General features: G+C 34.2%; 54 protein-coding genes and 1 tRNA gene (1 of these 55 only partly in view). 28 read left to right on the forward strand and 27 right to left on the reverse strand.

Translation table 11 applies throughout. The features are described 5' to 3' along the window. The 6 genes from IR213_RS00235 to IR213_RS00260 all read right to left on the reverse strand — a co-directional run. Positions 1–25, reverse strand: the 5' end (the start) of a protein-coding gene (locus IR213_RS00235) for a TonB-dependent receptor (RefSeq protein ID WP_194310306.1). It extends 2,975 nt beyond the left edge of the window; only the first 25 of its 3,000 coding nucleotides appear in the window; the start codon lies at positions 23–25; its stop codon lies off the left edge, out of view. A gap of 297 nt (positions 26–322) precedes the next feature. Continuing rightward, on the reverse strand, positions 323–3,796 hold the full coding sequence (locus IR213_RS00240; protein ID WP_194310307.1) for an efflux RND transporter permease subunit: 3,474 nt from the start codon (positions 3,794–3,796) through the stop codon (positions 323–325). A gap of 10 nt (positions 3,797–3,806) precedes the next feature. After that, on the reverse strand, positions 3,807–5,021 hold the full coding sequence (locus tag IR213_RS00245) for an efflux RND transporter periplasmic adaptor subunit (protein WP_228479040.1): 1,215 nt from the start codon (positions 5,019–5,021) through the stop codon (positions 3,807–3,809). Between the two features lie 23 nt (positions 5,022–5,044). Then, a complete protein-coding gene (locus IR213_RS00250) occupies positions 5,045–6,385 on the reverse strand; it encodes a TolC family protein (protein WP_194310308.1) in 1,341 nt (446 codons plus the stop codon). Then, positions 6,385–6,981 carry a TetR/AcrR family transcriptional regulator gene (locus tag IR213_RS00255; RefSeq protein WP_194310309.1) on the reverse strand — a complete coding sequence of 199 codons (597 nt, stop codon included), beginning with the start codon at positions 6,979–6,981 and terminating at the stop codon, positions 6,385–6,387. The genes IR213_RS00250 and IR213_RS00255 overlap by 1 nt, the downstream gene beginning before the upstream one ends. Positions 6,982–7,075: 94 nt before the next feature. After that, positions 7,076–7,615 (reverse strand): YceI family protein, encoded by a 540-nt coding sequence (locus tag IR213_RS00260; RefSeq protein WP_194310310.1) that lies wholly within the window; start codon positions 7,613–7,615, stop codon positions 7,076–7,078. A gap of 150 nt (positions 7,616–7,765) precedes the next feature. On the opposite strand from IR213_RS00260, the gene IR213_RS00265 reads away from it, so the two are divergent. Together IR213_RS00265 and IR213_RS00270 are read left to right on the forward strand one after the other, a co-directional pair. After that, positions 7,766–8,740 carry a polyprenyl synthetase family protein gene (locus IR213_RS00265; protein ID WP_194310311.1) on the forward strand — a complete coding sequence of 325 codons (975 nt, stop codon included), beginning with the start codon at positions 7,766–7,768 and terminating at the stop codon, positions 8,738–8,740. Positions 8,741–8,811: 71 nt separating this feature from the next. After that, the gene (locus IR213_RS00270; RefSeq protein ID WP_194310312.1) at positions 8,812–9,165 is read left to right on the forward strand and encodes a hypothetical protein; all 354 of its coding nucleotides are present in this window, start codon (positions 8,812–8,814) and stop codon (positions 9,163–9,165) included. Here IR213_RS00270 and IR213_RS00275 read toward each other — a convergent pair whose 3' ends face one another. After that, the gene (locus IR213_RS00275) at positions 9,166–10,497 is read right to left on the reverse strand and encodes an alkaline phosphatase D family protein (RefSeq protein WP_194310313.1); all 1,332 of its coding nucleotides are present in this window, start codon (positions 10,495–10,497) and stop codon (positions 9,166–9,168) included. It lies immediately after the preceding gene. 9 nt (positions 10,498–10,506) lie between these two features. Beyond that, on the reverse strand, positions 10,507–11,055 hold the full coding sequence (locus IR213_RS00280) for a hypothetical protein (protein ID WP_228479041.1): 549 nt from the start codon (positions 11,053–11,055) through the stop codon (positions 10,507–10,509). A gap of 116 nt (positions 11,056–11,171) precedes the next feature. Here IR213_RS00280 and IR213_RS00285 point away from each other — a divergent pair, with 116 nt between their 5' ends. Both IR213_RS00285 and odhB read left to right on the forward strand, forming a co-directional pair. Then, positions 11,172–13,946, forward strand: a complete 2,775-nt coding sequence (locus IR213_RS00285; RefSeq protein ID WP_194310315.1) for a 2-oxoglutarate dehydrogenase E1 component — start codon at positions 11,172–11,174, stop codon at positions 13,944–13,946. 75 nt (positions 13,947–14,021) lie between these two features. Next, positions 14,022–15,242, forward strand: a complete 1,221-nt coding sequence (gene odhB, locus IR213_RS00290) for a 2-oxoglutarate dehydrogenase complex dihydrolipoyllysine-residue succinyltransferase (RefSeq protein WP_194310316.1) — start codon at positions 14,022–14,024, stop codon at positions 15,240–15,242. 64 nt (positions 15,243–15,306) lie between these two features. Here odhB and IR213_RS00295 read toward each other — a convergent pair whose 3' ends face one another. Then, a complete protein-coding gene (locus IR213_RS00295) occupies positions 15,307–15,747 on the reverse strand; it encodes a retropepsin-like aspartic protease (RefSeq protein WP_194310317.1) in 441 nt (146 codons plus the stop codon). A gap of 96 nt (positions 15,748–15,843) precedes the next feature. Between IR213_RS00295 and IR213_RS00300 the strand changes: the two genes are divergently transcribed. The 4 genes from IR213_RS00300 (at position 15,844) to IR213_RS00315 (ending at position 18,976) form a co-directional block, all read left to right on the forward strand. Further along, positions 15,844–16,611, forward strand: coding sequence for a TatD family hydrolase (locus IR213_RS00300; protein WP_194310318.1), 768 nt, complete (start codon positions 15,844–15,846; stop codon positions 16,609–16,611). Positions 16,612–16,674: 63 nt separating this feature from the next. Beyond that, positions 16,675–17,811: a 1-acyl-sn-glycerol-3-phosphate acyltransferase gene (locus IR213_RS00305; protein ID WP_194310319.1), complete on the forward strand. Its 1,137-nt coding sequence runs from the start codon at positions 16,675–16,677 to the stop codon at positions 17,809–17,811. Further along, a complete protein-coding gene (locus IR213_RS00310) occupies positions 17,801–18,829 on the forward strand; it encodes an asparaginase (RefSeq protein ID WP_194310320.1) in 1,029 nt (342 codons plus the stop codon). Before IR213_RS00305 ends, IR213_RS00310 begins: the two co-directional genes overlap by 11 nt. A gap of 62 nt (positions 18,830–18,891) precedes the next feature. Beyond that, a tRNA-Ser gene (locus IR213_RS00315) sits at positions 18,892–18,976 on the forward strand. A 74-nt stretch (positions 18,977–19,050) separates the two neighbouring features. Here IR213_RS00315 and IR213_RS16165 read toward each other — a convergent pair. Beyond that, positions 19,051–19,731 carry a transposase gene (locus IR213_RS16165; protein WP_228479042.1) on the reverse strand — a complete coding sequence of 227 codons (681 nt, stop codon included), beginning with the start codon at positions 19,729–19,731 and terminating at the stop codon, positions 19,051–19,053. Continuing rightward, positions 19,698–20,132, reverse strand: coding sequence for a hypothetical protein (locus IR213_RS16170; RefSeq protein ID WP_228479043.1), 435 nt, complete (start codon positions 20,130–20,132; stop codon positions 19,698–19,700). The genes IR213_RS16165 and IR213_RS16170 overlap by 34 nt, the downstream gene beginning before the upstream one ends. 318 nt (positions 20,133–20,450) lie before the next feature. Here IR213_RS16170 and IR213_RS00325 point away from each other — a divergent pair, with 318 nt between their 5' ends. After that, positions 20,451–21,146, forward strand: a complete 696-nt coding sequence (locus tag IR213_RS00325; protein ID WP_194310321.1) for a porin family protein — start codon at positions 20,451–20,453, stop codon at positions 21,144–21,146. Here IR213_RS00325 and IR213_RS00330 read toward each other — a convergent pair. The 3 genes from IR213_RS00330 to asnS all read right to left on the reverse strand — a co-directional run bounded on the left by IR213_RS00330 (position 21,141) and on the right by asnS (position 24,964). Further along, complete coding sequence (locus tag IR213_RS00330) at positions 21,141–21,746, reverse strand: hypothetical protein (RefSeq protein WP_194310322.1); 606 nt, start codon at positions 21,744–21,746, stop codon at positions 21,141–21,143. The genes IR213_RS00325 and IR213_RS00330 overlap by 6 nt on opposite strands. A gap of 238 nt (positions 21,747–21,984) precedes the next feature. Beyond that, on the reverse strand, positions 21,985–23,460 hold the full coding sequence (gene rpoN, locus IR213_RS00335; RefSeq protein ID WP_194310323.1) for an RNA polymerase factor sigma-54: 1,476 nt from the start codon (positions 23,458–23,460) through the stop codon (positions 21,985–21,987). A 70-nt stretch (positions 23,461–23,530) separates the two neighbouring features. Continuing rightward, on the reverse strand, positions 23,531–24,964 hold the full coding sequence (gene asnS, locus IR213_RS00340; protein ID WP_194310324.1) for an asparagine--tRNA ligase: 1,434 nt from the start codon (positions 24,962–24,964) through the stop codon (positions 23,531–23,533). A 333-nt stretch (positions 24,965–25,297) separates the two neighbouring features. Here asnS and dcm point away from each other — a divergent pair, with 333 nt between their 5' ends. Continuing rightward, positions 25,298–26,272 carry a DNA (cytosine-5-)-methyltransferase gene (dcm, locus tag IR213_RS00345; protein WP_228479044.1) on the forward strand — a complete coding sequence of 325 codons (975 nt, stop codon included), beginning with the start codon at positions 25,298–25,300 and terminating at the stop codon, positions 26,270–26,272. Then, positions 26,262–27,023, forward strand: coding sequence for a hypothetical protein (locus IR213_RS00350; RefSeq protein ID WP_194310326.1), 762 nt, complete (start codon positions 26,262–26,264; stop codon positions 27,021–27,023). The genes dcm and IR213_RS00350 overlap by 11 nt, the downstream gene beginning before the upstream one ends. A gap of 165 nt (positions 27,024–27,188) precedes the next feature. On the opposite strand, the gene IR213_RS00355 is transcribed toward IR213_RS00350, so the two are convergent. Beyond that, the gene (locus IR213_RS00355; RefSeq protein WP_194310327.1) at positions 27,189–29,561 is read right to left on the reverse strand and encodes an efflux RND transporter permease subunit; all 2,373 of its coding nucleotides are present in this window, start codon (positions 29,559–29,561) and stop codon (positions 27,189–27,191) included. A gap of 224 nt (positions 29,562–29,785) precedes the next feature. Here IR213_RS00355 and IR213_RS00360 point away from each other — a divergent pair, with 224 nt between their 5' ends. Next, on the forward strand, positions 29,786–30,958 hold the full coding sequence (locus IR213_RS00360) for a cation:proton antiporter domain-containing protein (RefSeq protein WP_194310328.1): 1,173 nt from the start codon (positions 29,786–29,788) through the stop codon (positions 30,956–30,958). 12 nt (positions 30,959–30,970) lie between these two features. Here the strand turns inward: IR213_RS00360 and frr are convergent, their stop codons facing one another. From frr to IR213_RS00390, 6 genes are all read right to left on the reverse strand, one after another. Next, a complete protein-coding gene (gene frr, locus IR213_RS00365) occupies positions 30,971–31,534 on the reverse strand; it encodes a ribosome recycling factor (protein WP_194310329.1) in 564 nt (187 codons plus the stop codon). 67 nt (positions 31,535–31,601) lie between these two features. After that, positions 31,602–32,309 carry a UMP kinase gene (pyrH, locus tag IR213_RS00370; protein WP_194310330.1) on the reverse strand — a complete coding sequence of 236 codons (708 nt, stop codon included), beginning with the start codon at positions 32,307–32,309 and terminating at the stop codon, positions 31,602–31,604. A 797-nt stretch (positions 32,310–33,106) separates the two neighbouring features. Next, positions 33,107–33,799 carry a tRNA pseudouridine(55) synthase TruB gene (gene truB, locus IR213_RS00375; protein ID WP_194310331.1) on the reverse strand — a complete coding sequence of 231 codons (693 nt, stop codon included), beginning with the start codon at positions 33,797–33,799 and terminating at the stop codon, positions 33,107–33,109. After that, positions 33,799–34,596: an undecaprenyl-diphosphate phosphatase gene (locus IR213_RS00380; protein ID WP_194310332.1), complete on the reverse strand. Its 798-nt coding sequence runs from the start codon at positions 34,594–34,596 to the stop codon at positions 33,799–33,801. Before IR213_RS00380 ends, truB begins: the two co-directional genes overlap by 1 nt. After that, positions 34,597–34,857 carry a DUF3098 domain-containing protein gene (locus IR213_RS00385; RefSeq protein WP_194310333.1) on the reverse strand — a complete coding sequence of 87 codons (261 nt, stop codon included), beginning with the start codon at positions 34,855–34,857 and terminating at the stop codon, positions 34,597–34,599. It lies immediately after the preceding gene. 11 nt (positions 34,858–34,868) lie between these two features. Further along, positions 34,869–35,744, reverse strand: a complete 876-nt coding sequence (locus IR213_RS00390) for a cell division protein FtsX (RefSeq protein ID WP_194310334.1) — start codon at positions 35,742–35,744, stop codon at positions 34,869–34,871. Between the two features lie 207 nt (positions 35,745–35,951). Between IR213_RS00390 and IR213_RS00395 the strand changes: the two genes are divergently transcribed. Continuing rightward, a complete protein-coding gene (locus tag IR213_RS00395; protein ID WP_194310335.1) occupies positions 35,952–39,116 on the forward strand; it encodes a leucine--tRNA ligase in 3,165 nt (1,054 codons plus the stop codon). An 80-nt stretch (positions 39,117–39,196) separates the two neighbouring features. Next, a complete protein-coding gene (locus IR213_RS00400; protein WP_194310336.1) occupies positions 39,197–39,877 on the forward strand; it encodes a zinc metallopeptidase in 681 nt (226 codons plus the stop codon). A 182-nt stretch (positions 39,878–40,059) separates the two neighbouring features. On the opposite strand, the gene IR213_RS00405 is transcribed toward IR213_RS00400, so the two are convergent. Together IR213_RS00405 and IR213_RS00410 are read right to left on the reverse strand one after the other, a co-directional pair. Beyond that, positions 40,060–40,809: a uroporphyrinogen-III synthase gene (locus tag IR213_RS00405; protein WP_194310337.1), complete on the reverse strand. Its 750-nt coding sequence runs from the start codon at positions 40,807–40,809 to the stop codon at positions 40,060–40,062. A 12-nt stretch (positions 40,810–40,821) separates the two neighbouring features. Continuing rightward, positions 40,822–41,493 carry a DUF4271 domain-containing protein gene (locus IR213_RS00410; protein ID WP_194310338.1) on the reverse strand — a complete coding sequence of 224 codons (672 nt, stop codon included), beginning with the start codon at positions 41,491–41,493 and terminating at the stop codon, positions 40,822–40,824. Positions 41,494–41,598: 105 nt separating this feature from the next. On the opposite strand from IR213_RS00410, the gene IR213_RS00415 reads away from it, so the two are divergent. Genes IR213_RS00415 through IR213_RS00425 form a run of 3 tightly spaced genes read left to right on the forward strand, consistent with a single transcriptional unit; the run spans position 41,599 to position 44,183 of the window. After that, positions 41,599–42,324, forward strand: a complete 726-nt coding sequence (locus IR213_RS00415; RefSeq protein ID WP_194310339.1) for a polyprenol monophosphomannose synthase — start codon at positions 41,599–41,601, stop codon at positions 42,322–42,324. Positions 42,325–42,335: 11 nt separating this feature from the next. Further along, complete coding sequence (locus IR213_RS00420) at positions 42,336–43,676, forward strand: dihydroorotase (RefSeq protein WP_194310340.1); 1,341 nt, start codon at positions 42,336–42,338, stop codon at positions 43,674–43,676. A gap of 9 nt (positions 43,677–43,685) precedes the next feature. Continuing rightward, on the forward strand, positions 43,686–44,183 hold the full coding sequence (locus tag IR213_RS00425; RefSeq protein ID WP_194310341.1) for a DUF4296 domain-containing protein: 498 nt from the start codon (positions 43,686–43,688) through the stop codon (positions 44,181–44,183). On the opposite strand, the gene IR213_RS00430 is transcribed toward IR213_RS00425, so the two are convergent. Next, on the reverse strand, positions 44,178–45,167 hold the full coding sequence (locus IR213_RS00430) for an NAD-dependent epimerase/dehydratase family protein (protein ID WP_194310342.1): 990 nt from the start codon (positions 45,165–45,167) through the stop codon (positions 44,178–44,180). The genes IR213_RS00425 and IR213_RS00430 overlap by 6 nt on opposite strands. Before the next feature lie 113 nt (positions 45,168–45,280). On the opposite strand from IR213_RS00430, the gene tyrS reads away from it, so the two are divergent. Then, positions 45,281–46,573, forward strand: coding sequence for a tyrosine--tRNA ligase (tyrS, locus tag IR213_RS00435; RefSeq protein WP_194310343.1), 1,293 nt, complete (start codon positions 45,281–45,283; stop codon positions 46,571–46,573). On the opposite strand, the gene IR213_RS00440 is transcribed toward tyrS, so the two are convergent. Then, positions 46,566–47,546: a LuxE/PaaK family acyltransferase gene (locus IR213_RS00440; RefSeq protein WP_194310344.1), complete on the reverse strand. Its 981-nt coding sequence runs from the start codon at positions 47,544–47,546 to the stop codon at positions 46,566–46,568. The two genes, tyrS and IR213_RS00440, sit on opposite strands and share 8 nt — an antisense overlap. A gap of 125 nt (positions 47,547–47,671) precedes the next feature. Next, complete coding sequence (locus IR213_RS00445) at positions 47,672–48,010, reverse strand: T9SS type A sorting domain-containing protein (protein ID WP_194310442.1); 339 nt, start codon at positions 48,008–48,010, stop codon at positions 47,672–47,674. A gap of 358 nt (positions 48,011–48,368) precedes the next feature. Between IR213_RS00445 and IR213_RS00450 the strand changes: the two genes are divergently transcribed. From IR213_RS00450 to IR213_RS00470, 7 genes are all read left to right on the forward strand, one after another. Further along, positions 48,369–49,052 (forward strand): response regulator transcription factor, encoded by a 684-nt coding sequence (locus IR213_RS00450; protein ID WP_194310443.1) that lies wholly within the window; start codon positions 48,369–48,371, stop codon positions 49,050–49,052. Between the two features lie 35 nt (positions 49,053–49,087). Continuing rightward, positions 49,088–50,167 carry a sensor histidine kinase gene (locus IR213_RS00455; RefSeq protein ID WP_194310345.1) on the forward strand — a complete coding sequence of 360 codons (1,080 nt, stop codon included), beginning with the start codon at positions 49,088–49,090 and terminating at the stop codon, positions 50,165–50,167. Then, positions 50,164–50,433, forward strand: coding sequence for a hypothetical protein (locus IR213_RS16175; RefSeq protein WP_228479045.1), 270 nt, complete (start codon positions 50,164–50,166; stop codon positions 50,431–50,433). The genes IR213_RS00455 and IR213_RS16175 overlap by 4 nt, the downstream gene beginning before the upstream one ends. A 32-nt stretch (positions 50,434–50,465) precedes the next feature. Beyond that, positions 50,466–50,669 (forward strand): hypothetical protein, encoded by a 204-nt coding sequence (locus IR213_RS16180; RefSeq protein WP_228479046.1) that lies wholly within the window; start codon positions 50,466–50,468, stop codon positions 50,667–50,669. Positions 50,670–50,699: 30 nt separating this feature from the next. Continuing rightward, complete coding sequence (locus tag IR213_RS16185; RefSeq protein ID WP_228479047.1) at positions 50,700–51,068, forward strand: Fic family protein; 369 nt, start codon at positions 50,700–50,702, stop codon at positions 51,066–51,068. A gap of 278 nt (positions 51,069–51,346) precedes the next feature. Further along, positions 51,347–51,634, forward strand: a complete 288-nt coding sequence (locus IR213_RS00465) for an ArsR/SmtB family transcription factor (RefSeq protein WP_194310346.1) — start codon at positions 51,347–51,349, stop codon at positions 51,632–51,634. 63 nt (positions 51,635–51,697) lie between these two features. Continuing rightward, positions 51,698–52,447, forward strand: coding sequence for an SDR family oxidoreductase (locus tag IR213_RS00470; RefSeq protein WP_194310347.1), 750 nt, complete (start codon positions 51,698–51,700; stop codon positions 52,445–52,447). 300 nt (positions 52,448–52,747) lie between these two features. On the opposite strand, the gene IR213_RS00475 is transcribed toward IR213_RS00470, so the two are convergent. Next, on the reverse strand, positions 52,748–53,575 hold the full coding sequence (locus IR213_RS00475; RefSeq protein WP_194310348.1) for an alpha/beta hydrolase family protein: 828 nt from the start codon (positions 53,573–53,575) through the stop codon (positions 52,748–52,750). A 282-nt stretch (positions 53,576–53,857) separates the two neighbouring features. Here IR213_RS00475 and IR213_RS00480 point away from each other — a divergent pair, with 282 nt between their 5' ends. The 3 genes from IR213_RS00480 to IR213_RS00490 all read left to right on the forward strand — a co-directional run bounded on the left by IR213_RS00480 (position 53,858) and on the right by IR213_RS00490 (position 57,599). Continuing rightward, positions 53,858–55,087, forward strand: a complete 1,230-nt coding sequence (locus tag IR213_RS00480) for a TMEM143 family protein (RefSeq protein ID WP_194310349.1) — start codon at positions 53,858–53,860, stop codon at positions 55,085–55,087. Positions 55,088–55,527: 440 nt separating this feature from the next. Then, positions 55,528–57,279, forward strand: coding sequence for an aspartate--tRNA ligase (gene aspS / locus IR213_RS00485; RefSeq protein ID WP_194310350.1), 1,752 nt, complete (start codon positions 55,528–55,530; stop codon positions 57,277–57,279). Positions 57,280–57,404: 125 nt separating this feature from the next. Continuing rightward, on the forward strand, positions 57,405–57,599 hold the full coding sequence (locus tag IR213_RS00490) for a cold-shock protein (protein WP_007137066.1): 195 nt from the start codon (positions 57,405–57,407) through the stop codon (positions 57,597–57,599). Positions 57,600–57,671 lie beyond the last annotated feature (72 nt).

A 57,671-nucleotide genomic window follows, 5' to 3' on the forward strand; every position in this document is an offset into this window, starting at 1 on the left:
AGAAAAAAAAGAAAGATAATTTCATTGAAATATTATTGATTAAAAACTCTAAAATATTGCAACAAAAGTACTTTTTATAGCCACTGTTAATGTTAAATATGGATTAACAAATTCTTACAAAACAAACCATAAGTTAACTTATTGTAATCTAAACTATAATTTTTTGTACTTAATTCTTTTAAGTTAATTCGTAATGAAATTTGACGTTTAGCAATAATTTTTCAAAATAAAAAAAGATGATAAATTAAGGTTATTCTCTTTTGGATACATTTCATAAAAAAACCTCGAAAAATAAATTAGACGAGGTTTTTTATAAATATTTTTAGCCTTCGATAGCACGAGCTTCCCTTCTGTCACGCAACCAGTATTTCATTCTTTTTACTAGATAGAACATTACCGGAACCATCACTAATGTCAAAACCGTGGCATACGTCAATCCGAAGATAATCGTCCAGGCTAATGGTCCCCAGAAAATTACATTGTCTCCACCCATAAAAAAGTGCGGATTAAAATCAGTAATCAAGGTAAAAAAGTCAAAGTTCAATCCAATTGCTAACGGAATCAATCCTAAAACTGCTGTTAAAGCGGTCAATAATACCGGACGCAAACGCGATTTTCCTGATTCGATAATCACTTCTTTTATTTCGTTTAAGGTTAAATCGTCATGTGATTCAACTCCTTTGTCGTATACTTTTTTATCCATCAGCAAGACGAAGAAATCCATTAATACGATACCATTTTTTACCACAATACCCGCTAGAGATATGATTCCCATCATCGTCATCAGAATTACGAAATCCATATTTGCAATCACATAACCATAGAAAACACCACTAAAACTCAAAATTACAGTGAATAAAATCACCATCGTTTTCGAAATTGAATTAAATTGCAACACAATAATGAGAGTTATTCCTGCCAAGGCTAAGAAAAGGGCGTACATCAAGAAACTTTGATTTTTACCTTGTTCTTCTTGTACTCCTGAAAAGGAATAGCTGACTTCTTTTGGTAACTCATAATTTTTTAATTCTGTTTTGATTTGTTTGGTAATTTCATCACCATTATAACCCGTCAAAACATTTGAATAAATGGTCATTATTCGCTTGTTATTCTTTCTTTTGATCTGATTATAAGTTGTTGTTTTTTCGGTTTTAGAAATCGCTGAAATAGGAATTTGTTGAATTTGTCCGTTATTCTGGTTTCTAAACGTCAATGATTGATTGAAAAGAATATTTTCATTCTTACGTTGATCGTCTTGCATACGCATTACGATATTGTAATCGTCATCGCCTTCTTTGTACGTCGAAATTTCTTGACCGTAAACTGAACGACGCAAAGCAAAACCTAATTGTCCTGTAGAAACTCCCATACTTCCAGCATTTACTCTGTCAACTTTTACCTCAAGTTCCGGACTGTTTCTATTGATGTCGATACTCAATTTTTCGATTCCTGGAATGTTTTTCGAATTAACAAAAGCAATCATTTTATCGGCTTCTTTTAGCATCGAATCATAATCTTCTCCTTTTAGTTCAATACTGATAGGATAACCTGCCGGCGGACCATTGGCATCTTTTTCGACCGTAATCGTGGCACCTGCAATGGCTTTTACTTTGGAACGAATTTCTTCTAAAATATCCGAAGTGTTAATACCTTCTCGGAATTTGAATTCCGAGAAACTTACTGTTACTTTTCCTTTAAAAGGCGTTTCTGAGGCAGAACCCGCATCTACATTTGGATTTCCTGCACCAACACCCACTTGCGAAACAATTGATTCGGCAAGGAAGTTTTTGTCAGTTTTTGGATCTACATATTTTTGCAAGATTCCAATGATTTGATTTTCTACAAACAAGGTCGCTTTATTGGTTTTTTCAATCGAAGTTCCTTGTGGATATTCGATGTATGTAATTACTTGATTTGGAATATTATCAGGAAAAAACAATACTTTTCTTGGAAAAATACCTAACAATATAAAGGAGAAAAACAACAATCCAATAATTGATACGAGCGCAATCCAAGAATTCTTTTTGGTTAGAATTTTGGCTAGAAATATTTTGTATTTTTCTTCCATCTTCGGGAAAAAACTGTGTTGAAAATCCTGAGTCCATTGGTACAATTTAAGGAAATACAACCACATTAAACCTGTTGAAATTAATAATAAATGTCCAACTCCTCTCAAAAATTTACTGTCATAAGTATATTTAGAGCCAATAAAAGCCAAGAATATTCCGAAAGCCAAAAATAGTATAGTATAGAATTTTAAATTCTTTTTCGAAATATTTTTGTCTTCAATATCCATCGAACCACCTGTCATTGCGGCATTGACAACCATTGCCACAAATAATGAAGCGGTAAGTGTCACGGTCAAAGTCATAGGGAAATATTTCATAAATTTACCCATAGTCCCTGGCCATAAGGCAAAAGGTAGAAACGCCATCAAGGTGGTAGCTGTTGAGGAAATTACTGGCCAAGCGATTTCGCCAATACCTATTTTTGAAGCTTCTATTCTTGGCAATCCTTTTTTCATATTGGCAAAAACGTTGTCGACGACCACAATACCATCATCGACCAGCATTCCTAATCCCATTACTAATCCAAAAAGTACCATCGTGTTCAATGTCAATCCTAAAGCCGAAAGTACTGCAAAAGCAATCATCATAGACAGCGGAATTGCTGCTCCAACAAACAAGGAATTTCGTAATCCCATTGTGAACATCAACACAATCATTACCAGAATAATCCCAAAAATAATATGATTCGATAATTCATCTACCTGATGTTCTACACGAGACGATTGGTCGTTTGTCATTTCGATTTTCAGGTTTTTTGGCAGATAGGAAATTTTTGCCTTTTCTATTCTTTCTTTCACCTGATCAATGGCCGAAATCATATTTTGTCCCGAACGTTTTTTTACACTAAGCATCACAACTTCGGAACCTTTTTCGCGAGCGTAAGTCGTTTTTTCTTTCTCTTTGAAACTTACTTTGGCAATGTCTTTTAGATAGACCGTTCCGCCGTATGATTTTACAATGATGTTTTCCAGTTCTTTTGGGTCTTTAATTTCACCCACAATTCTAATGTTGTTTCTAGAACCTTGAGAAACTAAATTTCCTCCAGAAAGGGTCATATTTTCATATTTTACCGCATTCTGAATTTCGTCGAAAGTTACTTGTGCAGCTGTCATTTTGAAAATATCTACCGCAATTTCTACTTCTTTGTCGTCTACACCCAGAATATCCACTTTTTTCACTTCGGATATTTCTTCTATATCATCCTGAAGCAATTTTCCGTATTTTTTAAGTTGTTGCGTTGTGTAATTTCCTTGTAGATTGATGTTTAGAATAGGCACTTCTTCAGAAATGTTCAGTTCAAAAACATTTGGTTCTACCTTGCTTCCGTTGTCTAAATTAGGCCAATCGGTATCCGCTTTGGCATTATCGACTTTATCTTTAATTTTTACTTTGGCGGCATCAATTGAAACATCATCGTCAAATTCAGCGATAATTATTCCGTAATCTTGAAACGAGCTCGAAGTTACTTTAGTAACCCCGCTTATGTTTTTGATTTCTTTTTCTAATGGTTTTATGACCAATTTCTCTACATCTTCGGATGAATTTCCAGGAAAAACGGATGAAATGTATACTTTATTCTCGATGATTTCCGGAAAATCCTCACGAGGCATTGTAATATAAGCGTAAACTCCTGTAATTACAATTAAAGCAGTTATGATATAAACCGTAACACGATTGTCAACCGCCCAATTAGAAATTGCGAATTTTTTATGATTAATATTGTGCATTTTTTTTTGTTTAGAAATTAAGTTTCATTCCTTCAGAAATCGTGTTCATGCCTTCAGTCACAATTACATCATTACTTGATAATCCGCTTAAGATTTCTGTTACATTATCTGATGATTGTCCTAGTTTTACGATTACTTTTTTAGCAGTTCCCGTTTTTCCGCTTACATTTATTGCAGTGTAAACATATTTATTTCCTTTGCCATCTTCCTGAATTACATTCGTAGGAATCACCACTGCATTTTTACTTAAATAATCAGTGATTTTAAGATTTGCCACTTGGTTAGGACGCAATAAATTTTCTGGATTTGGAACACTCACTTCAATACCAAAACTTCGGTTACTAGGATTGACAAAATTTCCAATTTGACGAACCTTTCCTTTGTATGTCTTTCCTAAAGAAGTCAATAAAACATCCACTTCAGTACCCACTTTTAGTTTGCCAATGTAGGTTTCAGGAACCGATGTCGAAACATACATATTCGATAAATTCACGATTCGCATTAATCCTTGTTGGCTTGGGGCAACAACCTGTCCTTTTTCAACAAAAACTTCATCAATAACTCCTGAAAATGGGGCTTTTATAACTGTTTTTGATAATTGAGCTTTAATTTGGGCAACACCTCTTTGAGCAGAAACCATTTGAGTTTGCGCTTGTAAATATTGCATTTCTGAACCAATTTTTTGATTCCAAAGATTTTTTTGACGTTCATAAGTGGTTTTTGCCAAAGCATATTGGTTTTCTAGACTCGCCACTTGTTGGCTTAATCCAGCATCATCAATTTTTCCTAGAATTTGCCCTTTTGAAACTTTTTGTCCGGCTTTTACATTCAACACAACTAAAGTTCCTTGAAATTCAGGTTGAACCAAAATATTTTCTTTTGTATCTACACTTCCTTGAATTTCAATATAATGACTAAAAACGGTATCTTTTAAAGTAAGAACCGAAACCAGCGCTTCGTCTTTTTTAATGTCTAATGTTGCCAATGCTTCATCAATTTTGGTTAAATCCTCTTGGATTAAGGTTTTTTTGGACTGAAGTGCTGTAACATTTTTTGATTTAATTAAAGAATCAATGGTAGTGTTGTCTTCTTTCTTTCCGCAAGAAAAAAGGAGTAGTGAAAATGCTGAGATGATGAATATTTTTTTACTCATGACTGTTATATTGTTTTTTTGGAATTGCGTTGCCAGTTCGCTAACGCTCGTGTCGTGAATCTTTGATTTCATTTGTATGGCTATTTATATTGGAATTATTGTTTGTTGATTATTTTTTCTAAAGCTGCTTTTTTGTTGATTATATCTACCATAGATTGTAGGTATTTTTGTTGCGTGGTATACAATTGTCTTTGTGCATCATTGTAATCAAAACTAGAGGATAAACCCTCGGTAAATTTTATTTGTTGTTTTTTTTCGATTCTTTCGGCGAGATTCAAACTTGTTTTTGCCGTAGCATATTCTTCAATACTGAATTCATATTCGCTTTTTGCAACTGAATACTGTAATTTTAATTTTTGTTCTGTCTCTGTTAACTGGGTCTTGGCTTGTTCTATGGCTATTTTAGCCTGTTGTTCCCTGGAACTTCTGGCCAAACTACTAAATATAGGGACGTGTAAACTCACGCCAAGATTGGAGTAATTGAACCAACGTTGGTTTTTAGTCAAAAATTCGAATTTATTGCCAAAACCATTGTATCCAAAATTCACGTTAGCCGATAAAGTAGGCAGAGCTTTGCTTTTTTCTAATTTATATTCGAGTTGCCTTTGTTCCTCAAAATTCGAAGCTATCTGATAATTTATATTGTTTTTTGCTTCGAATTCATTTTGAAAAAGGGATAAATCTAAATTAGATATGGCTAGGTTATCTAGTTTGTCAGTGAGTTTTAAATTATCATTTATGTCCATTCCCAAGGTAATTTTCAACATTTTATATACAGCCTCAACCAGTCTTTTATTATAATTAAGGGTGCTGTTTACGGTTGTAAGTGTAATTTGAAGCTGTTCAACATTTTCCTCTTCAATCAGGCCGTTTTTAAAAGTTTCCTTGGTGTCTGACAATGTTTTTTCTAATGTTGCTTTATTTTTCTCGAGAATGGAGATACTCTCTTCGGCCAGCAAAACATTTCCATATGCATTGATGACATTTTCGGTAACATCTGCATTTGTTTTGTGTTTGGCATTTTCATAATATTTTAGGTATGTTTTTGAGGCTTGTAATGCTACAATATATGACCCATCAAAAATTAGCTGGTTCAAAGTGGCATGCGTAACCACATTATTCTTATTCCCAAAGGAGACTTCGGCAAAATCACCTTTTTTCCCCCCGAAAAATTCAGCAGGAATAAGTGATTTTTGCAAAACAAAGTTGTTGGTATAGTCAACACCCGCGCTAATTTGTGGCAAACCTGCAGCGGTAGTTTCCCATTTTTTTTCTTTAGATGCTTCAATGTCACGTCCTGCATTTATAACCGAATAGTTATTGGTCAATGCGTGACTTATGGCTTGTTCTAGACTAAAACTGTAGTTTTTCTTTTGTTCTTGAGATTTTGCCGTGATTGCAAAAACTAATAAAGGTATTAAAAATAGTTTCTTCATTATAGATTAAAATTTTGTATTTGTTTTTCGAGTTCAATTATTCCTTCTGGCGTTGCCATTGCTCTGGTATGGTATTCTAATGCTTGTAATTCAAGTTCTTTAACTTCTTTTTCAGAAATGGTGTTTCCATTAATGCTAAAAATAAGAGTATAATAAAAAACAACATAGGTATCAACCAGCATTTCTTTTCGATACAAACCCTCTTGAATCCCTTTTTCGATATTTTGTTTAAAAACCTTATTACACTCGTTTATTTCTCGGGACATGACCATATTATAGATTTCTGGATAATGTTTTTTTAATTGATAGATAGGAGAGGTTTCACCTACATTAAACATTTCTTTGAACATCTTTCTGATTTCAAAATTTTCTTTGATGGCATTGTAATTTTTCTCCACAATTGTATTGATACTTTGATGGATTGCTTTGTGAACCATTTCGGTAGTTTCTTCAATTAGGAGTTCCTTATTGCAGAAATATTTGTAAATGGTTTTTTTAGAAATACACATTTCCCCGGCAATATCATCCATAGTAACACTCTTGAAACCCAGTTTCAAGAACAAATCAGTGGCTTTGGCAATAATTTTTTCTTTCATTTTTAAAATTCAAAAAATTAAATTTTGTTTGCAAACGCACAATGGAAACTTTTAATACTAAAATAGCTTCCAAAGGTTTTACTTAAATTTATAATTAGTTTAAACTAGAGTTAGTTGTAAACTCAAGATTAACAGTCAAATTCATATCTTGTCCTAGGACGATACCGCTGTTTAGGTTATAAGCATTGTAGGATAGCCCAAAATCTTTTCGATTTATATTGCCAAGAATTTCGAATATTGCTTTTGAATTACCATCGTGAGTTTCTAATCCGGTAAGCATTACATCTAGTTCAACTACTTTAGTAATATTGTTGATGGTAAGATTACCTTTTAAGAAATTAATGTCTGAATTTACTTTTTGAAAAGAAGTCGATTTAAAACTGACGGTTGGATTTTGCTTTGTATCGATAAAATCATTCAATTTTAAATTAGAATCAAACTGTTCTAATTTTCCTTCTTTAGCATTTATATCAAATAAGAATTCAACGCAGGCATCTTGTAATTCATCATCCACTACAGATATTGAACCATTAAATGTATTTGTTTTACTCACTAAATAGGCGATAATTGAATGTCTTGTTTTTATTAATACATCAGATTGTTCAGAATCGATAGTCCATTTTGTTGCGGTCATTTTGGGTTTGATATTTAAAATTAAAATGCAAATTTACAAAGGAAACTTTAAATACCAAAATAGTTTCCAAAGTATTTTTAAAAAAATTGTATAAGGTTTAAAGTTTCGGGTTTTTTAGTTTCCTTTGTGATACAAAATAAAGAATCATTTATGCTTCCCATTCATCAGTATCAAGAGCAATTTCTACTCTATTTAGAAAACCAAAAAATAGTAAAAGAGCCCAAAAATCTTTATCAACCCATAGATTATATTTTACAACTTGGCGGAAAAAGATTGCGTCCAGTGTTGACATTAATGACTGCCGAAGTTTTTGATGGTAATTATAAAGAAGCCTTGCCAGCTGCATTGGCTATTGAGGTTTTCCATAATTTTTCGCTCATTCACGATGACATTATGGACGATGCGCCTTTGCGAAGAGGGAATGTTACTGTTCACGAAAAGTGGAATATCAACACGGGAATTCTTTCTGGTGACGCAATGCTCATTTTGGCTTACCAATATTTTGAACAATACGAACCAGCTATTTTTAAGGATCTTGCTAAATTGTTCAGTCAGACTGCTCTCGAAGTATGCGAAGGTCAGCAATATGACGTTGATTTTGAAACTCGCAATGACGTTACGATTCTCGAATATCTAAAAATGATTGGATACAAAACTGCCGTTCTCGTTGCAGCCGCAATGAAAATGGGAGCAATTATTGCAAAAACTTCCGAAGAAAACGCTAATTTGATTTACGATTTTGGACTCAATTTAGGCTTGGCGTTCCAGTTGCAGGATGATTATTTGGATGCTTTTGGCGATCCAAAAACCTTCGGAAAGCAAGTGGGCGGTGATATTATCGAAAACAAAAAAACATATCTTTACTTAAAAGCAATTGAGTTTTCTTCGAAAGAACAAAGAGAAGAGTTAATGCATTTGTTTTCTATTCAGTTAGATGAAAATTCAGAAAAAATTGAAACGGTAAAGGAAACTTTCAACTCGACTGGCGCATCATTAGCCACGCAAAAATCCATTAAAGACTTCACATTGAAAGCTTTTGAAACCTTGGAAAAAATCAATATTTCCGAAGATAAAAAAGTAATGTTGAAAGCTTTTGGCGATAATTTAATGAGTAGAAATGTTTAGTTTTCAGTTTGCAGTCTCAGTTTTCAGTTGTCACCTCGGGCGCAGTCGAGAGACTTTTATAAAAAAATAAAATGAATTTCATCACTCCCATAAATATAGATTTACTTCTTCAAGAAGCCGAAAAAGAAACTTTGTACTTGAAATTAATTGAGCAAATTAATAAGGATTTTAATTTAGCCAATGAAGGAATTGATTTTCCGATGAGCATTTTGCCCGAGGAATTAAAAATTCAATTACACGAAAAAATATACCGATTGATTCAGTATAAATTTGCCGAATACCTCAATTTGCTTTACATTATTGACGTTTCTGAAGACCAAATCAAAAAACTTGATGGTTCAGATTTAGTAGCTTTAGCTGAAAATGTTGCTTTCTTAATTTTGAAACGAGAATGGCAAAAAGTGTGGTTCAGGAATAAATATTAACTACTCTAACTCCTTTTTTAAAATCACTTTATTCCACAATTCATTCCCATTGATGTCAAATAAAGTGAGTTTCATTTGCCTATTTTCTTTGTTTCCTGAAAATGAAATTATTCCAAAATTATTTTGAATAAATGCACTGCCCAAAACTTTGTATTTGTTGTCTTCCTTAAACACTTTGTCAGAAACAACTCCTGCAGTAAATGGTGAAACAGTCCAATCATAAATAGGATAACTCCCTTGCCGAGACAACATAGACATTTCGGCAAAATGGCGGTCTCCGGTTAAGAATAACACCCCTTTTATTTTATTGTCTGTAATCTCTTTGAGTAGTTTTTCTTTTTCTTCGGGATAATGGCCGTAGTTTTCCGTGTCTGGTACCGCATTTAAGACTTGTCCGCCTATCACGATTATTTTAAAAGTGGCTATTGAAGAACTCATAGCATCGATAAGCCATTCGAATTGTGTAGTGCCTAACATCGTTTTATTTCCTGTAATTCGGTCTTGTGGAGATCTGAAAAACCGATCGTCAATCAGAAAAAATTGTGCATCACCCCAATTAAAGGTTGAGAAAACACCTTCATTTTGCTCCGGACTGATTCCGTAACTTTTATTGGCCCAAAAATCTTTAAATGCTTTTTGGGTCAAGTTTTTATTATAAAAACTTCGGTCACTATCATTGGGACCATAATCGTGGTCATCCCAGATCGCAAAATTTTGAGTTTTTGCTAACAAAGGTTGTATTTCCTTAATAGATCTGGAGTGTGTATTGCGATGATAAATCCCTGTTTTGCTATCCCAATCTGCCTCTCTCAAATAAGTGTTGTCGCCACCCCAAATCATAATGTCCGGATTTTTTTTAGCGATGCTTTCAAAAATATTATATCCGCTTCCATAGGGTTTTCCAGGCCTGTCAAACTCAGTTTCGTTGATATACATACAACTGCCAAAAGCAACGTTAAAATCAGGTGCATCTTCTCGCCATTGCCACAATTTTTTGGAAGAAAATGAAGTTTCATATGGCAAAACCACCTTTTTATTATTGAAGTAAATGGTATATTTATATTTTTTTCCAGGTTCCAGTTGGTCTAAAATGATATGATAAGTGAAACCAACTTCTTTAGACGAATTATAAGTATCAGAAGAGAATACTTTAGTGGGATTATCTAATGCAAAATATTCGATTTTAACGGAAACATTTTCTTTGGTTTGCAACCAAATTGCGGCTTCTTTCATCTCGCAGTAACCTACCATTGGGCCAGATTGCAAAAGGGTGTTTTGAGAAAATCCATAGCTGATGAACAGAAGAAAAAACACTTGTATGCTCTTTTTCATAATTAAATGTTAAAAATAAACTCTTATAAACGGCATAAATGGGTCGCTGTAATAGCCGTTGTTATAATCAAATAATACATCATAGCGAACCCCAACGGTTACATTTCCTGTTCTATAACCTGCACCAAGATAAAGTGCGGTATTCCAAATAGTATTGGTGTTGTTTCCCCCAAGATATTGATAATCTGTATTTACATTTATTTCTTCTAACTCAACCGAAAGTTGAACTTGTGGAATAGGATTTACAAGACCTATTAAACTTGCTCCATAAAGCGTAGAAGTATAGTCGTTTTTTGCAGAAATATACCCAAATTGTACTGCAGTTCCAACTGAAACAATTTGGTTAATATTATAAATGGCGCTTGGAGCAATAGTAATATCGGTATAACCAGAACCAATACTCAATCCTATTCCGCCTCCAAATTGAACATTTCTCCAGAAATCATTTGGCAGTTTTGGAGTATTTGTTTGTCCTTGAGCAAATAAACCAAAAGAAAATAATAATGTTATAACTCCCAAAATTGATTTGGCAACAACTTTCAAGACGTCCTTTTTCATAGGCATTTAGGTTTTTAACAATTTAAGGCATAAAAGTATTTAAAAAGAATTATAAACTTATTGTATTATTGTACTTTTGCAAGACTATTTTAATAAAAAGCAGATTTTATACAATTATGGATAGGTTTTCATTCTTAAATGCGGCACATACCGAATTTTTCGCACAATTATACGATCAATATTTAGAAAATCCAGATAGCGTAGAGCCAAGTTGGAGAGGTTTTTTTCAAGGTTTCGACTTTGGATTGTCAACTTATAATGGAGAAAATCCAGTAAGTCAAACAGAAGGTGGAACTTCAGTAAGTTTTGAAGATACTTCTGCTTCCGAGAAACTTCAGAGAGAGTTCAATGTTATCAAATTAATTGAAGCCTATAGAAATCGTGGACATTTGTTTACCAAAACAAATCCGGTCCACAAAAGAAGAACGTATACTCCAACATTGGATATTGAAAATTTTGGACTTTCAAAAGCGGATTTATCAACTGTTTTCGATGCTGCAAAAATCATCAAAATTGCTCCTTGTAGTTTAGCGGACATCTTGGGACATTTGGATAAAATTTACTGTCAATCCATTGGAGTTGAGTATATGTATATCCGAAATCCAAATGACATTCAATGGATTCAAAATAAAATTGGGCATAACGACAATCACCCTGATTTTTCTCATGATGAAAAAAGAGCGATTCTCAACAAATTAAATCAAGCAGTTTCATTTGAGAATTTCTTACACACCAAATATGTTGGTCAAAAGCGTTTTTCACTAGAAGGAGGAGAATCAATTATTCCTGCCCTTGACGCATTGATTGAAAAAGCGGCAGAAAAAGGAATAGAACAATTTGTGATGGGAATGGCGCATCGTGGTCGTTTGAATGTTTTGGCAAATATATTCGGGAAATCCACCCAGGATATTTTTGGAGAATTCGAAGGCAAAGATTACGATCAGGATCAATTTGACGGAGATGTAAAATACCATTTGGGACTTACCGCACAAAAAACAACAAGGTCAGGAAAAACCATCAACATAAATCTAGCTCCAAATCCTTCACATCTTGAAACTGTTGGAGCTGTTATAGAAGGAATTACCAGAGCCAAACAAGATAAATATTTCCCAGACGATTTTTCTAAAGTATTGCCTATTGCCGTTCACGGTGATGCAGCGATTTCGGGTCAAGGAATTTTATATGAATTGGTTCAAATGGCTCAACTTGACGGTTATAAAACGGGTGGAACAATACATATTGTAATCAACAATCAGGTTGGTTTTACCACAAATTATCTCGATGGACGTTCTTCGACTTATTGTACAGATGTTGCCAAAGTAACGCTTTCGCCAGTATTGCACGTTAATGCTGATGATGCCGAAGCTGTGGTACACGTAATGTCATTTGCATTGGATTTCAGAATGCATTTTGGACGTGATGTTTTTATCGATTTGCTGGGTTATAGAAAATATGGTCATAACGAAGGCGACGAACCACGTTTTACGCAACCTTTATTGTATAAAATTATTGCAAAACATAAAAATCCAAGAGATATTTATGCCGAGAGATTATTGGCTGAAGGAGTTATTGACGCTGATTATGTAAAAGAATTGGAGGTAGAATACAAATCGAATCTGGAAATAAATCTTGAAGAATCCCGTAAAAAAGAATTGACAATAATTACTCCATTTATGCAAAATGAATGGGAAGGTTTTACCAAAGCCGGAGTTGCTCAAATGTTCAAAAAAGTAGATACTTCTTATTCAAAAGAAGGACTTACGGCTGTTGCCAATGCCATTTGTAATTTGCCAAAGGACAAGAAATTTATCAGCAAAATCCAAAAATTAATAAACGACAGAAAAACAATGTTTTTCGAAACCAACAAGTTAGATTGGGCAATGGCTGAGCACTTAGCTTATGGATCATTGTTGCAAGAAGGGTATGATGTTCGTATCTCCGGACAAGATGTAGAACGCGGTACTTTTTCCCATCGTCACGCTGTTGTGAAAGTTGAAGATTCAGAAGAAGAAGTAGTCTTAATTAATAATTTGGAAGGCAAAAAAGGAAAATTCAGTATTTACAATTCTCTTTTATCAGAATATGGAGTTTTAGGATTTGACTATGGTTATGCATTGGCAAACCCAAATGCCTTGACGATTTGGGAAGCGCAATTTGGCGATTTCAGCAACGGAGCCCAAATTATGATTGACCAATATATTTCTTGTGGAGAAGATAAATGGAACAATCAAAACGGAATCGTTTTATTGTTACCTCACGGTTACGAAGGACAAGGAGCAGAACATTCTTCAGGAAGAATGGAACGTTATTTACAACTTTGTGCCAGACAAAATATGGTTGTTGCCGATTGTACAACGCCAGCAAATTTCTTTCACTTGTTAAGAAAACAGATGAAAACGAAATACCGTAAACCACTTATTGTTTTTACACCAAAGAGTTTGCTACGTGATCCAAGAGTAGTTTCCGGAATAGAAGAGTTTACTTCAGGCACTTTTCAGGAAACAATTGACGATGATACCGTAAATAAAAAAGACGTAAAAACTTTGGTTTTCTGCACAGGAAAATTCTATTATGACATCACTGCCGAAAGAGAAATCAACGGTCGAAAAGATGTTGCAGTAGTGAGAATTGAGCAATTATTTCCGTTGCCAACAGAACAATTAAAAGAAATAATTGCGAGATATCCTAATGCAGATGATTATGTTTGGGCACAAGAAGAACCGAAAAATATGGGCGCTTATGGTTTTATGTTGATGAATATTACGACCGTAAAATTTAGATTAGCATCATTAAGAGCATCTGCCGCAGCTGCTTCGGGAAGTTATACCAGATCAAAACGCCGTCATGCGGAAGCTTTGAAATTTGTTTTTGACAAGAATATATCAAGATAAAAAAAAATGTTTCAGGTTTAATATTATCCAACTTGAAACTTTAACAATTTAAATTCATAATTAAAATAATATAAGATGATTTTAGAAATGAAAGTCCCATCACCTGGGGAATCCATCAAAGAAGTTGAAATCGCAACTTGGTTAGTAAAAGATGGCGATTATGTAGAAAAAGATCAAGCCATTGCTGAGGTTGATTCAGACAAAGCTACACTAGAATTGCCTGCAGAAGCCAGTGGAATTATTACTCTAAAAGCCGAAGAAGGAGATGCCGTTGCCGTAGGTTCCATAGTTTGTTTAATTGATACTGAAGGTAAAAAAACATCAGGTTCAGCACCAGTTGTCGAAGCAAAAAAAGAGGAAGTGAAAACTGTTGAGGTAAAAAAAGAAGAAGTGAAAGTTGTTGCTCCAGTTTCTTATGCTTCAGGAACTCCATCGCCAGCAGCAAGAAAAATATTGGATGAAAAAAACATCCAACCTTCTGACATCATCGGAACAGGGAAAGACGGAAGAATTACCAAAGATGACGCAGTAAATGCAGTTCCAGCAATGGGAACACCAACAGGTGGAAGCCGTGGTTCTGAGCGCACAAAATTATCTATGTTGCGTCGTAAAGTTGCAGAAAGATTGGTTGCTGCCAAAAATGAAACAGCCATGTTGACCACTTTCAACGAAGTAAATATGACGCCAATAAACACCTTGCGTAATGAATACAAAGATGCTTTCAAAGCAAAACACGGAGGAATAGGTTTAGGATATATGTCATTTTTTACAAAAGCCGTAACCAGAGCTTTACAATTATATCCGGATGTGAACTCAATGATGGATGGCGATTATAAAATTGCTTTTGATTTCTGCGATATTTCAATTGCAGTTTCCGGTCCAAAAGGACTTATGGTTCCTGTGGTTCGCAATGCTGAAAACTTGACTTTCCGTGGAATAGAAGCCGATATTAAACGATTGGCCATTAAAGCTCGTGACGGACAAATTACCGTTGATGATATGACTGGTGGAACGTTTACCATCACAAACGGAGGCGTTTTTGGAAGTATGTTATCAACGCCAATAATCAATCCACCACAATCTGGAATCCTTGGAATGCACAACATTATTGAGCGTCCAATTGCCGTAAATGGCAAAGTGGAAATTCATCCAATGATGTACGTAGCACTTTCTTATGACCATAGGATTATTGATGGTCGTGAGTCAGTAGGATTCTTGGTGGCAGTGAAAGAAGCCTTGGAAAATCCTTTGGAGTTGCTTTGTGATAATAATCCAAAAAAAGCATTTGAGTTGTAAAATAAAAACAACTTTATAGGTATAAATAAATTTAGTCACATTTGCGTAAGTAGATGTGATTTTTTTATTGCATCAAATACAAGCAATGATTGAAATAATCAATAATTCCCTTGCCTTTCATTAGAATATCAGCGCCAATAATACCGTGAACGGGTTTCGCTTTGTGTTCAATCAATGCTCCATTTACGTGAGATAAATCAAAAATCACGAGGTCAAAATCAGCGTGTTTCCAAGTGCCCAATTGAAGTTTGTTCCCAACAGCTATTTGTGTAAACATTCCCGATGCGCCAGCACCCGAAGCTTGTGTTTTAGACTTTTTGGCTTCCAACAGAAATAACTCAATACTTTCAAAACCCACACAACTGGAACTTGCTCCAGTATCGAGAATAAAATTTCCCTTAACTCCATTAATGCTGGCCTTAATGAGCAAATGTTGCGTTTTTGAAACCTTGAAGTTTATTTTTTTGTAACTTTCTTTTTTAAGAATGCCAGGAAGGGTTTTCATTTGAAAAATTATTTAATTCCAAAAGTAATCTAAAAACACAAGAATTAATAAATCAAGTCAATCAAAAAACTAACTTTGCCACTCTAAAAAAAATCGATGAAAATTACCGATACCCATACCCATTTATATTCCAACGAATTTGATGAAGATCGCGATGAAATGATTCAACGCGCCATCGACGCAGGTGTTTCAAGATTTTTTATTCCTGCCATCGATTCTACTTTTACACAGTCGATGTACGATTTGGAAAAGTCATATCCTTCAAATATTTTTTTGATGATGGGTTTGCACCCAACGCACGTAAAAGACAATTATCTCGAAGAATTACTTCATGTTGAGGAAGAATTGGCTAGAAGAAAATTCTTTGCCATTGGCGAAATTGGTATTGATTTGTATTGGGATAAAACACATTTACCGCAGCAACAGGATGCATTTAGAAAGCAAATTCAATTTGCAAAACAATATAAATTACCCATTGTAATTCATTGTCGTCAAGCTTTTGATGAAGTTTTTGAAATATTGGAAGAAGAAAAATCTGTTGATTTGTTTGGGATTTTTCATTGCTTTTCCGGAACTTATGAGCAAGCTTTACAAGCTATTTCTTATAATATGAAACTGGGAATTGGTGGAGTGGTAACTTTCAAAAATGGAAAAATTGACCAATTCCTGAATCAAATCAATATGAAACATATCGTTCTCGAAACTGATTCCCCCTATTTAGCTCCGGTTCCTTTTCGTGGAAAACGCAATGAAAGCAGTTATTTGATAAATGTTGTTAATAAACTAGCTGTTATTTTTAATTTGCCTCAAGAAGAAATTGCACGAATTACCACCGAAAATTCCAAAGAAATATTCGGGATTTAACATAGAAATTGGATATTTTCCATAAAAATTTTGTTAATTTGTTCTCATAAAATAATATTCTATATGTCAAAATTTGACGCAATTCGTCCCTTTTATGATACCGAAGTAAATGACGCTATTCAAAATGTGGTCCATCACCCAATGATGAAAGCATTGATGAACTTTACTTCTCCGGATCTTCCTGACAATGTATGGAAAGAACAGCTTCTAAGGACGCATTCTACAAGGGATTTTCAATGTAATTTCATATACAAATCACTTCAAAAAGTGTTAGAAAAAACCTCAGACGGATTGACAACTTCGGGTTTTGAAAAGTTAGAAAAAAACTCTTCTTATCTGTTTATTTCGAATCATCGAGATATTCTTTTAGACACTTCCTTGCTAAACGCTTGTTTATTCGAGCATAAATTAGTGATGACTGCATCAGCAATTGGAGATAATTTGGTTAAAAAATCATTTTTGAGAACATTGGCAAGATTAAACCGTAATTTTTTGGTCCAAAGAGGATTATTGCCAAGAGAAATGCTTCAAAGTTCAAAATTATTATCAGAATACATTAGCAAGTTATTGCAACATGAAAACCGTTCAGTTTGGATAGCACAGCGAGAAGGAAGAACCAAAGACGGAAATGACGCCACTAATCCGGGCGTTTTAAAAATGCTTTCCATGGCTTCTGACGAAGAAAATTTGATGGATTATTTCAAAAAAATTAAAATAGTTCCCGTTTCAATTTCTTACGAATATGATCCAACTGATGCTTTAAAAATGCCACAACTTTTGGCTGAAGCCAAACAAGAAATTTATATCAAGGAAAAGAATGAAGATTTTATTAACTTGATGAGTGGAGTTATGGGCCAAAAAAAGCGCATTCATATTCACGTTGGTGATGTTCTTGATCACGAATTAGATCTTATTAAGTCGCAATTTGATAATTCCAATAAACAAATTCAAGCATTGACTCAGGTTATTGACGAATCTATTTTGCGCAACTATAAACTGTGGCCAACTAATTATATTGCTTATGATATTTTGAATAAAACCAATTCTCATCAACATTTGTACACAGAAAACGAAAAATCGCTTTTTGAGCGCAGACTAGAAATGCGAATAGATCATAATGACCCATTAGCTTTGCAAAGTTTCTTGGCTATGTATGCCAATCCTGTTGTCAATAAATTGAAATTTGAAAATGCAATCTAAAGCCAAAATTCTTTTGATTTACACCGGTGGAACCATTGGTATGATGAAGGATTTTGAAAATGGAGCACTTAAGGCTTTCAATTTTAAAAAACTGCTGCAGCGAATCCCAGAATTAAAACAATTGGAATGTGATATTGAGACGGTTTCTTTTGAAACACCGATTGATTCTTCCAATATGACTCCCGAAAAGTGGGCAGAAATTGCCGTGATTATTGAAGATAATTATGTTCAATTTGATGGATTTGTAGTTTTACATGGCTCAGATACAATGTCGTATTCAGCTTCAGCATTGAGTTTTATGCTCGAAAACTTGTCGAAACCCGTAATTTTTACCGGTTCACAATTGCCCATTGGAGATTTAAGAACTGATGCAAAGGAAAATCTGATAACCGCAATCCAAATTGCTTCTTTAAGACAAAACAATAAACCGATAATTAGCGAAGTATGTCTTTATTTTGAATACAAATTGTATCGAGGTAACAGAACCACAAAGATAAATGCTGAAAATTTCAATGCATTTATTTCGCCCAATTATCCCACTTTGATTGAATCAGGAGTGCTTTTAAAAACATATCCTGAATTATTTCTTCCAAAAGTAAGAATTAAAAAATTGAGGATTCATAAGAATATGGACACCCATGTGGCAATAATTAAAATATTTCCGGGTATTAGTGAAGCTGTTTTGGCAGCCATTTTAGGTATTCCGCAACTTAAAGGAATTGTGTTAGAAACTTATGGAGCCGGAAATGCGCCAACCGAAGAATGGTTTTTATCACTTTTAAAAAACGGAATAACAAGAGGTTTGCAAATTGTAAACGTAACCCAATGTTCTATAGGAAGTGTAACTATGGGAAAATACGAAACGAGTACTGCATTGAAAGAAATTGGAATAATTTCAGGAAAAGACATTACTACTGAAGCCGCTATTACTAAATTGATGTACTTATTGGCACAAAATGTTCCTGTGGCTATTTTTAAAACAATTTTCGAAACCTCATTGCGAGGAGAATTGTCATAAAAAGCGAGTATTAATTTTCTTAAGTCATATTTTTTCGTGTTCTTTGCAACCTTGAATTAAATAGAGAGGTGGCCGAGTGGCTGAAGGCGCACGCTTGGAAAGCGTGTTTATGGCAACATAACGTGGGTTCGAATCCCATCCTCTCTGCAAATAATTTTTATAATTTAATAAAGGTGGCCTTTCGGTAGTTGTGGTCGGAAGAAATTCCGGCCAATTATGTTTTATACTTTTAAGGGATCTCCACCCGAAAACACAATCATAATGCCAGTAATAAGCTCTCTTAGTTCCAAAACAAATCTTCTTTTGGCGGTTTTATAACCAAGATTATTGGCTTTTTTATAGATCAGGACAAGCATTGCCACAATCAAGGTCACATAAACCGTAACTTCTATACCGTTTTTGCTTAACGATACAAGACGGCTGACATTTAGCTCTTGTTTAATGAATCTAAAAAACACCTCGATATCCCATCTTTTCCTATAATAGTCAGCAACTTCTTTAGCTGTAAGTTCAAAATCATTTGTGAGAAAATGAAATACTTTTTCGGGATGTTTTTTGTTCTTCACAACCACTAGTCTAAAATGTTCTTCAACTTTTTCTTGCCTATAATGTACATTTCCTTTCTTGTTTTTCACTGGTATTCCTGTGTAAAGCTTTACTATACTGTCTTTTATTAAATGATTATCCCCAAGATTTAAATCCTGATTTGTCTCGATAAGTGATTTTATTTCTTCATGTTTACGGTTCTCTTTAGCTCTGATAACAAATTTAACTTTCTTATCTGAAAAATCCTTCATCGTGCGGGTAGACTGTAAACCTCGGTCAATAATATAAATATTGCGATGTTCAGTATCTTTTACTACTTGCTTTAAAATAGCTTCGGGAAGTGCAATTTCTTCCAAAGAGTAGCTTTGACTATCAAATACCTCAATCCCCGCAGGAAGTATACCATCAAAAGACATACTATATTTATGAGTTTTTTGCCGTTCTTCTGGTCAATGCCTGCTTTTATTTTTCCAGCAGCTTCAGAAACAATAGTACTATCCACTCGGATTAGGTTATATTTGTCTCTTTCAGGCTGACTATAACTTTCAGAGAAACGGCTATACATACATTCAAAAATTTCTTTAAAATAACCAGAATCAATCTTAGACAACCTTTCAGAAACAGAACTTCTTCTAACGGTTTCTGATTCATCTAAATTAAAAATGGTCATAAATCCCGAATAATTAAAGGTATCTTCCAATGTTCGTTGACTAAGTTTTTTATTGTCAAGAATAGCATACAGCAGAAGGTAAAACATCTTATTGCCATGAAGAACTTTTGAATAATGATCCACTTCCGTGCTAGTTGAAAGATGAGACAAAAGGGCTTCGGGAATAAGCCCTAACAACTCACTAACGGAAACTTAGCGGTCTTTAAATACTGTCATAAATCACTGATTTACAGTAATAAATGTACGAATAAATATTTATAAAGAAAGTTAATTCTTGTTAAATATATAAAATAAAAATAATATATTTTAGGTTTAAAACAAAAAAAGTCGGAAGAAAAAATCTTCCGACCACAACTAGCCTTTCGGTTGCCTTTTTTTTGTAAATTTATCCCACAAAAATTCTATATGCGTTTAGCTCTCCAAACAATATTTTTATTCACTGTGGTCAACGTTTTTTCGCAAACCACCAATCCGGTTTTGCCTGTCGTGAAAGTTGATTCGCTTTATAGAGAGGATCAGTTTTATTTTGGATTTACCCTCAATACTTTACAAAACAAACCAGCGGGTTTGACTCAAGATAAATTTTCATCGGGATTTTCGACTGGATTCCTTAGAGATTTTCCAATAAATAAAAAGAGAACTATTGCGATAGCTCCGGGACTTGGTTTTTCATATAACAATTACAATCAAAACCTTGCCATAACAGAACTCAATCAAACACCAGTTTACAAGATTATTGACCCCAATATCACCTACAATAAAAACAGATTCACGCAATTTCTGGTCGAAGTGCCTATAGAGTTCAGGTGGCGGACATCAAAATATGACAGTCATAAATTTTGGCGAATTTACGGAGGTTTTAAAATGGGTTATTTGATTTACAATAAATCAGTTTATGAAGATGCACAAGGAAAAATAGTGGTCACCAATAATAAAGATTTTAATAAATTTCAATACGGTGCTTATATTTCATCGGGCTATAATTCTATAAATGTTTATGCTTATTATGGCTTAAATTCTTTGTTTAAATCGGCAAAAACCAGCACTGAATCGATAGATATGAATGCATTGAACATTGGGGTTATGTTCTATATCTTATAGCCATAGATGTAGCAAAAGCAACTGCGGGATAATTCCCAAAAGAAAACCAATCACCAATTCTTTCGGCGTGTGTGCTTTCATTTCCAAACGGGAGGAAGCCACAACGCCATTCATAAGCACCAGAGATGCAATCAAATTGATGTTTCGGGTTTGATTGTGGATGCTTAATCCAATAATAAAAATTGTTAAGGCACTTATGGCAACCATATGAAGACTGGCTTTTGTCCTAAAAAACAACAAAACCAATGCCAACACAGTACTTAACAAACCTCCCAAAAAGAAAAAATGAAATTCCGGATAGTGATCCAATGTGATGCTTTTTCGAACGAGTAAAATTGTCAAAAAACACTGAATGACCAATGGGATTTTGCGTTGCGATATTTCCGAAATCATTACGGAATCTACTTGTCCGGCAGTGCGCAACACAAAAAAAAAGAGAACAGGAAGCAGTATCGTGATAATCACTATTTGAAAAACAACGAAGTATTTTTCTGGATTTGTAAAATAAGAATCATTCAAAAAAAAGTAAAACAAGGTGGCATACACCGGAATAAATATCGGATGGAATAAGTAGGAAAAAAAAGGAAGGATTTTTTTCACGGGAGATATCTTATCTCAAATATTTATATAAATCAAACGAAAATAGTAAAATTCCGCCAATAACTAAGAACAACCAATATTTCTTAAATGAACCAAACTTTTCCGTGTTATTTGAAATCTTCATCATTAGTCCAATTGTAATCGCACAAGTGTCTGCTAAAAAGCCAATTATTTCATTAATTCCCATAACATTACGCTATTTATTATTTCTAAATCAAAAATCGTTAATCAAAAATACCTACATTTTCTTCCTCATTCTCGCCACAGGAATATCTAATTGTTCACGGTATTTCGCAATGGTTCGTCTTGCAATTGGATAGCCTTTTTCCAAAAGGATTTCGGCCAATTGATCATCTGGAAGTGGTTTTTGTTTGTCCTCGTCCTCAATTACATTTTGTAGAATTTTCTTGATTTCAAGTGTCGAAACATCTTCGCCTTGATCGTTTTTCATTGCTTCGGAGAAGAATTCCTTGATTAGTTTTGTTCCGTAAGGAGTTTCCACATATTTGCTATTTGCCACACGGGAAATGGTCGAAATATCTAGCCCAACTAAATCGGCAATGTCTTTTAGAATCATTGGTTTTAGCTTGGTTTCATCGCCTTCAAGAAAATATTCTCGCTGGTAATGCATAATCGCATTCATCGTCACATAAAGTGTTTCCTGGCGTTGTTTGATGGCATCGATAAACCATTTAGCCGAATCTAATTTTTGTTTAATAAACTGAACTGCATCTTTCTGCGCATTCGATTTATCTCTGGAACTTTTATACGTTTGCATCATTTCCTGATAATCCTTGGAAACGTGTAAAGATGGTGCATTTCTTCCGTTTAGGGTCAAAACCAATTCATCGTCAACAATCCGGATGGCAAAATCTGGAACAACATGTTCCGTAATTTTGTTGCTTCCGGTAAAAGAACCGCCTGGTTTTGGGTTCAGTTTTTCTATTTCGTGAATGGCGGTTTTGAGTTGCTCATTCGAAACATTGTATTTCTGTTGGAGTTTGTCGTAATGTTTTTTGGTAAAAGCATCAAACTGGTTTTCGATAATATCCATTGCCAAAGCCACGTATTCCGTAGGTGTTTTGTGCTTCAATTGCAACAATAAACATTCCTGTAAATCACGCGCGCCAACTCCTGAAGGTTCTAATTCGTGGATGATGTTCAACATTCTCTCGACCGTTTTTTCGTCGGTGTAAATGCCTTGGGTAAACGCCATATCGTCAACCATATCGGGAACACTTCGTCGGATATAACCCATATCATCAATGCTTCCCACGAGGAATTCTGCAATTTCCCGATCTTGGTCATTCAATATAAAAGTGTTCAACTGATTGATTAAATCTTGGTGAAAACTTATTGGCGCAACTAGTGGTGATTCGCGTTCTTCATCATCATCACTGTAATTATTGGCTTGGGTTTTATAATCCGGAGTTTCGTCGCTGCTTAAATATTCGTCAATGTTGATGTCGCTTGTATCTTCATTATCATGGTCATCATAATCGTCGAATTCGTCATTGGCATCATCATTGTCGAATTCGTCTTTATCGTAAATTTCTTCTTCTTCACTTCCAGCTTCCAATGCTGGATTTTCATTCATTTCTTCCAACAAACGTTGTTCAAATGCTTGCGTAGGCAATTGAATTAACTTCATCAACTGGATTTGTTGTGGAGATAATTTCTGGGAAAGTTTAAGATTTAGAAATTGTTTTAACATATAATAGTTATTGGTTGATAGTTGATGGTTGTTGGATTAGGACTGACAACCATCAATCGTCAACTTTTCTTTAGAATTCGGCGTTCATCGGCGTTCTCGGGAAAGGAATTACGTCACGAATATTTGTCATTCCAGTTACAAAAAGCACTAATCTTTCGAATCCAAGTCCAAAACCAGAGTGAACTGCGCTTCCAAATCTTCGAGTGTCTAAATACCACCACAATTCTTCTTCGCTAATTCCTAAGGCTTTCATTTTTTCGACCAAAACATCAAAACGTTCTTCTCTTTGTGAACCACCCACAATTTCTCCAATTCCTGGGAAAAGGATGTCCATTGCACGAACGGTTTTTCCGTCTTCGTTCAAACGCATATAAAATGCTTTGATGTTCGCTGGATAATCAAACAAGATTACGGGACATTTAAAATGTTTCTCCACCAAATAACGTTCGTGTTCCGATTGTAAATCAGCACCCCATTCGTTGATGATGTATTGAAATTTTTTCTTTTTATTTGGAGTACAATCTCTTAAAATATCAATCGCCTCGGTATAAGAAACACGTTTAAAGTTGTTTTCTAAAACAAAATTTAGTTTTTCTAGTAAAGCCATTTCACTTCTGTCAGCTTGTGGTTTTGATTTTTCTTCTTCCAAAAGTCTTCCTTCCAAGAATTTTAAATCATCGCCACATTTATCCATCGTGTATTTGATTACAAATTGAATAAAATCTTCGGCCAAGTCCATATTGTCATTCAAATCATTGAAAGCCACTTCGGGTTCAATCATCCAAAATTCAGCCAAATGGCGAGAAGTATTCGAATTTTCGGCTCTAAATGTTGGTCCAAATGTATAAATTTGACCCAGAGCCATTGCAAAAGTTTCGCCTTCTAATTGTCCGGAAACCGTTAAATTCGTTTCTTTTCCGAAGAAATCTTCTTTGTAATTTACTTTTCCGTCTTCGGTTCTTGGTGGATTGTCGAAAGGCAAAGCGGTAACTTTGAACATTTCGCCAGCACCTTCTGCATCAGAACCGGTTATGATAGGCGTATTGACATACACAAAACCTTTTTCCTGAAAATAGCTATGAACGGCGAACGACAAAACCGAACGAATACGCATAATCGCTCCAAAAGCATTGGTACGAACTCTTAAATGTGCATTTTCACGCAAGAATTCCAAAGAATGTTTCTTGGGTTGCATTGGAAATATCTCCGCATCCGAATCACCAAGAATTTCTAGTTTTTCAACTTTGATTTCATATTTCTGTCCAGCACCTTTGCTTTCTACCAAATCTCCAGTAACCGAAATCGCCGCTCCGGTTGTGATTCTTTTTAAGGTTTCTTCTGGAGTGTTTTCAAAATCGACAACACATTGTATATTGTTGATGGTCGAACCATCGTTCAATGCGATAAATTGATTGTTTCTAAAAGTTCTTACCCAACCTTTTGCATTTACTCCTTGAAGTATTGTTGTACTGTTTAGCAAGTCTTTAACTCTTGTATGTTTCATCGTAATTTTAGATTTTAGATTCTTCAATCGAACTGCAAATATAATTGATTTGTTTGGAAAAGTCATTGTGAGAAATGGTCTAATCAGGAGCTATTTCCCGCTATTCGCTATATCTTTTACTTTTTAAAAGAAAAAGTAAAAGGATACCGCTGCTATCGGGGCTAAACCTATGAAGTTATTTAGGATTTTTTTGATTATTTGTCATTGCTACAAATTTCAGTTTTGCTAAAGATAAAATTTATAACCAACAAATATCTTTTATAAAATTCTACTCACAGAATAGCTAAATACAATCCAAAATATTAAATTTGAAAATTAAATAAAATGAGAAATATGGAAAAATTAAAGTTTATTGACCTTTTTTGTGGAATTGGTGGCTTTAGAACTGCTATGGATGAAGCGTGTCTTGAAAATGACATTGTTCCAGAATGTGTTTTCTCTTCCGATATTGATAATTTTTGTCAGGATAGTTATGAAGCAAACTTTGGAGAAAGACCATTTGGAGACATTACTAAAATTGACGAAAAGGATATTCCTGATCACGACATTTTATTTGCAGGTTTTCCTTGCCAATCATTCAGTATTATTGGAAAAATGAAAGGATTTGATGATGTTCGAGGAACACTGTTTTTTGATATTGCAAGAATTCTAAAACACAAAAAGCCAAAGGCTTTTGTATTAGAAAACGTAAAACAACTTTTTGGACACGATGGAGGAAATACTCTAAAAACTATAGTAAACGTTCTTGAAAAAGAATTAGGTTATAGTGTTAGATTTGCAGTATTAAATGCACTTGATTACGGACTTCCACAAAAAAGAGAACGAATAATAATTGTTGGACATAAAGAACCAATATTATTTAATTTTCCATCGCCAGTTAGACCATTTAAACCATTGTCAGAGATTCTTGAAAAGAAAGTAGATGCCAAGCATTTTGCATCTGAATACATTTTAGAAAAAAGAAAAAACAAACATAAATCAGCATATAATCTCTCTATTTGGCATGAAAATAAATCTGGAAATATTTGTTCTTATCCCTATTCTTGCGCTTTGCGTTCAGGGGCATCATACAATTATCTACTTGTAAATGGCGAAAGAAGATTAACCCCAAGAGAAATGTTTCGCTTACAAGGGTTTCCAGATGATTATAAGATTGTTGTTTCTGACGGACAAGCAAAAAGACAAGCAGGAAATGCTGTCCCAGTAAATTTAGTAAAAGCAGTTATTTTAAAACTCCTTCCTTATGTAGCAGCTTCTATGGATATGACTACAGTATTAAGAGATTATGAAGTAGGTTATGGAGAATAATAATCAATCACCTAAATTAAGGACGGTAAACAAATCTGTTTCTGCATTTCCTCTAAATCAATTCCCAAAAGATTTTCCGTTTTTATTAGGAAAAGAAATTATCTATTTGCTAGCGTCAAAAGGAAAACCTGAATTGGAAGGTTCTGATTGGGAAAATATTTTTGCAAATTGTATAGGAGCAGATTGGAAACCATCAAACGTCGGACTTGATGACGTTGTAATGGGAAATACTGCTTGGGGAGCAAAAACCGTAAAAGCAAAAAACCCATCAAAACAAAAGAAAATCAGATTAATATCTGGACGGAACTCCCCGAATTATTCTTATGGTGAAAGAAGTGACCAAAAAGCAGATGCAAAATTAATCGGCAAACTTGTACTTGAAATTTGGAATGAAAGAGTTTCTTCAATACGAGAAAAATACAAACACTTAAGAACGGTTGTATTATTAAAATCTGATGATTTATCAGAAGTAGCAGTATTTGAGTTCGATACAATCCGTTATGATTATGAACTATATGATTGGGAATGGAATAAAAGAGGTAATTTGATTGGTACGAACATAAAAACAGGAGAACTCTGTTTTACATGGCAACCTCACGGTTCACAATTTACAATTAATGAGGAAGTTCCTGAAAATTGTTTAATAATCAAAATTAAACAACCTGAAAAGTTAGACAAAAATGAAGTCTTAAAAGCCTTGGGATTTGATAAATCTTGGATTACAGTTTCGCAAAAATTAAAGGAAAAATAAAATCTCCAATTGCAACATCAAATAACAAGTATCAAGACAATATTTTGGATGAATTTCTAAAAAGAAAAGTTGTCTTGCCCTAATGTCTAGCCCCGATAGAAGCGACATCCCACGCTTTTTTGCGTGGATATAGCGAATAGCGGGAAGTAGCTCCAAATTAAAAAACTATTCCACGATTTCGGCTTCCATAATATCCTCTTTTATGGCTTTCTTCTTTTCGAAAGTTAGAACTAAAGAAGGTAAAACCAATAGGTTAGCAAACATTGCAAATAACAAAGTACAGGAAATTAAACCTCCGAGGGCAATCGTGCCACTAAAACTGGAAAGCGTAAAAATGGCAAATCCAAAAACCAAAACGATGGAAGTGTAAAATGTACTTATTCCTGTTTCTCGTAATGCGCTGAAAACCGATTTTTTGATTTTTCCATTATTTTCAATCAGATCGAGACGGTATTTTGCCATAAATTGAATAGCGTTATCTACCGAAATTCCGAAAGCAATACTGAATACCAAAATTGTTGACGGCTTGAGCGGAATACCAAAATAGCCCATCAATCCTGAAGTAATGCACAGTGGAAGTATGTTTGTTATCACAGAAACCAAAATCATTTTTACAGAACGGAACATATAAGCCATCAATCCTGCAATCAAGAAAATGGCAAAAATGAGCGATTCAATTAAGTTGTCTATTAAGTAAGAAGTTCCCTTTTGGAAAACCAATGCTTTTCCGGTTAAAGTAACTTCATAACGGTCTTTTGGAAAAACCTGATTAATTTTCTTTTGCAATTTTCCTTCAACTTTGGCCATTTCTTCGGTGCCAATATCTTTCATAAAAGTAGTGATTCGGGCATATTGTCCTGTCGAATCCACATAGCTTTTCATTAGGTTTTCTTTGGTGTTTTTTGTTGCATTTTTAGCATACGAAAGAATGAAAGTTTGCTCTTGCGAAGTGGGTAATTCATAATATTCAGGATTTCCATTGTAATAGGCTTGTTTAGAATATTTCACTAAATTAACAATAGAAACAGGTTTCGACAATTCCGGCATTTGGGAAATCGTTTGTTGCAATTCGTCCATTTTTTTCATCGTGGACAATTTCATCACCCCTTTTTTATGCTTGGTGTTTATCATTATTTCTAGAGGCATAACTCCGTTGAATTCTTTTTCGAAGAAAACTATATCCTTGAAAAATGAAGCGGTTTTTGGCATTTCGCCAATCAAACTTCCGGAAACTTTCATTTGAGAAACTCCGATAATACTGAAAACCATTAGCAGGCCATAAATGGCATAAATAATTCTTCGGTTGTGTCTGACGGCATATTCGACCCAATTTAAAACCGCCGAAAGATAAGTTTTGCTTAAATGATACAAGTGTTTTTCCTTTGGAACATCCATAAAACTATATACAATTGGCACAATCATTAATGTCAAAAGATATACGGTAATCACGTTTATTGAAGTCACTAAACCAAATTCAAAAAGCAAATCGTTGCCCGTAATCATAAAGGTTGCAAAACCGGCTGCTGTAGTTAAATTCGTCATCAAAGTGGAAACTCCAATTTTTGAAATTACGCGTTGCAGGGCTTTTGCCTGATTATTGTGTAGCTTTATTTCCTGCTGGTATTTGTTAATCAGAAAAATGCAGTTCGTTATCCCAATTACAATGATTAATGGTGGGATGATTGCCGTTAAAATCGTGATTTTATAATGGAATAATCCCAAGGTTCCAAATGACCACACAACGCCAATTAGCAAGATGCAAATCGAAATAAATGTTGCTCTGAAGGAACGAAAAAAGAAGAAAAATATCAATGAAGTAATCAGTAAAGCCGCGCCAATAAATAGCCCGATTTCACCTTTCATATTTTCTGCATTAATGGTTCTAATGTAAGGCATTCCGGAAACTCTAAGGTCGATTCCGGTAGTTTTTTCGAATTTATCGATTTTTGGAATTAAATTTTCAATTATGAATGTTTTCCTTGCCGCTGTATTGACAATTTTTTTATTCATATAAATCGCTGAACGAATGCTTCCAGATTGTTTATTGAACAGTAATCCTTCGTAAAATGGCAAGTTATTGAATAATTCGTTTTTAATTTTTCCTAGATATTCGGCACTATTCGTTTGACTCTGGTCAACGAGCGGAACCAATTCGAATTTCTCAGCAATGGTATCTTTTTCTAGTTTTTTTAAATCGTTGAGGGAAACAACAAGTTCCACTTCTTTGGAATTTTTTAAACCTGTCATTAATTCGTTCCAGGCAGCATAAGCTTTTGGAGTAAAAAACGCTTTGTCTTTGAAACCAATAACAATCAGATTGCCTTCTTCACCAAATTTATTTAAGAAGTCTTGGTATTGTTTATTGACAATATGTTTTTGTGGAAGCAGATTAGCTTCGGTATAAGTCATGCCTAGGTTTATCCATTGGAAACCAAGAAAAACGGTTAGGGCTAGAATTATCCCTAATATTGTGATTCTATTTTTGAGTATAATTCTGGCAATTAATTCCCAAAATCCTACTTTTATTGTTTTTTTCATAAACGTATTAAAGTGGGTGCAAATGTAAATAAAACGAGAGACTTTTAATAATTTTAGCAGTTAGATTTAACGAATAAATATGTTGCTTTTCTGTCAAGATTAAATTTCTATTATTTTTTTTGAAGTTATAGTTTTTAAGGTTAGTTTTCTCATCTTTGTATTTCTAATAATATATTATCAATACAATTATTTCATAAATTTCATAACAATAATTCAAAGATATAATGTCTGCATCTATAATTATAACGGTTTGCATATTGTTGCTTTTGGCCTATTTTTTTGATATTACTTCATCAAAGACAAAAATTCCGTCTATTATATTATTGTTAATATTGGGTTGGTTTGTAAAACAAGGCACCGTATTGCTCCATATTTCTATTCCAAATCTTTCGCCAATTCTGCCGGTTGTCGGGACAATTGGTCTTATTCTAATAGTTTTGGAAGGTTCGTTAGAGTTAGAACTTAAAAAATCGAAATGGGACTTAGTGGGTAAATCAACAATAGTCGCTTTGGTTCCAATGCTTTTGTTAAGTTTTGGATTAGGATATGCCTACTATTATTATGGAAATATTTCATTTAAAGACGGCTTAGCAAATGCCATTCCAATGGCGGTTATTAGTAGCGCTGTTGCCATTACGAGTGCTAAAAATTTAATTACCACTCAAAAAGAATTTATTACTTATGAAAGTAGTTTGTCTGATATTTTTGGTGTGCTTTTTTTTAATTTTATAACCTTACACACTGTAATAGATGCGATTACATTTGGGGAGTTTTTCTTAGATTTAATAATAATTTTTGTTGTTTCGTTTGTTGCTACTTTGGGTCTTGCTTATTTATTGAGTAAAATAACCCATCGTGTAAAATTTGCACCCATAATTATCCTCATCATTTTAATCTATTTTATATCAAAAGAGTATCATTTGCCAGCACTGTTTTTTATATTATTTATTGGTCTGTTTTTAGGAAATTTAAACGAAATGAGCTCATTTTTTTTTATGGAAAAATTACGGCCAGAAATATTAGAAAAAGAGGTGTATAAATTCAGGGAATTAATAACAGAATTCACCTTTTTAATCAGAGCTTTATTCTTTTTATTATTTGGGTTTGTAATAAAAACTGCTGAGTTGCTAAATCCTAAGACAATAATTTGGGCAGTATTAATAACTGTCAGCATTTTTATCATCAGGGGAATATTTCTAAAAATAGTTAAACTGCCCTTAAATCCATTGCTGTTTATTGCGCCCAGAGGATTAATTACAGTTTTATTGTTTTTATCAGTTCCAATAAGTCAGGCTACAGAGTTGTCAAATAAATCTGTGATAATACAAGTGATTATATTGACGGCATTTATAATGATGATTGGATTTATGGTTACAAAAAAACTAAAAGAAGACTAGTCATAGGAAAGATTATACCTTCATAATTTCAATTTCCTTGTGAACAAGATGTTCGTCAATTTTTTTGATATAGCTGTTAGTTAAGTTTTGCACTTCTTCTTCAGCTCTTTTACAAACATCTTCGGAGGTTCCTTCTTTTTCTAACTTTTTAATCTCTGTATTGGCATCTTTACGAGCGTTTCTAATCCCAACTTTTGCGTCTTCGGCTTCTGATTTCGCTTGTTTAGCAAGATCGCGTCTTCGTTCTTCGGTCAATGGCGGAACGCTGATAATGATTACATCTCCATTGTTCATAGGATTGAAACCTATGTTTGCTACCATAATTGCTTTCTCGATAGGTTGCAGCATTTTTTTTTCATACGGTTGCAAAGTTATCGTTCTGGCATCAGGCACATTGATATTTGAAACTTGCGAAAGTGGTGTTGCCGCTCCATAATAATCTACAAAAACACTTCCTAACATTGCGGGATTCGCTTTTCCGGCACGAATATTTAGAAATGATTTTTCTAAATGCGCGATAGAACCCTCCATAGATTCTTTGGTACTATCTAAAATAAATTCAATTTCTTCAGTCATTTTTTTTAGGTTTTGGGTTTTGGGTTTTGGGTCGTTGGAAGTTTCACAATAAACCAAAAAACATCAACTAAATATTTACTTCAGTTCCTATGTTTTTACCTTCACAAATTTTTAATAAATTTCCTTGTTTATTCATGTCAAAAATTACAATTGGAAGTTTATTTTCCTGACTCAGCGTGAAAGCTGTTGTATCCATAACATTCAATCCTTTTTTGAGCACATCATCAAAGGAGATATAATTAAATTTTACTGCCGAAGAATCTTTTTCCGGATCTGCAGAGTAAACACCATCTACTCGAGTTCCTTTCAGAATCACGTCAGCATTGATTTCCACACCACGTAATACAGCGGCGGTATCTGTTGTAAAATAAGGGTTTCCCGTTCCGGCTCCAAAAATTACGATTCTTCCTTTTTCGAGGTGACGATCCGCTCTTCTTTTTATGTAAGGCTCAGCGATAGATTCCATTTTTAATGCGGTTTGCAAACGAGTTTTCATTCCTTTATCTTCGAGTGCGCCTTGCAATGCCATTCCGTTTATAACGGTTGCTAGCATTCCCATATAATCACCTTGAACACGATCCATACCTTTGCTTGCACCTGCAACACCTCTAAAGATATTTCCCCCGCCAATCACAATGGCAATCTCAATTCCTTTTTCGTGGACTTTTTTGATTTCATCAGCATATTCGGCTAATCTTGCCGGATCAATTCCGTATTGTTGTTCACCCATTAAAGCTTCACCACTTAATTTTAGAAGAATTCTTTTGTATTTCATTCCGTTTTTATATTTAAATTTTGGAGTCATGCTGTCGCAAGCTCAAGTCATTCCGTTTTTATATTTAAATTTTGGAGTCATGCTGTCGCAAGCTCAAGTCATTCCGTTTTTATATTTAAATTTTGGAGTCATGCTGCCGCAAGCTCAAGTCATTCATTTATTGAATTGAGTTGTGCAAATATAGACATATTCTATTTTTTTAAAATAATGTTTTTTGAAAAATTAATTTAGGTTGTGTTTTTAATGCCAATTAGCAGAAAATATTTTTTTTTGCCTTCAAAAAAAAGTAATTTTTAATTTTTTTTAAAATTAGAATTGTCTTTTTGGGTTTCTAAATTCAGCTGAATCTCAACAGTTGCATAGTTTTTTGCTAAATCTTGGGCCAGAAATAAATACTGGTCAATTTGTTACAAACCACTCTTAACACTATTTCGAGAATGTCTTTTTACTGTTTATTCTAATTTTTTTTGAAGTGAACACTATAAATTTTAATGGTTGAATTATATAAAAGCTAAACGCTAAGTATTCATAACTTTGTTGATAAATAGTTTTGATATATTTTTATTTTTAATGAAAAATATGTAAATTGGTGTCCTCAACCAAATCTACTTATTATTAATTTGCTTTTTTTATTGGTGTTTAATTATTGTTTAACAATTTAAAAAACAACCAAATGAAAAATCTATTTGAAAAATTCTATGATTACATCTCTACTGCACTATTTGGAGGTAAAACTACAACTCATTATTAACACAGAAGTGGCGTAGCGTAATTAAGTAAAAAACACTCTGATTAATTTAATGGGCTAAACTTTGTTCGAATAAAGTCACGTCCATAGCTTCAGTCACGGCATAATTGCCAATTTTTGTTCTTCGCAAAACTGTTAAATGCGAACCGGAATTTATTGCCTTTCCAAAATCATATGCTAAGGAACGGATATAAGTTCCCTTGCTGCAAACGACTCTAAAATCGACTTCGGGAAGTGCAATTCGAGTGATTTCGAATTCGTGAACTGTTGTTTTTCGTGTAGCTATTTCTACAGTTTCACCAGCACGGGCGTGCTCATAAAGACGGATACCGTCTTTTTTTATGGCCGAGAAAATTGGTGGTTTTTGGTCAATTTCCCCTAAAAATTGCTTCACTGTTTCATGAATTAGAGCTTCGTCAATATGTGAAGTTTCAAAAGTTTCATCTATTTCAGTTTCTAAATCGTAGGATGGTGTGGTCGCTCCTATATAGAAAGTTCCGGTATATTCTTTGGCTTGACCTTGAAGTTCCGTGATTTTTTTGGTAAATTTTCCGGTACATACCAGCAATAATCCACTTGCCAATGGATCTAAAGTTCCTGCGTGTCCAATTTTGAATTTTTTTGGAAGTCCCGCTTTGTTAATCAAAGCATATTTCATTTTATTGACAGCTTGAAATGAGGTCCAATGCAAAGGTTTGTCAATTAAGATGATTTGTCCGTTTAAATAATCTTCGGCAGACATTAAATTACTGTCAATGGATGAATGAAAAAGTGAATCGCCAACAATACAATTCCTGCAATAATACGGTAATAACCAAATACTTTAAAACCGTGTTTAGTCAAAAATCCAATAAAAGATTTAATGGCTAAAAGTGCCACAACAAATGCAACAACATTTCCAATAATTAAAAAGTTGACTTGGTCGTGAGACAATACAAGACCGTCTTTATAATAATCGTAACATTTTTTTGCGGTTGCACCAAGCATTGTTGGCACTGCCAGAAAGAATGAAAATTCCGCAGCAGTTGTTCGAGATAATTTTTGTGACATTCCTCCCACGATGCTTGCGCCACTTCTGGAAACTCCCGGAACCATTGCCAGACACTGAAATAATCCAATTTTGAAAGCTTGCAAATAGCTGATTTCGTTTGACGTTTGAATTTCTGAAGAATCAGTAAACCAATCATCAACTTTCAATAAAATAATTCCACCAATCAAAAGAGAAATCGCAACTGTTAAAGGACTTTCTAATAAAGCATCAATTTTTTTACTGAACAACAATCCAAAAACGACTGCAGGAACAAAGGCTACCAGTAATTTAAAGTAGAAGTCAAACGTTTGGAAAAAGCGTTTAAAGTATAAAACAACAACTGAAAGTATGGCTCCTAATTGGATGACGATTGTAAAAAGTTTCGTGAATTCATCGTGTTCAATACCAAAAAAAGAAGAAGCTAAAATCATATGACCTGTCGAAGAAACAGGTAAAAACTCAGTAATTCCTTCAATAATGGCAATAATAATAGATTGAAAAGTATTCATTTATGCTTTTTTTGGGTTTTTAAGAATAGCATAAATGGTGATGCCAAAACCAATTAAAACGGTTGTTGGAGCCAAACGGATTCTTCTAAAGTTGAAAATTTCTTCGTTAAATACATTTGGATTATCGCTTCCGCCGCCTGACATCAATAGAAATCCAATAGCAATTACAACAATGCCAATAAGTAAAATTTTATAATTTATTTTTTCAAAAAGAAATTCGTGTTTTTGTTTTTGTTCTAGATTTTTTTCTGTTTTCTTCATTTTTCTTCTATCTAATATAAATCATCGGTTCTTAAATTCAAAAAGCGTTGTGTTGCAAAATAAGTGCTTATCCAGGTAATCAAAACACCAATGCCGAAGACTAATAATAAGACTAATGCAACAAGCAATTTATCATCAAGAATTCCTAAATCCGGAAAATTAACTTGGAGATAAACTAAAACACCAATCAGTGCAATAATGGCCAGACCCCCACCAATCATACCTAATTTTATACTTCGCATTACAAATGGTTTCCTAATAAATGCTTTTGTTGCACCAACCATTTGCATTGTTTTAATAATAAATCGATGAGAATAAATAGACAAACGCAAAGAGCTATTAATCAATAAAACAGCGATAAAAGTTAGAAAGCCGCTGATTATCAATATCCACATACTCACTTTTTTGATATTGTCATTTACTAAATTCACCAGTTGTTTGTCATAAACGATATCCGAAACCATAGGGTTCTTGTGTAATTGACTTTCGATTTTTGCTATGCTGTCTTTTTCTACATAATCAGCTTTCAAGTTGATGTCAAATGAATTTTGCAAAGGATTTGTACCTAAGAAAGTCATAAAATCTTCGCCAATAATGTCAGTATGTTGCTTTGCTGCAACTTCTTTGGAAACGTATGCATATGATTTAGTGAAATTAGCAGCTTTCAATTCTTTTCCAAAAGCCTTTATAATTGAGTCATTGGCATCGTTCTTGAAAAACACTGTCATTGCAATTTTTTCTCTGAAATTGTCCGCCAGTTTTTTAGAATTTATAATAAAAAATCCTAGAATTCCCAATAGAAATAACACCAAGAATACACTTAGCACTACCGAGAAATAAGAGGAAATTAACCTGCGTTTTTGAAATTTATCAAATGAAGAAGCCATAGTTTATTGTAATTATGGGTCAAAAATAACAAAGAATTTCTTTATTTAAAGTTAATAACGCTCAAACTTTCAACTTTCGTACAATAAATGTAAATTTGGCGTCTAAAATAATCATACCATAAAAGTCTTTACGACTTTGAATCCTATCAATAAGATGACTTGAGTTTGCGAAAGCATGACTCCTTTAAAAAACAATAATAAAGAGGAATGAAATACAATCCGAACGAAATAGAGGCCAAATGGCAAAATTATTGGGCCGAAAATCAAACTTTTGCCGCACAAAACAACTCCGAAACCCGAGGCAAAGCCGAATTGAGCGTAGCTAAACCAAAATATTATGTTTTGGATATGTTTCCTTATCCATCAGGAGCGGGATTGCACGTTGGGCATCCACTGGGTTACATCGCTTCGGATGTGTATGCTCGATACAAAAGACATCGCGGGTTTAATGTTTTGCATCCAATGGGTTACGACAGTTTTGGTCTGCCGGCCGAGCAATATGCGATTCAAACTGGTCAACGTCCGGAAGACACCACTTCGGTAAATATTGATGGAGGCGTCGACAAAGAAGGAAATAAAATTGCGGGTTACAGAAAACAACTCGATAAAATTGGGTTTTCATTCGATTGGAGTCGCGAAGTTCGTACTTCGAATCCGGATTATTACAAACACACCCAGTGGATTTTCATCCAATTATTCAATTCTTGGTACAATAAAAATACGGACAAAGCCGAAGACATTTCTACCTTAGTTTCGATTTTTTCAACAGAAGGTAATCTGAATGTAAATGCGGTTTGCGACGATAATATTGTTGGTTTTTCGTCAAGCGAATGGAACTCTTTTTCATCTTCAGCCCAACAAAAAATACTACTGCAATACCGTTTAACCTATTTAGCTGAAACTGAAGTCAATTGGTGTCCGGGATTGGGAACGGTTTTGGCGAATGACGAAATCGTAAACGGGGTTTCAGAACGTGGTGGATATCCGGTTATTCGCAAGAAAATGACGCAATGGAGCATGCGAATTTCGGCTTATGCAGAACGTTTGTTGCAAGGTTTGGATACGATTGATTGGAGCGAAAGCATCAAAGAAAGTCAAAGAAACTGGATTGGAAAATCCGTGGGAGCGATGGTTTCTTTTAAAGTCAAAAGTCAAAAGTCAAAAGTCGAAAGGGAGCAACAATATATAGATGTTTTTACTACAAGACCCGACACGATTTTTGGAGTTACGTTTATGACATTGGCGCCGGAACACGAATTGGTGGCGCAAATTACGACTCCAGAACAAAAAGCGGCTGTTGAGGCGTATATCGAAAAAACCGCAAAACGTTCCGAAAGAGAGCGTATGGCGGATGTAAAAACCATTTCGGGAGTTTTTACCGGAGCTTATGCCGAGCATCCGTTTACCAAAGAGCCGATTCCGGTTTGGATTGGCGATTATGTGCTTGCAGGTTACGGAACTGGCGCTGTTATGGCAGTTCCTTGCGGCGACGAAAGAGATTATGCTTTCGCCAATTTCTTCAAAGGTCAAAACGGAATGCAACCTATAAAAAACATTTTTGATAAAGATATTTCCGAAGCTGCTTTTGGAGCGAAAGAAGGTTTTCAATTGATAGATTCTGATTTCTTGAATGGATTAGGATACAAAGAAGCGACCAAGAAAGTCATCGCCGAACTCGAAAAAATAAACCAAGGAAAAGGGAAAATCAATTACCGTTTGCGTGATGCTGTTTTCTCTCGCCAAAGGTATTGGGGCGAACCGTTTCCGGTATATTATGTAAATGGCTTGCCACAAATGATTGATGCGCAACATTTGCCAATCATCTTGCCGGAAGTCGAGAAATACTTACCAACCGAAGACGGATTGCCACCATTAGGGAATGCGACAGTTTGGGCTTGGGATACTACAAATAATAAAGTAGTTGAAACAAGTTTGGTTGACAATACGACTATTTTTCCTTTAGAATTGAACACCATGCCTGGTTGGGCGGGAAGTTCCTGGTATTGGATGCGTTATATGGATGCGCACAACGACGGAGAATTTGCCAGCAAAGAGGCATTGAAATATTGGGAAAGCGTGGATTTATACATTGGCGGAAGCGAACACGCAACAGGACACTTATTGTATTCCCGTTTTTGGAACAAATTCCTAAAAGACAAAGGTTTTGCACCAACCGAAGAACCATTCAAAAAACTGATTAATCAGGGAATGATTTTGGGGATGAGTGCGTTTTATTTTATTTGTAAACTAGGAGAATATGGTTCATCAGGTTATAGGGATTCATCAGGTATCGATAATGTAGGTGTTGGATTAGATAAAGTGATTTTATCATATTCTTATGTAAAAGAAATTAAAAGATTTTTTGAGAATGTAGAGAAAGAAAATAAAGGTGAGGATTATGATTTGTGTTTAACATTAGTGCCATCAGGAATAGATTTTAATTATAAAGAAGATGAATACCCTCTTTTAGTAAGTTTGGCTAAAAAATTATTTAAAATTACGGGGCAAACCACTACAAGCATTAGAATTTATCCTTCGTCTTTTCAGAATTTACATGTTGATTTAAAAGTGATTAATGAAGTTTCAAATGAGCTAGATATTGAAAAATTAAAAAATTCAAGAAAAGAATATAAAGACACCATTTTCATCACTGAAGACAATGGAAAATACATCGTCGGTCGCGAAATCGAAAAAATGTCGAAATCGAAATACAATGTAGTAACTCCAGATGATATTTGCAACGAATACGGAGCCGATACTTTGCGTTTGTATGAAATGTTTTTAGGGCCATTGGAACAAGCGAAACCTTGGAACACGGCTGGAATTTCGGGAGTTTTTGGATTCTTGAAAAAATTATGGCGTTTGTATTTTGACGAAAATGGTTTAATTATTACCAATGATGAACCAACAAAAGACAACTTAAAATCATTACACAAAACCATCAAAAAAGTCGCTGAAGATATCGAAGGCTTCTCTTTCAATACTTCGGTTTCACAGTTTATGATTTGTGTGAATGAATTGTCAACCCAAAATTGTCATTCCCGTGCCATTCTAGAGCCATTGACGGTATTGATTTCGTCTTATGCACCGCATATTGCTGAGGAATTATGGTTTCAATTAGGAAATTCAGGTTCGATTTCGACGGTAGCTTTTCCAATATTGGACGAAAAACATTTGGTGGAAAGCAGCAAGGAATATCCGGTTTCTTTCAATGGGAAAATGCGTTTCACGATAGAATTGTCTTTAGATTTGACCGTGCCTGAAATTCAGGAAATCATTATGAAAGACGAAAGAACCTTGAAACAATTAGATGGGAAAACGCCAAATAAAATAATCATTGTTCCGGGGAAAGTCATTAATTTGGTCGGATAAAAAAATGTCAATTTGGCATTCAAAAATTTGGCTTTAAATTTGATGATACGTTTGTAAATTTATATTTAAAAAGCAAAAATATGGGAATGAGTTATTTAGTTTTGGCTGGGGCAATTATGCTCGTAAGCTGGTTGATTAGTAGCCAATTGAAAAACAAATTTGAAAAGTACTCCAAATTGCATTTGCAAAACGGAATGTCCGGACAGGAAATCGCCGAAAAAATGCTTGCCGATCACGGGATTACCGATGTGAGAGTAATTTCGGTTGCAGGACAATTAACGGATCATTACAATCCTGCGGATAAAACCGTCAACCTGAGTGAAGCGGTTTTCAACCAAAGAAATGCAGCAGCAGCTGCGGTTGCCGCCCACGAATGTGGTCACGCCGTGCAACACGCAACGGCTTATAGTTGGTTGACGATGCGTTCTCAATTGGTTCCGGTTGTAAATGTTGCATCGTCTTACATGCAATGGATTTTGATAGGGGGAATTTTGATGTTAAAAAGCTTTCCGCAATTATTGTTAGTCGGAATCGTAATTTTTGCTGCAACTACTTTATTTTCGATTATCACATTGCCCGTAGAATATGATGCGAGCAATCGTGCATTAGCTTGGTTAGAAAATAAAAGAATGTTGACTCAACAAGAACAAGCTGGGGCAAAAGATGCGCTGAAATGGGCTGCAAGAACTTATGTTGTGGCTGCTTTGGGGTCTATCGCCACTTTGATGTATTATATTTCAATATTCAATAATAGAAGGTAAATCATTAAGTTTTAGATGCAATCCGCCTTGATTAATAATTGAGGCGGATTTTTTTCTTTGATTTCTAAAAAATAGCCAACCGAAAATTCAAAAAGCGGCCAGTTTTGAACATAAAAAAGGCTGCAATTTAAACTGCAGCCTTTTTGTAATTTTTATTTAAAAGTAATTTTTATCCAAATAACTTATTTTCCTTTATTTGCTTCTGAAATATATTTCTCTAAAGCCATTGTCATTGAAGGTGTAGCAGGTGTTGGAGCCATAATATCAACTCTCAATCCTTTGTCCAAAGCTTCTTTTTGAGTGGTGCTTCCAAAAACCGCAATTCTGGTATTGTTTTGTTGAAAATCAGGGAAATTAGTGAACAATGATTTTATTCCGGTTGGGCTAAAGAAAGCCAAAATATCATAATATACATCGGCTAAATCTGACAAATCGCTAATTACCGTTTTGTAAAAAACAGCTGGAGTCCAGTCTACTTTTAAGGCGTTAAGCGTTATTGGCGCATCTGCGTTCAGTTGGTCTGAAGCAGGCAAAAGGAATTTTTCGTCTTTATATTTTTTTATCAAAGGAGACAAATCAGCAAAATCTTTTGGGCCAACATATATTTTGCGCTTGCGATAGACTACGTATTTTTGAAGATAAAAAGCAATTGCTTCTGATTGACAAAAATATTTCAATCCTTCAGGAACTTTATAGCGCATTTCGTCAGCAACTCTAAAGAAATGATCTACAGAGTTTTTGCTTGTTAAAATAATTGCGGTAAAATTATTAAGATCAATTTTTTGAAGTCTAATCTCTTTTGCATTAACTCCTTCGACGTGGATAAAAGGTCTGAAATCAACTTTTACTTTATGCTTATTTTGAAGCTCAAAGTAAGGGGAATTTTCCACTTTAGGCTCGGGCTGTGACACCAAAATTGTTTTCACTTTCATATTTGACATTTTCTAAGCAATACCTTTTGTAAACCAATAATACATGAAATAATACGGTGCTATTTCGAGAGCGCAAAGATATAAAATAAAATAAAACAACTTACTAAATATTATGTTTTGATAATTTTTTATTGAAACTAAATATGTCAGTGCGTTTACAACCAACAAAATAGCGACAAACAGTATGACAATATTTCTTGAAAATGTGTTGTTATAGAACAGAATAATGTTGATTGGCAATATAAATAATCCAATATAGGTTCTGAAAGTAACCTTTTGTAGGTTAAACTGTTCTACAAACTCCTCAATATGGAATGCTGTAGCTATAATTTTTTCGATTAAAAATTTTGATAAAATGAAGAAAATTAGCAGTGTAATTATTTGAATGTACAAAATCCAATCTGTTTTTGAAGCATATCCAAAAAAGGAAAGCGAAAGTTGAATGAAGAAGGCTAAAGAGATAATTTGCACAAAAAATAATGAAATGGTAAAACCACTCTTAAGATTGCTACTGTCTTTATAAACATTTGTATATTTATCCGAATAAATTAATTTGGCAAAGTCAGCAAATCGATTCTCAAAAGCCGATTTTATAATCGCAATTGTGGCAAATGAAATCACAAACAAGACTGTAGCCCAATCTTTGTTCTCAATTACCCTTAGATGAAGTACGTTTTCAATCATGTCGATGCAAAATTACTAATTTTTTGCTTCATTCTTTTTATTATAATTTTATTATGAAATCAAATCGCATAAAAAGTTTACTTTTGCGTTGAAATTACTCAAAATATGAACGATTGTATTGTTATAATTCCTACCTATAACGAAATTGAGAACATCGAAAGCATCATTAGGTCAGTGCTTTCCCAGCATAAACCTTTTCACGTTCTTGTTATTGATGATAACTCACCAGACCATACCGCAGAAAAAGTAACGATGCTTCAAACTGAATTTGAGGGAAGATTATTTTTAGAAAAAAGAACGGGAAAATTAGGTTTAGGAACTGCTTATGTACATGGATTTCGCTGGGCTTTGGAACATAAATATGAATATGTTTTCGAAATGGATGCGGATTTTTCACACAATCCAAATGACTTGGAAAAATTATACGATGCCTGTCATTTTGGAGGAGCAGATTTAGCCATTGGTTCCCGTTATGTAACAGGTGTCAATGTTGTAAACTGGCCCTTAAGCCGTGTTTTAATGTCTTATTTTGCATCTGTTTATGTGCGTTTTGTTACAGGAATGAAGATTCACGATGCCACCGCAGGTTTTATTTGCTATAAAAGTGAGGTTTTAGCCGGAATTAATTTAGATAAAATAAAATTTGTGGGCTATGCTTTTCAAATTGAAATGAAATACAGAACATTTTGCAAGAATTTTAAGATTGTCGAAGTGCCAATTATTTTTACAGACAGAACAAAAGGACAGTCAAAAATGAGCAGTGCCATTTTTAAAGAAGCGGTTTTAGGAGTTATTGCACTCCGATTAAAAAAATTAGTTAACACCTTATAAAGAAAAAAAAGATGAATAGGGTTTTAATCAAAAATGCCAAAATAGTAAACGAAGGAATCATTTTTGAGGGAGATGTTTTAATCGAAAACGACTTAATTGTCGAAATTTCGGAAAGTATCAGCGCAAAATCTTCTGAATGTAAGATTATTGATGCTGAAGGGAATTATTTAATTCCAGGCGCCATTGATGATCAGGTGCATTTTAGGGAGCCAGGACTTACCCACAAAGGCGATATAGAATCTGAATCTAAAGCTGCAGTTGCCGGCGGAATTACCTCGTTTATTGAACAACCAAATACAATTCCAAATGCGGTAACGCAGGAAGTTTTGGAACAGAAATATGTAATAGCTGCTGAGAAATCCTATGCGAATTATTCGTTTATGATGGGAGCAACAAATGATAATCTGGATGAAGTTCTAAAAACAAATCCGAGAAATGTAGCGGGAATAAAAATATTCTTAGGTTCATCGACAGGAAATATGTTGGTGGATAATGAAGTCGTTTTGGAAAGAATATTTTCAAGTACACCAATGCTTATTGCCGTGCATTGTGAAGATGAAAATACAATTAAACACAATTTAAAAAAATACAAAGAAGAGTTTGGAGAAGATATTCCCGTAACGGTGCATCATCTTATCCGAAGCGAGGAAGCCTGCTACATTTCGTCTTCTAAAGCAATTGCTTTGGCTAAAAAAACAGGTGCTCGTTTGCATGTTTTTCATCTTTCCACAGCAAAAGAAATGGATTTGTTTACCAATAAAATCCCATTGGAAGACAAGAAAATTACCGCCGAAGTTTGCATTCATCATTTGTGGTTTTCCAATGAGGATTATGCTACCAAAGGCAATTTGATAAAATGGAATCCTGCAGTAAAAACTGCCAATGATCGAAAAGTTCTTTGGGAAGCTTTGCTTGACGGTAGAATTGATGTGATTGCAACTGACCATGCACCACATACTTTGGAAGAAAAAAAACAACCTTATTTGAAAGCTCCTTCTGGCGGACCACTTGTTCAACACGCGGTTGTGGCAATGTTTGAAGCCTATCATCAGGGAAAAATAAGTATTGAAAAGATAGTTGAAAAAATGTGCCATAATCCGGCCAAGATTTTTAAAATCGAGAAACGTGGATTTATCAAAGTGGGATATTATGCAGATTTAGTTATCGTAAATTCAGGTTTGCCTTGGAGTGTAAAAAAGGAAAATATTCTAGCTAAATGTGGATGGTCACCTTTTGAAGAATTTACATTTAAATCAAGAATCACTCATACTTTTGTAAACGGACAATTAGTTTATTCTGCTTTTAAAGTAAAAGACATTCGTGCCGGAAAACGATTATTATTTGACAGATAAATAGTAAAGATGAAAAAAATACTGCCATTTTTAGTTGTTTTATTAATTATTGTAAGTTGTAAAAAAGAGATAATCAAGACGCCAAATCATCTTATTGAAAAAGAGAAAATGGTAAATATTATGTATGATTTATCCCTTTTGGAAGCTATAAAAGTTCAAAATCCAAGTTCTTTGGATACATTTAATATAAATCCAAACGATTATATCTTTAAAAAATATAAAATTGACAGCATTCAATTTGCCCAAAATAACATCTATTATGCAGCTGATTATAAAGAGTATAAAAAGATGTTTGAAAAAATAAAAGCGCGATTGGATCAGAATAAATCTTTGGTGGAATCGTTGATTAAGATCCAAAAAAAGAAAGATGTTTTGCTGAAAAAGGAGAAAGAAAAACTCAAAAGGAAAAGAGAAGCAGATTCCATTAAAAAGGTTAAGAACGAACTTAGAAAGACAAAAGAAGCAGATTCAATTAAAAAAATCAAAAAGAGAAAATTGAGTTTATAATTTTGAAATTTCTTTTATATACTGTTGAATATCTAAAAATTCAGCTCCAAGAATATCTATGATTTTTTCATTTGAATATAAATTTTTAGAATAAGAAGATATGGCAGTTGCTCGGTCTAACTTTCTTTTCCATCTAAAAATTGTTGACAGCAGCCAATCTATTCTCCAAAAAATTTCTATAAAAAAAGGACTTGCATAAATTGTGGGTCTTTTTGCATCTAGGGCATCGGCAATTGAATTAAACAAATCCCGAAAGACAATATTCTGAGCAATGAGTGTAAATCTTTCGTTTATCACGTTGCTTTTCATTAATTCCACTGCAATTTTAACAACATCAGTGACGGCAATAAATCCGGTCATTCCTTTGGTATAAAAAGGAAATCCTTTTTCTATTTTCTTAAAAAGGATTCCGCTTCCTTGTTTCCAGATATTTGGGCCAAGAATAACGCCGGGATTAATAATTACCGAATTTAAACCTTCCTGTTGTCCTCTCCAAATTTCCATTTCGGCGCCATATTTTGAGATGGCATAATCACTATGGGGTTTTTCTGGATTCCATTCGGTTTCTTCAGTTATGGTTTTTTCGTTTTCCTTCAAGTCGCCAAGAGCGGCAATCGAGCTCACAAAACAGAGTTTTTTTACGGCTTTGGCAACGCAAAAATTGACAATATTTGCCGTCCCTTCGATATTGATTTTTCGAAGTAAATCCTCATCCTTTGGATTAAATGAAATTAAGGCAGCACAATGATAGACATATTCTACGTTTTCGAAAGCAATTTCCAATGATGGAACATCAGTAATATCAGCCTGAATCCATCCTATTTTTTCAAAAAGAAATTCTTTTTTATAAAGTAAAAAAAGGGATTTAGTTTTTTCGATTGTTTTGGCATTTCGATAAATGGCACGAACGGCATCTCCATTTTCAACTAAATGAAGTAGTAAATGCGCACCGACTAATCCCGTTCCTCCTGTGACTAAAACCATAAAACAAAACTACGAATTACAAATTACGAATTGCGAATTATTTTCTCAATTATCCGAATAAACAAATTATCAAGTCAACATTAAATTTTATCTTTGCCAAAATTGATTTTAAGATGAAGAATTTTATTGAAGAAGTGACTTGGAGAGGAATGCTCCACGATGTTATGCCGGGCACAGAAGAACATTTGATGGAGCAAATGCGTGTGGCATATGTGGGCATTGACCCAACTGCAGATTCATTGCATATAGGTCATTTAGTTGGCGTGATGTTGTTGAAACATTTTCAAATATCTGGTCACAAACCTCTAGCATTAGTTGGAGGCGCAACAGGAATGATTGGTGATCCTTCAGGAAAATCAAATGAAAGAAATTTATTGGACGAAGCTACTTTACGTCACAATCAGGAAGCTATAAAAGGACAATTGTCTCGTTTTCTGGATTTTACTTCCAATGCGCCAAATGCAGCAGAACTGGTAAATAATTACGATTGGATGAAGAATTTTTCGTTTCTGGATTTCATTCGTGATGTGGGTAAACATATTACCGTAAATTATATGATGGCCAAAGATTCTGTGAAGAAACGTTTGTCTTCGGAAGCTGCGGAAGGAATGTCTTTCACTGAGTTTACCTACCAATTGGTTCAAGGATATGACTTTTTACATTTGTACAGAGAAAAAAAGTGTACACTTCAAATGGGCGGAAGTGACCAATGGGGAAATATTACCACTGGAACCGAATTAGTGCGCAGAATAGCTGGCGGGAAAGCGTATGCATTGACTTGTCCGCTAATTACAAAAGCCGACGGAACAAAATTCGGGAAATCCGAAGGCGGTAATATTTGGCTGGATGCAGCTCGAACTTCGCCGTATAAATTTTACCAATATTGGTTAAATACTTCGGATGTTGATGCCGAAAAATACATCAAGATTTTTACTTTCATTTCGAAAGAGGAAATTGAGGTTTTAACCGAGAAACATAGAGAAACGCCACATTTGCGTTTGCTGCAAAAACGTTTGGCCGAAGAAATTACTGTTATGGTTCATTCTGCGTCAGATTTAGAGAATGCGATTAAAGCTTCTAATATCTTGTTTGGAAATTCTACTTCAGATGATTTAAAACAATTGGATGAAACCACTTTTTTGGATGTTTTTGACGGTGTTCCGCAAGCTGAGATTGCAAGAACTGAAATTGAATCAGGAATTAATATTGTTGATGTTTTAAACGAAAAAACAGGATTTTTTAAATCGAATGGTGAAGCAAGAAGAGCTTTGACAGCCAATTCTATTTCGGTAAACAAGGAAAAAGTAACCGAAGAATTCGTGCTTTCGACTAAAGATTTAATCAATAATCAATTTGTATTGTTGCAAAGCGGAAAGAAAAATTATTTTGTGATTCGGGTTAAATAACCATCAAATTGCAACCGCGAATATCAGAATTATCAAAACGTCCCAATACTTCAAATGAGTTGTTGGGATTTTTTTTGCCTAAATCTTGCGTGGCAATAAAGGAACAGGAATTAATATTGGCTAGATCAATCACGTTAATTCCACCCGTTTTCCCATGAGAAACATAGGTCAAAGCGTCTTCGGTTTCGCGAACGAGGATTTGCATCCACGAAGGGCATTCGAAAACGCCGTTTCCCAGCGAATAAGCTTGAGAAAGCAATTCGGTCATTCCATATTCAGAATGTATGGCTGTCACGCCAAAACCTTTGCATAATTGTTCATGCAATTCTTCACGAATCATCTCTTTGCGTTTGCCTTTCATCCCGCCCGTTTCCATAATAATGGTGTTTTGCAATTGAAAAGGCTGTTTTTCAATTAAATCTAACAAAGCATAAGTAACTCCAATCAAAATGACGTTTTGTCCTGCACTGTCCAATCGTGTTATTTTTTCGGTGAGTTCTTCGTGATTGTGAAGGTAGAATCCACTTTCGAAATTGCTGGTCTTTTTTATCAAATCTTCGACCATATAAATCAAGGACGAACCTTCGCGCTCCAAGTAGGATGGAAGTAAAGCCAGGACAACATAATCCTCGATATTGCCGTAGAATTGGGAGAACCCTTTTCGGTAACTTTCTTCATAAAGAGAAACATCTGTAACAAAATGTTTACTAGTTGCCATTCCGGTTGTACCGCTGCTGGTAAAGGTTTCTTGAATTGGGTTTTCATTGGAAACCACTTTATGACTTTTGAAAAATTGAATGGGCAAAAACGGAATTTGCTCTAATGATTTTACTTTTGGAACATCCGTTTTTAAAAAATCACAAAATTCTCGATATACCGAATTGTTTTCATACTGAAAGCGAAACACTTTGAGTGCTGCTTTTTCAAATTGCTTTTGATTTGAAATGGTAAATATGTCAGAAGTTGGTATCAAGAATTTTTTTGCAAAAGTAATTAAATAAAAAAAACTCCAACTTTACAATTGGAGTTTTTAGAAAATTTACTGTAATTATTTATTGTATAATTAATTTTTAGGTGACATTTTTTCAGAGAATGGAACTATTTGACTATTAATTTCCTTGTTGCAGTAGCATCGCCTTCGTTTATCTTAATGATATAAACTCCTGGAGACAGATTAGATACTCCAAGTTCTTTTGAACTGATTGTTGTTTGAAGCACTTTTTTACCCAAAACGTCAAAAATAATTATTCCCTTGTCTAAATCATTTTTTGAAGTAATGTATACTTTGCCATTGCTCACAGGGTTTGGGTACAAGTTTAATCCTTCAATGATTGAAGTTTCTTGAAGTTTTGAGGTTTGCTTTACTTCTTGAGCAGAAGCGCTCAAAGAGAAGAAAATAACCAATAAAGTGATAATATAAAAGTAATTTTTTGCCATCATTTCGATTTGGAATAGTAAAGATATTAAAAAACATTTCAAATTGTATACCAAAATAAATAAAATTGCGTTTTGGCAGCTTATTTATAGAAAAATTAACAAAAAGTTTATTGGTTTATTAGCAATTTCTATGGAGGAAAAAACGAATATATTACTCTTGTTTTTGGATTTTCAACTATTGGTGAAAATTATTAGTCATGTGAGTCTTTCGATTATATTAAAAATAAGTTGTTATTTAGTGTTACTAAGTTGTTTTGAATGTATTACCAAATCGTTAACTTATTAAAAATTGGGTAATACGTTCGATGGTTTTGTTTTATATTTACCTTTACAAACCCAAAAGCAGTATTGTGCTACTATGAAAAAACAAAATACCAAGATTTTATTAGTTGACGATGAACCAGATATTTTAGAAATTGTTGGTTACAATCTTTCTCAAGAAGGCTATCAAATCGTTACGGCATCAAACGGAAAAGAGGCCATAACAAAAGCTAAAAAAGAATTGCCGGATCTCATTATCATGGATGTAATGATGCCGGAAATGGATGGAATGGAAGCTTGTGAAATTATTAGAAAAATACCTGAATTGAATAATGTAATCATTACTTTCTTGACCGCAAGAAGTGAAGATTATTCCCAAATGGCAGGTTTTGATGCCGGAGCAGATGATTATATCACTAAACCAATTAAGCCAAAATTATTGGTCAGTAAAGTGAAAGCGTTGTTGCGACGATTGAAAGAGCAAGAAAAAAACAGTGAAACACTTAATGTAGGCGGAATCGAAATAAATCGCGAAGAATATAAAATCATAAAAGACGACATTATAATTGCCTTACCTCGAAAAGAGTTTGAATTGTTTTATTTATTGGCATCAAAACCAGGAAAGGTATTTAAACGCGATGAAATTCTTGATAAAGTTTGGGGAAATGAAGTTGTTGTAGGCGGAAGAACCATAGATGTGCATATCAGAAAACTTCGGGAGAAAATAGGTGAAGATTTTTTCAAAACCATTAAGGGAGTTGGTTATAAATTCGAGGTTTAGTATTAAGTTTGCACTAAATGCAAACTATTTAAAAAATGAAAATAAGTTTCAGAAAAACCTATAAGTTCGCCATAATATCTGCATTATACATCAGCCTTTTTGCCACTTTTTTTGTAATAGTATTGGCAAAAGCAATGTTTAAATTTCCAGCCCAAAGAATACTGTCTTTTGGAGTTATTTTTCTTTTTATAATTTATATATTTTCATTTCTTGTTATCCAATATCGGGTCGAAAGATTCATTTATCGAAGGGTAAAAAAAATCTATGATGACATCTCATTATTAGAATCCAGTACTTTTATAAACCAGCCCATAACAACTGATATGGAAGCGTTGACCAGAGAAGTCAAAAAGTTTGCCACTGACAAGAAACTGGAAATCGAAATGCTTAAAGTTCGGGAAGAATATCGCAGAGAATTTCTAGGGAATGTTTCTCACGAACTAAAAACGCCTTTGTTTACCGTACAAGGATATTTGTCAACACTTATTGATGGTGCGATGGAAGATAAAACTATTCGGAAAAAATACCTGAAACGTGCCGAAAAAGGGGTCGAAAGATTAATCTATATCGTAGAAGATTTAGATATGATAACCAAGCTTGAGGTGGGTGATTTGAATTTGGAATTTTCTGAATTTGATATCGTCGAACTAATTCAAAATGTTTTCGATTTATTAGAAATGAAAGCTGACAAAAAGAAAATTACTCTCGCTTTCGATAATTATCACATACAACCCATTTTCGTTAGAGGTGACAAAGACAAAATCCAGCAAGTACTCGAAAACTTGATCGTAAATTCCATAAAATATGGTAAAGAAGGTGGCTTAACTGAAGTCAGAGTGATTAACTTAACCAAGAAAAAAATATTGGTTCGAATAAGTGATAACGGCGAAGGAATTGAAAAACAAAATATTCCAAGACTTTTTGAACGTTTTTATCGAGTGGATAAAAGTGGTTCACGTTCCGAAGGTGGCTCTGGTCTTGGTCTCGCAATTGTAAAACATATTATCGAAGCCCACAAAGAAAAGATATATGTAGAAAGTGAATTTGGAATTGGTTCAGAATTTTCCTTTACGATCAAAAAGCTCTTACAGAACAATTTAGATATATTAGATTGAATGCCTTAAAAATAGGTGCAACTTCATTTTTTAATTACACTGAAAGTTCGATCCCTCATTATAAAAATGGCAAAAGACTATGTTTTAAAAGAGAAGAAAGTCCGGATATTAACAAAGAAACCAATGCCTTTCGAAATTTTGCCTTCTTTGAAGCCTATTTTTCAAACTACATCGAAGGAACTATTTTTGAAATAAAAGAAGCTAAAAGCATCATTCAAACCGAACACCAATTCCCAATTAGGACGAAGATTCTCACGACATTTTAGGAGCCTACATATTAGTTAGTAATCAAACGGAAATGAGTACAACCCCTTCAAATTACGATGAATTACTGAACATATTACAATACAGGCATCAAATACTATTGGGAGCTAGAACCTCAAAAAAACCAGGTCAATTCAAAGACAAAAACAACCGGGCTAGCGAAACACACTTTGTCGACCACACCTTAGTAAGAGAAACATTAATAAAAGGATTTGATTACTACCAAGCACTGCAATAACCATTCGCTAAGGCAGCATATATTATATTTATGATAAGCGAAATACATCCATTCTTGGATGGAAATGGCAGAATTGCAAGAGTAATGATGAATGCCGAATTAGTAATAGCAAACCAAACTCGAATCATAATTCTAACAGTGTATCGCGATGACTATTTAGGAGCATTAAGAAGACTAACAAGAAATGATAATCCGGCGGCATATATCAGAATGTTGCAAAGAGCACAAGAATTTAGTGCTTCACTCCTAGCAAGCGATATGCAAGCATTAGAAAATCATTTAACGCTAAGCAATGCCTTCAAAGAACAATTCTGGAAATTTTTGGTAATTCTGGAAACCATTGCAGCACCCAAAGATAATGCCAACCAACCAATAACTGTTTTGGTGAAAATGAGCTGATTGTGATTAAAATCACCTACTTCAACACCACATAGACTAAGTAGCCTATCTATAATTATGGAGTCAAATAAAGGAAAAAATTGGTTTATAGCGGCCAAAAATAAAGCAATGAAAAAAAGTGTTTTATGAGTTTTGATGTAAGTCTATAAAATTTTCATAGAGATTTTTTAAGGAAAATAATTCAAACTAAAATTAGTAGCTGAAGTATCTTTTTGGGCAAATTTAAAAATATATCGAAATATTTCGATATATTAAAATCCGTTTTTTACCTTTGCCCAATGATTGCAAGTTTAAATATAAAACAGGTCGAAAAAATTTCTAAAGCTTTGGGTGATCCATATCGTTTAAAGATTTTGAAAATCATTAGTGAAAACCAAAATTTTTCCAAATGCTGTGATATTTCGGCTGAGTTTAATTTGGCTCAATCGACCATGTCGCATCATATAAAACAACTTGTAGATGCAGATTTATTGATTGCTGGCAAAGAGGGACGTAATCTAAAATTTGTTGTAAACAAAGAAGTATGTACTGCTTATGTGGATTATATCAACAGTTTAGTGGTTTAGCTTTTTTTAATTAAATACATCGAAATATATAAATATTTAAATACTTAAAACAATAGAATTATTATGCAAAAATTAAAAAACAAAGTAGCGGTAATTACTGGGGGTAATAGTGGAATAGGATTAGCAACGGCAAAATTATTTGCAGAACAAGGTGCTAAAGTGGCGATTACAGGCCGAAATAAAAAAACAATTGACGAAGCAGTTTTAGAAATTGGGAATGCTTCTATTGGTTTGGTAAGTGATGTGTCGGATTTGAACAACATCGATGCTACTTTCGGAACGATTAAAGAAACTTTTGGGAAAATTGACGTTTTAGTCGTGAATGCAGGTGTATTTATCGCAGCACCTTTAGCTGATTATACAGAAGAAATGTTTGACCAAACTAGTGATATTAACTTCAAAGGGGTTTTCTTCACCATTCAAAAAGCATTACCACACCTTAATGATGGTGCTTCGATTGTTATCACTGCATCTACGGTGGTTCACAAAGGATTTGTGACAACAGCAGCTTATTCTGCTTCAAAAGCGGCGGTTCGTTCGTTGGCAAGAACTTTTTCAGCTGAATTGTTGGATAGAAATATCCGTGTAAATGTACTTTCTCCTGGTCCTATTGACACACCAATATTCTCAAGAAATGGAGCTTCCGAAGAAGAAGCCAACGGTGCGAAAGCTTATTTTGCGTCTGGAATTCCAGCAAAACGGTTGGGAACTCCAGAAGAAATGGCCGCAGGATTTCTTTATCTAGCTTCCGATGATTCTAAGTTTATGATTGGTGGCGAATTGTTGCTTGATGGAGGAGCGGCTACACTGTAATTATTGACTCACTATTGATGTAAAAAGGCTTCCGTTATAGACTGCCCCCAAAAAGTTAGACACTATTTGGGGGTATTTTTATGAAAAGAAAAGTCGCTTTGGTGCTTGTCTGCGACGAGTACCTATTTAAATTAGAAAATAAATCATAGCGTTTGTAACGCGATTACCAGAAAAAGAGTTGCTTTGCAAATTGCGAATTTTGCACACGAACGACAGCAAACTAACGATGTAAACTGTACCCATCTGTAGAAAGAATTCCATAAAAATAAAGCTCTCTCAAAAGTCGGGTGTGTTATGCCATTATAATGATTCAAAGAATTTTGCGATTTGGCTCAGGGCTAATTGCAAATCATTGGGTAAATCAGTACTTGTATAAGGATGTGAGGCACCAAAAACATGATTGGCCTCTTCAATAATTGACACTTTACAATTGGGTAGGTTTTTTACCAAATTAATCTCTGTTACAGGAACTGCTTCGTCATTTCCACCATGGATCAATAAAAATTTTCGTTTATCCCCTTTCAGTAAATTTCGGAGATCCAGTTTCTCCTTTATTTTCTGTGTGTTTTCAACTAATTGATAATACAGCGGCATTTTTTGTTTTGTTCTTCCGTTGAGGACAAATTTCACTCCATTTTCTTTCCATAGTGTATCTTTCAACTTTCCATAGCGTGCTACTGGGTTCAACACTGCTGCTAAGGTGGCACAAGCACTAATTTCCGGATGCGACAAAGTATAGGCCAAAGCCGTTGCCCCTCCTTTAGAATGCCCGATGAAAAATAGTTTCTCAAAATCTATGCATTCTGCAAAACTTTCTTTTTTAAGATGGAATAACAAAGCCTCTATATCTTCGAGCTCTTTTTCAAAATTATTGTTGCCAAAGGCTTCCAAATCGACAAAATCCAAAGGATATTCTGGAGCCGTTCCGTTGTGAGAAAAATTGAATTTTAGAAATTGAAACCCATTTTGCACAAAATAATTTTCCATCAAGTTGAATGCGCCCCAATCCTTGAATCCATTGAATCCATGACAAAATACAATGAGTGGTCGCTTTTGGTTTTCGATGTATTGAATATCATAGCCTGCTAGTTTACCTTCGGCGCCAGTGTATGTTCCTTGTTGTTTCATAAATCAATTGTTTTATAAAAATAGTGTAAAGCCCACAAAGATAGCACCAGCTACTAAACGAATCCTTTCGTTTGGCATTTTCTTTAGAAAAAATTAATTAATCCTAATGGTGTTATCTTTTTTGAAGCAAACCATATATTGTGTTTTCCTGCTAAAAAAACCACAAAACACAATCCTTATCACTTAAAGAAACCGACAATATTTAATTTTAATGGGTTTGTGTCTTATCTTTGCCAGACGTATAAAAAACATTCTATTATAGATTAATGTACCAAATTTAAAATGAAACGAGAACATTATATTCCATTTGACAAGGAATTCATACTCGAACAACAACTAACAGCCTTTGCTGATGACCTAAAAAAGGTCGAAGATTTCAAAAAGTTATTCGATATAATAGAACATTATTTTCACTACGAAGCCTTTAATCTTATCCGTAATTTAAAACAAAATTACGCTGCATTTAATCCTGATTTAAGTCCAAACGAACGAGAAGAATTTAATGGCAAAAGTGATTTTCTGAGTTTTAAAGAAACGCTTCGTAACGTTCTTAATCACGCCAATTATAGTCGTGTTGATAAAGAAACTTTAGACAAAGCCTTAAAAAATTCTGATTTAATAGGTTTAAATCTTGACATAGATTTTAAGTTTTTTAAAGAGTATGAATTGTATGTTCAAGGCAATCATACGACAAAAGAAAAAGTAAGTAATTATTTTTTTTGGAAGAAAGAAATAGAGGTCCAATACTATGACCGTGTAATGGTTTACCTTAATTATAAGGATTCCAATTATTTTAAAAACAAAAAAATTGATTTAGAAAAGCTTCTTATTGATCCTAATTGTATTGTCTTAAAAGTATTTAAACGAGTACCGAAAAACGATCTCGAAACCGTATTCCCAAATGCGACTCCTAGGATGTTCACAACGGATAAACTATTATTTTGGATTCCTGCTATTGTAGGAGTCTTTTCGTTATTGAGTACCAAAGTTATTCCGGCACTACTAAAAATGGATGCTGCATACAAATCGGGTGAGACAATTGATTTATTAGATAGTAAAACATCATTGACCCAAGGTTTAATTGCGTTAGGAATATTGGCGGCTTACTTATTTCGCCAATACAATAACTTTGTAAACAAGAAGATAAAATATTCGAAAATGCTTTCGGATAGCCTTTATTTTAAAAATTTAGGGAATAATAGCGGCGCATTTTATTCTTTATTAAACTCATCGGAAGAAGAGGTGCTTAAAGAAACGCTTTTGGCTTACTCTTTTTTAAATCGAAGCAAAAACCCATTAACAGCCGAAGAACTCGACAATCAAATTGAAGCTTGGTTCCAAAAAAAGCTAAAAACAAACCTTGATTTTGACGTGAAAGATGCCTTATTGAAATTACAAAGCATTGGTCTTGGCATCGAAACCAATGGAAAATGGGAAGTCATTCCTTTAGACAAAGCACTCATTCGAATAGATGAAATATGGGATGGAATTTTTGACTATAACCAAAAATAGCTTTTCTAAAATCAAAATCGGCTGACGCAAAAATTTGCGACAGCCGATTTTTTTATAGACGCTATAGTATTGATTTAATACACAGAAAGAGTTGTTTATTTTCTAAATCATTTCTCAAATTTCTGTCAACATTAACGTCTTTGTATAGTGTAAAGCTAAAAAAATATTTTTTATAAAAAAAATATTTTGCAGACAATTTTAGCTCATTTTTATACGGTGAACATTCGAAAATTCTCAAACAAAAATCCTTTCCGCTCATTTTTTTAATCTTTCGGATTTCATAATCCATATATTCATAATTAGTCCTAAATTTGCAATCTAAAATTAAGATAATGTACAGAAGTCATAATTGTGGCATTTGAAATTAAAAGGAGGAAGCCCAGTGGGCTTCAGGTATTTTGCATTAGTAAAAAAGCATATTAAAAATAAAAATAAACAAAATGTATAGAAGTCATAATTGTGGCGAACTCAACGTATCACATATCAACACCGAAGTTACGCTTGCAGGTTGGGTTCAAAAATCTAGAGATAAAGGATTTATGAATTGGGTCGATTTGCGTGACCGTTATGGAGTTACCCAATTAATTTTCGACGAAAGTCGTTCTCAAAAAGAAGTTTTTGAACTAGCCAAAACCTTGGGTCGTGAATTCGTGATTCAAGCCAAAGGAACCGTTATCGAACGTGAAGCCAAAAATGCAACGATGGCAACCGGCGATATCGAAATCCTGGTTACAGAATTAAAAATATTGAATGCTGCATTGACTCCACCTTTCACGATTGAAGATGAAACCGATGGTGGTGAAGACATTCGAATGAAATACCGTTACCTGGACATTCGTAGAAATCCAGTAAAAAATAACCTGCTTTTTCGTCATAAAGTGGCAATGGAAGTTCGAAAATACCTTTCGGACTTGGATTTTTGCGAAATTGAAACTCCTTATTTAATCAAGTCAACTCCTGAAGGAGCAAGGGATTTTGTGGTTCCTTCGAGAATGAACGAAGGTCAATTTTACGCATTGCCGCAATCGCCGCAAACTTTCAAACAATTGTTGATGGTGGGCGGAATGGACAAATATTTCCAAATCGTGAAATGTTTCCGTGACGAGGATTTACGCGCAGATCGTCAACCGGAATTTACACAAATCGATTGCGAAATGGCATTTGTCGAACAAGAAGATATTTTGAATATTTTCGAAGGATTGACACGTCATTTATTGAAAGAAATAAAAGGAATCGAAGTAGAAAAATTCCCAAGAATTACCTACGATTACGCAATGAAAACGTATGGTAATGACAAACCGGACATCCGTTTCGGAATGGAATTTGGTGAATTAAACGAATTTACACAAAACAAAGAGTTTTCGGTTTTTAACACTGCCGAATTGGTTGTGGGAATTGCTGTTCCCGGAGCTGGAGAATATTCACGTAAGGAAATTGATGCTTTAATCGAATGGATCAAACGCCCTCAAATTGGCGCAAGCGGAATGGTTTATGCAAAATGCAACGAAGACGGAACCTTCAAATCATCTGTAGATAAATTCTACGACCAGGAAGACATAGCAAATTGGGCAAAAACAACAGGAGCAAAACCGGGCGATATGATTTTTGTGCTTTCCGGACCAGCCGATAAAACAAGAACGCAACTTTCTGCCTTAAGAATGGAATTAGCCAATCGTTTGGGATTGAGAAACCCTGCAGAATTTGCACCGCTTTGGGTTGTTGATTTTCCATTATTGGAATTTGAAGAAGAAACTGGTCGTTATCACGCAATGCACCATCCGTTTACTTCGCCAAAACCAGAAGATATGCACTTATTGGAAACTAATCCAAAAGCGGTTCGTGCTAATGCTTATGATATGGTTTTGAATGGAAATGAAATTGGCGGAGGTTCTATTCGTATTCACGATAAAACAACTCAACAATTGATGTTTAAATATCTGGGCTTTACACCGGAACAAGCTGAAGATCAATTTGGTTTCCTAATGAATGCTTTCCAATATGGCGCACCACCACACGGAGGCTTAGCATTTGGATTAGACAGATTGGTGTCAATTTTGGGTGGACAAGAAACCATTCGTGATTTTATAGCTTTTCCAAAAAATAATTCCGGAAGAGATGTAATGATTGATGCACCGTCTATCATTGATGAATTGCAATTAAATGAATTGCATATAAAATTAGACTTGGTGTAATTCGTCGATAAAATATGCCGTAAAACGTTGAATTTCAATTATTTTTTAAAAAATTAAACAATACTTGCTTTCGTATTATATTAAGTATTACATTTGCTGCATTATAAATTATTATTACTATTACAATGCGTACAGGTACAGTTAAATTTTTCAATGAATCTAAAGGTTACGGATTCATTACAGACGAAGAAACAGGAAAAGACATTTTTGTTCATGCTTCAGGAATCAACGCGGAAGAACTTCGTGAAGGTGACAGAGTTAGTTATGAAGAAGAAGAAGGAAGAAAAGGAAAAGTTGCTGCGAAAGTAGCAGTTATCTAAGCAAAAAAATAATTTTTTGCCTACGAATGTTTAAAGCGTCCCGATAAATCGGGACGCTTTTTTTGGTTTAAT

Origin of the sequence: Flavobacterium soyangense (assembly GCF_015277675.1) — a bacterium.
Classification (GTDB): Bacteria; Bacteroidota; Bacteroidia; order Flavobacteriales; family Flavobacteriaceae; genus Flavobacterium; species Flavobacterium soyangense.

Excerpts from the sequence above, each read along its gene's own strand:
- IR213_RS00360 (WP_194310328.1), top strand. The coding sequence starts at position 29,786 with ATGTCTGCATCTATAATTATAACGGTTTGCATATTGTTGCTTTTGGCC.
- IR213_RS00265 (WP_194310311.1), top strand. The coding sequence starts at position 7,766 with ATGCTTCCCATTCATCAGTATCAAGAGCAATTTCTACTCTATTTAGAA.
- truB (WP_194310331.1), bottom strand. The coding sequence starts at position 33,799 with ATGTCTGCCGAAGATTATTTAAACGGACAAATCATCTTAATTGACAAA.
- IR213_RS00245 (WP_228479040.1), bottom strand. The coding sequence starts at position 5,021 with ATGAAATCAAAGATTCACGACACGAGCGTTAGCGAACTGGCAACGCAA.
- tyrS (WP_194310343.1), top strand. The coding sequence starts at position 45,281 with ATGAAGAATTTTATTGAAGAAGTGACTTGGAGAGGAATGCTCCACGAT.
- IR213_RS00470 (WP_194310347.1), top strand. The coding sequence starts at position 51,698 with ATGCAAAAATTAAAAAACAAAGTAGCGGTAATTACTGGGGGTAATAGT.
- aspS (WP_194310350.1), top strand. The coding sequence starts at position 55,528 with ATGTATAGAAGTCATAATTGTGGCGAACTCAACGTATCACATATCAAC.
- IR213_RS00400 (WP_194310336.1), top strand. The coding sequence starts at position 39,197 with ATGGGAATGAGTTATTTAGTTTTGGCTGGGGCAATTATGCTCGTAAGC.
- IR213_RS00480 (WP_194310349.1), top strand. The coding sequence starts at position 53,858 with ATGAAACGAGAACATTATATTCCATTTGACAAGGAATTCATACTCGAA.
- IR213_RS00285 (WP_194310315.1), top strand. The coding sequence starts at position 11,172 with ATGGATAGGTTTTCATTCTTAAATGCGGCACATACCGAATTTTTCGCA.
- IR213_RS00395 (WP_194310335.1), top strand. The coding sequence starts at position 35,952 with ATGAAATACAATCCGAACGAAATAGAGGCCAAATGGCAAAATTATTGG.
- IR213_RS00300 (WP_194310318.1), top strand. The coding sequence starts at position 15,844 with ATGAAAATTACCGATACCCATACCCATTTATATTCCAACGAATTTGAT.
- IR213_RS00405 (WP_194310337.1), bottom strand. The coding sequence starts at position 40,809 with ATGAAAGTGAAAACAATTTTGGTGTCACAGCCCGAGCCTAAAGTGGAA.
- IR213_RS00430 (WP_194310342.1), bottom strand. The coding sequence starts at position 45,167 with ATGGTTTTAGTCACAGGAGGAACGGGATTAGTCGGTGCGCATTTACTA.
- IR213_RS00270 (WP_194310312.1), top strand. The coding sequence starts at position 8,812 with ATGAATTTCATCACTCCCATAAATATAGATTTACTTCTTCAAGAAGCC.
- IR213_RS16185 (WP_228479047.1), top strand. The coding sequence starts at position 50,700 with ATGATAAGCGAAATACATCCATTCTTGGATGGAAATGGCAGAATTGCA.
- IR213_RS00420 (WP_194310340.1), top strand. The coding sequence starts at position 42,336 with ATGAATAGGGTTTTAATCAAAAATGCCAAAATAGTAAACGAAGGAATC.
- IR213_RS00350 (WP_194310326.1), top strand. The coding sequence starts at position 26,262 with ATGGAGAATAATAATCAATCACCTAAATTAAGGACGGTAAACAAATCT.
- IR213_RS00450 (WP_194310443.1), top strand. The coding sequence starts at position 48,369 with ATGAAAAAACAAAATACCAAGATTTTATTAGTTGACGATGAACCAGAT.
- dcm (WP_228479044.1), top strand. The coding sequence starts at position 25,298 with ATGGAAAAATTAAAGTTTATTGACCTTTTTTGTGGAATTGGTGGCTTT.
- IR213_RS00380 (WP_194310332.1), bottom strand. The coding sequence starts at position 34,596 with ATGAATACTTTTCAATCTATTATTATTGCCATTATTGAAGGAATTACT.
- IR213_RS00415 (WP_194310339.1), top strand. The coding sequence starts at position 41,599 with ATGAACGATTGTATTGTTATAATTCCTACCTATAACGAAATTGAGAAC.
- IR213_RS00425 (WP_194310341.1), top strand. The coding sequence starts at position 43,686 with ATGAAAAAAATACTGCCATTTTTAGTTGTTTTATTAATTATTGTAAGT.
- rpoN (WP_194310323.1), bottom strand. The coding sequence starts at position 23,460 with ATGTTAAAACAATTTCTAAATCTTAAACTTTCCCAGAAATTATCTCCA.
- frr (WP_194310329.1), bottom strand. The coding sequence starts at position 31,534 with ATGACTGAAGAAATTGAATTTATTTTAGATAGTACCAAAGAATCTATG.
- IR213_RS16170 (WP_228479043.1), bottom strand. The coding sequence starts at position 20,132 with ATGTTTTACCTTCTGCTGTATGCTATTCTTGACAATAAAAAACTTAGT.
- IR213_RS00295 (WP_194310317.1), bottom strand. The coding sequence starts at position 15,747 with ATGAAAACCCTTCCTGGCATTCTTAAAAAAGAAAGTTACAAAAAAATA.
- IR213_RS16180 (WP_228479046.1), top strand. The coding sequence starts at position 50,466 with ATGAGTACAACCCCTTCAAATTACGATGAATTACTGAACATATTACAA.
- IR213_RS00455 (WP_194310345.1), top strand. The coding sequence starts at position 49,088 with ATGAAAATAAGTTTCAGAAAAACCTATAAGTTCGCCATAATATCTGCA.
- IR213_RS00355 (WP_194310327.1), bottom strand. The coding sequence starts at position 29,561 with ATGAAAAAAACAATAAAAGTAGGATTTTGGGAATTAATTGCCAGAATT.
- IR213_RS00310 (WP_194310320.1), top strand. The coding sequence starts at position 17,801 with ATGCAATCTAAAGCCAAAATTCTTTTGATTTACACCGGTGGAACCATT.
- odhB (WP_194310316.1), top strand. The coding sequence starts at position 14,022 with ATGATTTTAGAAATGAAAGTCCCATCACCTGGGGAATCCATCAAAGAA.
- IR213_RS00465 (WP_194310346.1), top strand. The coding sequence starts at position 51,347 with ATGATTGCAAGTTTAAATATAAAACAGGTCGAAAAAATTTCTAAAGCT.
- IR213_RS00490 (WP_007137066.1), top strand. The coding sequence starts at position 57,405 with ATGCGTACAGGTACAGTTAAATTTTTCAATGAATCTAAAGGTTACGGA.
- IR213_RS00445 (WP_194310442.1), bottom strand. The coding sequence starts at position 48,010 with ATGGCAAAAAATTACTTTTATATTATCACTTTATTGGTTATTTTCTTC.
- IR213_RS00240 (WP_194310307.1), bottom strand. The coding sequence starts at position 3,796 with ATGCACAATATTAATCATAAAAAATTCGCAATTTCTAATTGGGCGGTT.
- IR213_RS00325 (WP_194310321.1), top strand. The coding sequence starts at position 20,451 with ATGCGTTTAGCTCTCCAAACAATATTTTTATTCACTGTGGTCAACGTT.
- IR213_RS00410 (WP_194310338.1), bottom strand. The coding sequence starts at position 41,493 with ATGATTGAAAACGTACTTCATCTAAGGGTAATTGAGAACAAAGATTGG.
- IR213_RS00475 (WP_194310348.1), bottom strand. The coding sequence starts at position 53,575 with ATGAAACAACAAGGAACATACACTGGCGCCGAAGGTAAACTAGCAGGC.
- pyrH (WP_194310330.1), bottom strand. The coding sequence starts at position 32,309 with ATGAAATACAAAAGAATTCTTCTAAAATTAAGTGGTGAAGCTTTAATG.
- IR213_RS00275 (WP_194310313.1), bottom strand. The coding sequence starts at position 10,497 with ATGAAAAAGAGCATACAAGTGTTTTTTCTTCTGTTCATCAGCTATGGA.
- IR213_RS00250 (WP_194310308.1), bottom strand. The coding sequence starts at position 6,385 with ATGAAGAAACTATTTTTAATACCTTTATTAGTTTTTGCAATCACGGCA.
- IR213_RS00305 (WP_194310319.1), top strand. The coding sequence starts at position 16,675 with ATGTCAAAATTTGACGCAATTCGTCCCTTTTATGATACCGAAGTAAAT.
- asnS (WP_194310324.1), bottom strand. The coding sequence starts at position 24,964 with ATGAAACATACAAGAGTTAAAGACTTGCTAAACAGTACAACAATACTT.
- IR213_RS00390 (WP_194310334.1), bottom strand. The coding sequence starts at position 35,744 with ATGGCTTCTTCATTTGATAAATTTCAAAAACGCAGGTTAATTTCCTCT.
- IR213_RS00260 (WP_194310310.1), bottom strand. The coding sequence starts at position 7,615 with ATGACCGCAACAAAATGGACTATCGATTCTGAACAATCTGATGTATTA.
- IR213_RS00385 (WP_194310333.1), bottom strand. The coding sequence starts at position 34,857 with ATGAAGAAAACAGAAAAAAATCTAGAACAAAAACAAAAACACGAATTT.
- IR213_RS00280 (WP_228479041.1), bottom strand. The coding sequence starts at position 11,055 with ATGAAAAAGGACGTCTTGAAAGTTGTTGCCAAATCAATTTTGGGAGTT.
- IR213_RS00255 (WP_194310309.1), bottom strand. The coding sequence starts at position 6,981 with ATGAAAGAAAAAATTATTGCCAAAGCCACTGATTTGTTCTTGAAACTG.